This window comes from Pyxidicoccus sp. MSG2, from assembly GCF_026626705.1.
In the GTDB taxonomy this organism is placed as follows: domain Bacteria; phylum Myxococcota; class Myxococcia; order Myxococcales; family Myxococcaceae; genus Myxococcus.
In genome coordinates, this window is sequence record NZ_JAPNKC010000001.1 from 8580793 (window position 1) to 8636937 (window position 56145).

At 71.1% G+C, this 56145-nt stretch carries 50 protein-coding genes and 1 other RNA gene (1 of these 51 only partly in view); 30 read left to right on the plus strand and 21 right to left on the minus strand.

The genetic code is table 11. The features are described 5' to 3' along the window. The 5 genes in view from OV427_RS33505 to OV427_RS33525 are tightly spaced (at most 24 nt apart) and all read left to right on the plus strand, a layout consistent with a single transcriptional unit that may run on beyond the window. On the plus strand, positions 1-926 hold the final stretch of the coding sequence (locus OV427_RS33505; RefSeq protein WP_267860282.1) for a tetratricopeptide repeat protein. 2206 nt of this gene lie to the left of the window's left edge; 926 of the gene's 3132 nt are visible here — the last part of the coding sequence; its start codon lies beyond the left edge, outside the window; its stop codon occupies positions 924-926. A gap of 24 nt (positions 927-950) precedes the next feature. Next, the gene (locus OV427_RS33510) at positions 951-1895 is read left to right on the plus strand and encodes an ExeA family protein (protein ID WP_267860283.1); all 945 of its coding nucleotides are present in this window, start codon (positions 951-953) and stop codon (positions 1893-1895) included. Positions 1896-1900: 5 nt separating this feature from the next. Then, positions 1901-5830 (plus strand): translocation/assembly module TamB domain-containing protein, encoded by a 3930-nt coding sequence (locus OV427_RS33515; RefSeq protein WP_267860284.1) that lies wholly within the window; start codon positions 1901-1903, stop codon positions 5828-5830. Positions 5831-5841: 11 nt separating this feature from the next. After that, positions 5842-8922: a POTRA domain-containing protein gene (locus OV427_RS33520; RefSeq protein ID WP_267860285.1), complete on the plus strand. Its 3081-nt coding sequence runs from the start codon at positions 5842-5844 to the stop codon at positions 8920-8922. 19 nt (positions 8923-8941) lie between these two features. Further along, positions 8942-9457 carry a hypothetical protein gene (locus OV427_RS33525; protein ID WP_267860286.1) on the plus strand — a complete coding sequence of 172 codons (516 nt, stop codon included), beginning with the start codon at positions 8942-8944 and terminating at the stop codon, positions 9455-9457. A gap of 6 nt (positions 9458-9463) precedes the next feature. Here OV427_RS33525 and OV427_RS33530 read toward each other — a convergent pair whose 3' ends face one another. Continuing rightward, positions 9464-9682, minus strand: a complete 219-nt coding sequence (locus tag OV427_RS33530) for a hypothetical protein (protein ID WP_267860287.1) — start codon at positions 9680-9682, stop codon at positions 9464-9466. A 794-nt stretch (positions 9683-10476) separates the two neighbouring features. Between OV427_RS33530 and OV427_RS33535 the strand changes: the two genes are divergently transcribed. Then, entirely contained in the window at positions 10477-11805 is a 1329-nt protein-coding gene (locus OV427_RS33535; protein WP_267860288.1) for a lysophospholipid acyltransferase family protein, read from the plus strand. A 4-nt stretch (positions 11806-11809) separates the two neighbouring features. On the opposite strand, the gene OV427_RS33540 is transcribed toward OV427_RS33535, so the two are convergent. The 8 genes from OV427_RS33540 to OV427_RS33575 all read right to left on the minus strand — a co-directional run bounded on the left by OV427_RS33540 (position 11810) and on the right by OV427_RS33575 (position 19238). Then, positions 11810-13075 carry a spinster family MFS transporter gene (locus OV427_RS33540; protein WP_267860289.1) on the minus strand — a complete coding sequence of 422 codons (1266 nt, stop codon included), beginning with the start codon at positions 13073-13075 and terminating at the stop codon, positions 11810-11812. Next, a complete protein-coding gene (locus OV427_RS33545) occupies positions 13072-14007 on the minus strand; it encodes a Ppx/GppA phosphatase family protein (protein ID WP_267860290.1) in 936 nt (311 codons plus the stop codon). Before OV427_RS33545 ends, OV427_RS33540 begins: the two co-directional genes overlap by 4 nt. A 14-nt stretch (positions 14008-14021) precedes the next feature. Continuing rightward, on the minus strand, positions 14022-15206 hold the full coding sequence (locus tag OV427_RS33550) for an aminotransferase class V-fold PLP-dependent enzyme (protein ID WP_267860291.1): 1185 nt from the start codon (positions 15204-15206) through the stop codon (positions 14022-14024). Positions 15207-15297: 91 nt separating this feature from the next. After that, on the minus strand, positions 15298-15858 hold the full coding sequence (locus OV427_RS33555) for a hypothetical protein (RefSeq protein WP_267860292.1): 561 nt from the start codon (positions 15856-15858) through the stop codon (positions 15298-15300). 114 nt (positions 15859-15972) lie between these two features. Then, positions 15973-17259: a Tol-Pal system beta propeller repeat protein TolB gene (gene tolB, locus OV427_RS33560; RefSeq protein ID WP_267860293.1), complete on the minus strand. Its 1287-nt coding sequence runs from the start codon at positions 17257-17259 to the stop codon at positions 15973-15975. Beyond that, positions 17256-18044 carry an energy transducer TonB gene (locus OV427_RS33565; RefSeq protein ID WP_267860294.1) on the minus strand — a complete coding sequence of 263 codons (789 nt, stop codon included), beginning with the start codon at positions 18042-18044 and terminating at the stop codon, positions 17256-17258. Before OV427_RS33565 ends, tolB begins: the two co-directional genes overlap by 4 nt. A 3-nt stretch (positions 18045-18047) precedes the next feature. Beyond that, positions 18048-18515: a protein TolR gene (tolR, locus tag OV427_RS33570; RefSeq protein WP_163995341.1), complete on the minus strand. Its 468-nt coding sequence runs from the start codon at positions 18513-18515 to the stop codon at positions 18048-18050. 12 nt (positions 18516-18527) lie between these two features. Beyond that, positions 18528-19238, minus strand: a complete 711-nt coding sequence (locus OV427_RS33575; protein WP_163995340.1) for a MotA/TolQ/ExbB proton channel family protein — start codon at positions 19236-19238, stop codon at positions 18528-18530. A gap of 158 nt (positions 19239-19396) precedes the next feature. Here OV427_RS33575 and OV427_RS33580 point away from each other — a divergent pair, with 158 nt between their 5' ends. Together OV427_RS33580 and murI are read left to right on the plus strand one after the other, a co-directional pair. Then, positions 19397-20401 carry a hypothetical protein gene (locus tag OV427_RS33580; protein ID WP_267860295.1) on the plus strand — a complete coding sequence of 335 codons (1005 nt, stop codon included), beginning with the start codon at positions 19397-19399 and terminating at the stop codon, positions 20399-20401. A 125-nt stretch (positions 20402-20526) separates the two neighbouring features. Further along, entirely contained in the window at positions 20527-21342 is an 816-nt protein-coding gene (gene murI, locus OV427_RS33585; RefSeq protein ID WP_267860296.1) for a glutamate racemase, read from the plus strand. 68 nt (positions 21343-21410) lie between these two features. On the opposite strand, the gene carF is transcribed toward murI, so the two are convergent. Then, the gene (gene carF, locus OV427_RS33590; protein WP_267860297.1) at positions 21411-22265 is read right to left on the minus strand and encodes a plasmanylethanolamine desaturase; all 855 of its coding nucleotides are present in this window, start codon (positions 22263-22265) and stop codon (positions 21411-21413) included. 218 nt (positions 22266-22483) lie between these two features. On the opposite strand from carF, the gene OV427_RS33595 reads away from it, so the two are divergent. After that, a complete protein-coding gene (locus OV427_RS33595) occupies positions 22484-23041 on the plus strand; it encodes a nickel-dependent hydrogenase large subunit (protein ID WP_163995544.1) in 558 nt (185 codons plus the stop codon). A 94-nt stretch (positions 23042-23135) separates the two neighbouring features. Here the strand turns inward: OV427_RS33595 and OV427_RS33600 are convergent, their stop codons facing one another. Then, positions 23136-24608 carry an SLC13 family permease gene (locus OV427_RS33600; RefSeq protein ID WP_267860298.1) on the minus strand — a complete coding sequence of 491 codons (1473 nt, stop codon included), beginning with the start codon at positions 24606-24608 and terminating at the stop codon, positions 23136-23138. Between the two features lie 120 nt (positions 24609-24728). Here OV427_RS33600 and ftsE point away from each other — a divergent pair, with 120 nt between their 5' ends. From ftsE to OV427_RS33650, 10 genes are all read left to right on the plus strand, one after another. Next, positions 24729-25424, plus strand: a complete 696-nt coding sequence (ftsE, locus tag OV427_RS33605; protein WP_163995335.1) for a cell division ATP-binding protein FtsE — start codon at positions 24729-24731, stop codon at positions 25422-25424. Beyond that, positions 25421-26323 (plus strand): cell division protein FtsX, encoded by a 903-nt coding sequence (locus OV427_RS33610; RefSeq protein WP_267860299.1) that lies wholly within the window; start codon positions 25421-25423, stop codon positions 26321-26323. Before ftsE ends, OV427_RS33610 begins: the two co-directional genes overlap by 4 nt. Next, positions 26320-27447: a murein hydrolase activator EnvC family protein gene (locus tag OV427_RS33615; protein WP_267860300.1), complete on the plus strand. Its 1128-nt coding sequence runs from the start codon at positions 26320-26322 to the stop codon at positions 27445-27447. The genes OV427_RS33610 and OV427_RS33615 overlap by 4 nt, the downstream gene beginning before the upstream one ends. Before the next feature lie 65 nt (positions 27448-27512). Continuing rightward, positions 27513-27782: a hypothetical protein gene (locus tag OV427_RS33620; protein WP_267860301.1), complete on the plus strand. Its 270-nt coding sequence runs from the start codon at positions 27513-27515 to the stop codon at positions 27780-27782. A gap of 134 nt (positions 27783-27916) precedes the next feature. After that, a complete protein-coding gene (locus tag OV427_RS33625) occupies positions 27917-28777 on the plus strand; it encodes an alpha/beta fold hydrolase (protein ID WP_267860302.1) in 861 nt (286 codons plus the stop codon). 62 nt (positions 28778-28839) lie between these two features. Next, complete coding sequence (locus OV427_RS33630) at positions 28840-30225, plus strand: S41 family peptidase (protein ID WP_267860303.1); 1386 nt, start codon at positions 28840-28842, stop codon at positions 30223-30225. Positions 30226-30294: 69 nt separating this feature from the next. Beyond that, positions 30295-32190, plus strand: a complete 1896-nt coding sequence (locus OV427_RS33635) for a PEGA domain-containing protein (protein ID WP_267860304.1) — start codon at positions 30295-30297, stop codon at positions 32188-32190. 2 nt (positions 32191-32192) lie between these two features. Next, positions 32193-32450, plus strand: coding sequence for a hypothetical protein (locus OV427_RS33640; protein ID WP_267860305.1), 258 nt, complete (start codon positions 32193-32195; stop codon positions 32448-32450). Between the two features lie 210 nt (positions 32451-32660). Further along, positions 32661-33644, plus strand: a complete 984-nt coding sequence (locus OV427_RS33645) for a D-alanine--D-alanine ligase (RefSeq protein WP_267860306.1) — start codon at positions 32661-32663, stop codon at positions 33642-33644. Between the two features lie 325 nt (positions 33645-33969). After that, positions 33970-35499, plus strand: coding sequence for a cellulose synthase family protein (locus tag OV427_RS33650; protein ID WP_163995327.1), 1530 nt, complete (start codon positions 33970-33972; stop codon positions 35497-35499). A 64-nt stretch (positions 35500-35563) separates the two neighbouring features. Here OV427_RS33650 and OV427_RS33655 read toward each other — a convergent pair whose 3' ends face one another. Further along, entirely contained in the window at positions 35564-36115 is a 552-nt protein-coding gene (locus tag OV427_RS33655) for a hypothetical protein (RefSeq protein WP_267860307.1), read from the minus strand. A gap of 56 nt (positions 36116-36171) precedes the next feature. Here OV427_RS33655 and OV427_RS33660 point away from each other — a divergent pair, with 56 nt between their 5' ends. Then, positions 36172-37254, plus strand: a complete 1083-nt coding sequence (locus OV427_RS33660) for a PEGA domain-containing protein (RefSeq protein ID WP_267860308.1) — start codon at positions 36172-36174, stop codon at positions 37252-37254. Positions 37255-37300: 46 nt separating this feature from the next. Here the strand turns inward: OV427_RS33660 and OV427_RS33665 are convergent, their stop codons facing one another. Further along, positions 37301-37894 carry a hypothetical protein gene (locus OV427_RS33665; protein ID WP_267860309.1) on the minus strand — a complete coding sequence of 198 codons (594 nt, stop codon included), beginning with the start codon at positions 37892-37894 and terminating at the stop codon, positions 37301-37303. A 52-nt stretch (positions 37895-37946) separates the two neighbouring features. Between OV427_RS33665 and OV427_RS33670 the strand changes: the two genes are divergently transcribed. After that, a complete protein-coding gene (locus OV427_RS33670) occupies positions 37947-39782 on the plus strand; it encodes a M1 family aminopeptidase (protein WP_267860310.1) in 1836 nt (611 codons plus the stop codon). A gap of 9 nt (positions 39783-39791) precedes the next feature. Here the strand turns inward: OV427_RS33670 and ftsY are convergent, their stop codons facing one another. Next, positions 39792-41357 (minus strand): signal recognition particle-docking protein FtsY, encoded by a 1566-nt coding sequence (gene ftsY, locus OV427_RS33675; protein WP_267860311.1) that lies wholly within the window; start codon positions 41355-41357, stop codon positions 39792-39794. Between the two features lie 69 nt (positions 41358-41426). Between ftsY and OV427_RS33680 the strand changes: the two genes are divergently transcribed. Next, the gene (locus tag OV427_RS33680) at positions 41427-41984 is read left to right on the plus strand and encodes a hypothetical protein (protein WP_267860312.1); all 558 of its coding nucleotides are present in this window, start codon (positions 41427-41429) and stop codon (positions 41982-41984) included. A gap of 67 nt (positions 41985-42051) precedes the next feature. Here OV427_RS33680 and rnpB read toward each other — a convergent pair. Together rnpB and OV427_RS33690 are read right to left on the minus strand one after the other, a co-directional pair. Next, positions 42052-42449: RNase P RNA component class A (gene rnpB / locus OV427_RS33685), an RNA gene on the minus strand. Positions 42450-42512: 63 nt separating this feature from the next. Further along, positions 42513-43244 (minus strand): zinc ribbon domain-containing protein, encoded by a 732-nt coding sequence (locus tag OV427_RS33690; protein WP_267860313.1) that lies wholly within the window; start codon positions 43242-43244, stop codon positions 42513-42515. Positions 43245-43404: 160 nt separating this feature from the next. Here OV427_RS33690 and OV427_RS33695 point away from each other — a divergent pair, with 160 nt between their 5' ends. Both OV427_RS33695 and OV427_RS33700 read left to right on the plus strand, forming a co-directional pair. Next, entirely contained in the window at positions 43405-44187 is a 783-nt protein-coding gene (locus OV427_RS33695) for a hypothetical protein (RefSeq protein WP_267860314.1), read from the plus strand. A gap of 183 nt (positions 44188-44370) precedes the next feature. Next, positions 44371-44535, plus strand: a complete 165-nt coding sequence (locus tag OV427_RS33700) for a hypothetical protein (RefSeq protein WP_267860315.1) — start codon at positions 44371-44373, stop codon at positions 44533-44535. A 125-nt stretch (positions 44536-44660) separates the two neighbouring features. On the opposite strand, the gene OV427_RS33705 is transcribed toward OV427_RS33700, so the two are convergent. Then, the gene (locus OV427_RS33705) at positions 44661-44951 is read right to left on the minus strand and encodes an FYDLN acid domain-containing protein (protein WP_267860316.1); all 291 of its coding nucleotides are present in this window, start codon (positions 44949-44951) and stop codon (positions 44661-44663) included. A 156-nt stretch (positions 44952-45107) separates the two neighbouring features. On the opposite strand from OV427_RS33705, the gene OV427_RS33710 reads away from it, so the two are divergent. Together OV427_RS33710 and OV427_RS33715 are read left to right on the plus strand one after the other, a co-directional pair. After that, complete coding sequence (locus OV427_RS33710; RefSeq protein ID WP_267860317.1) at positions 45108-46817, plus strand: AgmX/PglI C-terminal domain-containing protein; 1710 nt, start codon at positions 45108-45110, stop codon at positions 46815-46817. Positions 46818-46829: 12 nt separating this feature from the next. Then, the gene (locus OV427_RS33715) at positions 46830-48038 is read left to right on the plus strand and encodes an MFS transporter (protein WP_267860318.1); all 1209 of its coding nucleotides are present in this window, start codon (positions 46830-46832) and stop codon (positions 48036-48038) included. 6 nt (positions 48039-48044) lie between these two features. Here OV427_RS33715 and OV427_RS33720 read toward each other — a convergent pair whose 3' ends face one another. The 3 genes from OV427_RS33720 to OV427_RS33730 are packed head-to-tail and all read right to left on the minus strand — an operon-like array spanning position 48045 to position 50896. Further along, positions 48045-48287, minus strand: coding sequence for a DUF3006 domain-containing protein (locus tag OV427_RS33720; RefSeq protein ID WP_267860319.1), 243 nt, complete (start codon positions 48285-48287; stop codon positions 48045-48047). A gap of 12 nt (positions 48288-48299) precedes the next feature. After that, the gene (locus OV427_RS33725; RefSeq protein WP_267860320.1) at positions 48300-49667 is read right to left on the minus strand and encodes an MBL fold metallo-hydrolase; all 1368 of its coding nucleotides are present in this window, start codon (positions 49665-49667) and stop codon (positions 48300-48302) included. Next, positions 49664-50896, minus strand: a complete 1233-nt coding sequence (locus tag OV427_RS33730) for a ComEC/Rec2 family competence protein (RefSeq protein WP_267860321.1) — start codon at positions 50894-50896, stop codon at positions 49664-49666. The genes OV427_RS33725 and OV427_RS33730 overlap by 4 nt, the downstream gene beginning before the upstream one ends. Before the next feature lie 113 nt (positions 50897-51009). On the opposite strand from OV427_RS33730, the gene deoC reads away from it, so the two are divergent. The 4 genes from deoC (at position 51010) to OV427_RS33750 (ending at position 54736) form a co-directional block, all read left to right on the plus strand. Next, the gene (gene deoC / locus OV427_RS33735; protein ID WP_267860322.1) at positions 51010-51840 is read left to right on the plus strand and encodes a deoxyribose-phosphate aldolase; all 831 of its coding nucleotides are present in this window, start codon (positions 51010-51012) and stop codon (positions 51838-51840) included. 14 nt (positions 51841-51854) lie between these two features. Next, a complete protein-coding gene (locus OV427_RS33740) occupies positions 51855-52247 on the plus strand; it encodes a TraR/DksA family transcriptional regulator (RefSeq protein ID WP_163995312.1) in 393 nt (130 codons plus the stop codon). Between the two features lie 63 nt (positions 52248-52310). Beyond that, positions 52311-54038: a phospho-sugar mutase gene (locus tag OV427_RS33745; RefSeq protein ID WP_267860323.1), complete on the plus strand. Its 1728-nt coding sequence runs from the start codon at positions 52311-52313 to the stop codon at positions 54036-54038. A 56-nt stretch (positions 54039-54094) separates the two neighbouring features. Beyond that, positions 54095-54736 carry a hypothetical protein gene (locus tag OV427_RS33750; RefSeq protein ID WP_267860324.1) on the plus strand — a complete coding sequence of 214 codons (642 nt, stop codon included), beginning with the start codon at positions 54095-54097 and terminating at the stop codon, positions 54734-54736. Positions 54737-54763: 27 nt separating this feature from the next. Here the strand turns inward: OV427_RS33750 and OV427_RS33755 are convergent, their stop codons facing one another. After that, entirely contained in the window at positions 54764-55918 is a 1155-nt protein-coding gene (locus tag OV427_RS33755; RefSeq protein WP_267860325.1) for a sensor histidine kinase, read from the minus strand. Positions 55919-56145 lie beyond the last annotated feature (227 nt).

The window sequence follows — 56145 nt, forward strand, 5'->3', positions numbered from 1 at the left end:
CCGCGCCCGAGGAGGAGGAGCCGGCGGCGGAGGAGTGCGACGAGGCGTCCTTCTTCCTCGACCAGGGCCTGCTGGAGGAGGCGCGGGAAATCCTCGAGACGGTGATGATTGCCTTCCCGGGCCACGCACGCGCCAGCGAGCTGATGGCGCGGCTGGAGGAGCTCGAGGCCGGCGGTGGCGTGGAGGCCGAGGAGGCCCCCGCGGAGCCGGTGTCCGTGCCGCACGTGCAGCCCGTGCTCGACACGGAAGGCGAGCGCGACGCGTTCGACCTGGCGGCGGAGCTGGCCGGCGAAATCGACAACCTGGGCGACGACTCCCCGGCCGCCGCGCCGGCGGAGGAGGACTTCCAGTACTCGGTGGAGGAGGTGTTCTCCGAGTTCAAGAAGGGCCTGGCCAAGGTGGTGAAGCCCGAGGACGTGGACACGCACTACGACCTGGGCATCGCCTACAAGGAAATGGGCCTGCTCGACGACGCGCTTCACGAGTTCGACGTGGCCCGCCAGGGCTGCGTGGGGACGAAGCGCGAGCTGGACTGCATCACCATGATGGGGATGCTGCAGCTCTTGCGCGGTGATGCCGCGGCGGCGGTGGCGGTCTTCCGCGAGGGCCTGTCCAGCCCGCAGGCCACGGCGGAGCAGACGAAGGCGCTCGGCTTCGAGCTGGCGGCGGCCTACGAGGCGCTGGGCGAGCCGGGCAAGGCGCTGTACCACTACCAGCGCGTCTCCGCGGTGGACGCGAAGTACCGCGACGTGTCGTCGCAGATGAACCGGCTGGCAGCCTCGGTGGAGCCGGAGGACGACCCGCTGCCGTCGCACGCGGGCAATGGAGCGAAGGCGAACGCCGCCCCCGCACCCGCGGCGGCCGTGGCGCCCACCCCGATGCCGGCGGCTGGCGCGTCCAAGGCGCGCAAGGTCGGCTACCTGTAGTCACCCCCGAGGTCCGGCGAGCCCATGACGACCTACCTCGACTTCTTCGAGCTGACCCAGGAGCCCTTCTCCAACGCTCCGGTGAGTCGCTTCTATTACAACTCCGCGCAGCACTCGCAGGCGCTCACGCGGCTGATGCACGCGGTGAGCTACATGAAGGGCCTGTCCATCCTCATCGGGGACATCGGCGCGGGGAAGACGACGCTGGCGCGCCGCATGCTCGACTCGCTGCCCGAGTCCGAGTACGAGGCCGCGCTGCTGGTCATCATCCACTCCGGGATTACGGCCAACTGGCTGCTGCGGCGCATCGCCCTGCAACTGGGCGTGGAGAACCCCGCGCAGGAGAAGCTCGCGCTGCTGTCGCAGCTCTACCAGCGCCTCCTGCAAATCTACGAGTCCGGCAAGAAGGCCGTCGTCCTCATCGACGAGGCGCAGATGCTGGAGACGCGGGAGCTGATGGAGGAGTTCCGGGGGCTGCTGAACCTGGAAGTGCCGGAGCGCAAGCTCATCTCCTTCGTCTTCTTCGGCCTGCCCGAGATTGAGAAGAACCTGAAGCTGGACCCGCCGCTCGCGCAGCGGGTGGCCATGCGCTACAAGCTGGAGCCCTTCACCGCCGAGTCCACGGAGGCGTACGTCAAGCACCGCCTGCGGCTCGCCGGGTGCCCGCGCATGCCCTTCTCGCCGGAGGCGCTGCTCGCCGTGCACGAGCACTCGTCGGGCTCGCCCCGCGTCATCAACACCCTGTGCGACAACGCCCTCTTCGAGGCCTTCCTCGCGCGGCAGGAGACCGTCTCCGCGGACCTGGTGCACCGCATCGGGAAGAACCTGGGCCTGCAGGGCGTGAATACGCCCGCCAGTGGAGCAGCCGAGGGAGCAGGCGCTTCCGTTACGGCGCTGCCCCGGACGGCGAACAGCAAGGTGGACCTGGCGGAGATCGACCGCTACCTCGAAGGGCTGGGTAAGCTGTAGGGGCTTTGTCCTCCCCGGGTCGCAACAGTGCGCGCAGAGCGCTGCTGGTGGTGCTCCTCCTGCTGTCGGGGAGCATCCTGCTGTTGCGGATGCAGGCGTCGTGGGACGTGGCCTGCACGCTGGCGCGACGGAACCTGCCGGACGTGCTGGGGCTGGACGTGGGCATCGGCCGGTGCGAGCTGGACCCGCTGAACTCGCGCGTCCTCGTGTACGGCTTCTCGCTCTTCCTTCCGGGCACGGACACGCCGCTCGTCGCGGCGGACATGGCGGAGGTGCAGCTGGGCTTCCTGCGTCCGCTCAGCGGCCGGCTCTCGCTGGCGCTGGTGCGGGCCACGCGGCCCCGCGTGACGCTCGACCTGTCACAGCCGTCGCCGCAGCCCGCGAAGAAGTCCGAGGGCTGCTTCCTGGACCCGCTGGAGCGGCTGCGGGTGGCGAAGCTGGACATCACCGGGGCGGAGCTGCGGCTGGCGCTGCCACAGGGGCGGCGCGTGGAGGTGGGCGAGCTGGACGTGCGCTGGGCGGAGCGTTGGGGCGTCATCGAGCTGGACGTGGAGGCGCGGCGCGGGCTGGTGCGGCTGGGGCCGGACGGGCAGGAGCTGGCGCTGGGACAGCTCGCCGTGGCGGGCGCGGTGGACCCGGACGAAGCGCTGCTGGAGTTGGAGCGCGCGGAGGTGTCGCTCGACGACATCACCACCACGGTGTCCGGCCGCGTGGAGTCCCTGTGCGACCCGAACCTGGCGCTGGATGCGCAGGTGTTCCTCCCGCTGCGCACGCTGTCCCAGGCGCACCTGGTGCCGAAGCCGGCCACCGGCCACCTCTGGTCCCGCGTGTCGATTGCAGGCAAGCCGTCCGCGCCCGCGGTGTCGATGGAGCTGTCCGGCAGCGGGCTCGGGTATGACCGCTTCGGTCCCACCAACCTCACCGCGCGCCTGTCGTACTCGGGCGACGAGGTGCGGGTGGAGGACCTGGTGGTGCCGGTGGGCGCGGGGAAGGTGCGCGCCACGGCCCGGCTCGGGTTGACGCCCAACTTCCCGCTGGAGGTGTCGCTGTCCACCGAGGACGCGTCGCTGGGGCGCATCCTGGACCGGGCGGGCGTGAAGGGCTCGTGGGTGGACTTCCCGGCCACGCTGGACGCGCAGCTCGACGGAAACCTCCTGCCGCGCTTCTCGCTGGCCGGCCCGTTGGATTTGCGCACCGGCCCCTTCGTGCTGGCCACGCGCGCGTACGACGCGCCGGAGGACTCGGGGCTCACCATCCTCGAGTTCGACAAGGGCCGCGCCCAGGCGCAGGTGAAGATTCAAGCGGACCGCGTGTCGTTCAACCACGTCACCGCGGAGTCGGGCCGCTCGCGCGTGCACGGAGACGTGGGGCTGCTCATCGGCGACGGGCTGGGGCTGGACATCCACGGCCATGGCGACCTGGACCTCGCGGACTTCGGCCACATCGCCGGCCTGCAGTGGGCGGGGCGGGGGAGCGCGACGTATTCGGTGACGGGCCCTGCCTCGCAGGTGAAGGTGGAGGCGGGCCTGTCCATGCGCGACTTCGTCTTCTGGAACCTCTCGCTGGGCGTGCTGCAGGGGAAGTTGGGGTACTCGGACGGGGTGCTGGCCTTCCCCGCCTTCACCGGCCAGAAGGGGCGCACGCAGTACTACGGCAAGGCGGGTGTGTCCTTCGGGCGGCTGCTCGGCCTGCGCCTCGAGGTGAATGTCCCGCAGGGGCGCACCGAGGACCTGGTGGACGTGGTGGCGGGGCTGAGCCCCTCGCTGGAGGTGATGCGGGGGACGCTGGGCGGCACGGCCACCGGGCGCGTGGAGGTGGACAGCCCGGTGGAGAAGCTGGAGGGGCTGGTGGCCTTCGACGTGAAGGACACCACCTACTTCGGCCGCCGCATGGGCGACGGCGCCATGCGCCTGCGCTTCGTGGACGGCAAGGCGATGGTGCTCGAGCGCACCGTGCTGAAGGGCCCGCTGGGGCGCACGTGGGCGGACGGCACCTTCGCCTTCGCGGGCGGGCTGGACTACCGCTTCGGCGGCGACGGCCTGTCGCTGGCGGAGACGGTGGGGCCGGAGCTGGCGGAGCGCATGGGCATCCAGGGCACCATGGTGATGGACGGGAAGGTGTCCGGCACCGCCGACGTGCCGGTGGTGGACGCCACGCTGCGCGCGCCGCGCGTCACCTTCGCCGACCGCAACCTGGGCGCCATGGACCTCACCGGGCGCCTGGTGGGCAAGGACTTCGTGGTGACGGGCCACCCCTTCCAGGACGCCACGGGGCGGCTGGGCTTCAAGGTGAAGGACAACTGGCCCTATGAAGCGCAGGGCTCGCTGTCGCTGCCGGAAATCCGCCCGCTGCTGCCCGCCGAGCCGCTGTGGGCCGGCGTGTCCGGCTCGCTCTCCGGCACGCTGAGCGCGAAGGGGCAGTTGCTGGAGCCCGCCGGCTCGGAGGTGAGTGCCACGGTGGACAAGCTCGTGCTCTCGCGTGACGACGTGCACGGAGAGAACACGGGCCCCATCGTCCTGGCCTACGCGGCGAGCCGGCTGGACGTACAGCCCTTCCGCTTCCTGGGGCCGTACGTGGACCTGTCGCTGGGAGGGTGGATGGGGCCTCGCGGCATGGACGTCACCCTGCGGGGCGGCTGGGACGTGCGCATGCTGGAGTCGCTCCTGCCCTCCATGGTGGAGCGCGCCACCGGCCGCGTCACCGTGGACGCGGAAATCACCGGCACGCCGGCGTCACCGTCCGTGGTGGGCACCGCGGAGCTGCTGGACCTGCGGCTGGCGCCGAGGGACTGGCCCGTCAACGTGCGCGGCATGTCCGGGCGCCTGGAGCTGACCGGCCAGCGCGTGCTGCTGGAGCACCTGCAGGGGCAGCTCAACGACGGCCGTGTGTCCGCGCGCGGCGACGTGCGGCTGGAGCGCTTCCTGCCGACGCGGCTGGGTCTCACGGTGCAGCTCGACGAGGTGCCCTACCGTCTCACGGAGGATTTGCCCGCCACCTTCTCCGGGCTGCTCCAGGTGAGCGGGCCGCCCCATGGCTTCACCGTCACGGGCGGGCTGGACATCGTCAAGATGCGCTACCAGAAGGCCCTGGACGTGGAGTCGATGCTCAAGTCCCTCCAGAAGCGCACCTACACGCCCTCGGCGCCGGTGACGTCCTCCACGGGGGAGCCACCGAAGCCGCTCGTCATCTGGGACGTCAACGTGCACTTCGGCGACGTCCGGGTGGACAACAACCTGGCGAAGGCGCGCCTGCTGGGCGACGTGCGGCTGACGGGCACCGACTTGCGGCCGGGCCTGCTGGGCCGGGTGGAGCTCGCGGAGGGCAGCCAGGCCTTCTTCCGCAACAACCCCTTCACCATCAACCAGGGGCAGGTCGAGTTCCAGGACGCCACGGGCATCGACCCCGTCTTCGAGGTCCAGGCCCAGACGCAGGTGCGCGAGTACACGGTGAAGCTGCACGCCTTCGGCAAGCCGGCGGACCCGCAGATTCTGCTCTCCTCGGAGCCGGCGCTGGTGGAGGGGGACATCGTCTCGTTGCTCACCCTGGGCTTCACCTCGTCGGACCGGGACACGGCGGCCACGGCGAGCGCCGGCCTGGCGGCCGAGGCCCTCTTCAACGTGTCGGGCCTGGACCGGCAGCTCCAGCGCTTCCTCCCCAGCAACCCGGTGTTGCGGGATTTGTCGCTACAAATCGCCACCACCTACAACGACGCCACCCGGCAGGCGGAGCCGACCGCACAACTGGAGTCGAAGTTCCTGAGCGAGCAGCTTAAAATCGGCATGACACAACCGGTGAGCGGGCGCGGCACGCGGGCGCGCGCCGAGTACCGCTTCGACGACCGACTCTCCGCTCAGGCCCAGTGGGACAACGAGAACAGCGAAGCCTCGTTTGGCAACCTCGGGCTCGAGCTGAAGCTGAGCTGGGAGGTCGAGTAGCCCGCGCCTTCATGGCGTGGGTGCTGCTGCTGTGCGCCCTCGTGTCGGGCGCGGCGGCGGCGCAGCCCGAGGGCGAGTCCCAGCCGGTCGTCGTGGCCGTGGAGCTGCACCTGCCGGGCGGCGCGGACGCGCAGGGGCTCACGGGGCTCGTGGCGGTGCGCAAGGGCCAGACGCTGGCGCCGGGCGCGGTGCGGCGCTCACTGGAGCGACTGTGGGCCACGGGCCGCTTCACGGACGTGGTGGCGCGCACCGTGGAGGTGCCGGGAGGCGTGAGGCTGGTGTTCCAGCTCACGCCCGTGGCGCGGCTGGCGCGGCTGCGCTTCCTGGGCAACGCCGTCTTGTCCGAGGGCGAGCTCATCGAGGCGAGCGGCCTCCTGGAGGGCGGACCGCTGGACGCGGAGGAGCTGGAGGGCGCGGTGTCCTCCGTCCTCCAGGCGTACCAGCGCAAGGGCTATGACTCGGCGAAGGTGACGGTGCGGCAGGAGCCGGTGACGGACGGGCTCGCGGTGTCGCTCACCGTGGACGAGGGCGTGCCCACGCGGGTGCGGATGGTGACGTTCTCCGGCAGCCCGGGCTTCGCGCTGCCCCGGCTGCTGGAGGTGCTGGAGATGCGGCCCGGCGAGGTGTTCGACCGGGTGCGCCTGGACGCGGGCCTGGAGCGGCTGCGCACGCTGCTGCGCGAGGCGGGCCACTGGCGCGCGCAGGTGGGGACGCCCTCGGTGCTGGTGGAGGGCAGCGCGGCCACGGTGGCGGTGCCGCTGTCGGCGGGGCCCCGGTACACGGTGCGCTTCCATGGCAACCGCCGCTTCCCGGCGACGCTGCTGGAGCGCGTGCTGGCGCACGACGTGGCGGAGTCGCTGGACGAGGTGGTGGCGGGCCGGCTGGCGCGGCGGGTGGAGGCCTTCTACCGGCACCGCGGCTTCCACGACGTGCACGTGCGGCCGCGCGAGGTGGTGCGGCCGGACGGAGAGCTGGCGGCGCTGGCCTTCGACGTGGAGGAGGGACACCCGCTGCGCGTGACGGAGGTGCGCTTCCACGGCAACCAGGGGCTGGAGTCGGAGCAGTTGCGCGCGCTGCTGACGGAGCGCGTGCGCGCGGGCGAGCCCCGCCCGGAGCTGGACCTGCGCCTGCTGGATGACCCGCTGAACGCAGAGGGGCGCCTCGGCCCGGAGCAGGGGACGTTGGAGCCGCTGCCGGACCCGTCCTCGGTGTACGTGGAGGACGCGTGGCTGGACGCCGTGGACGCGATGAACGAGCTGTACCGGGAGCGGGGCTATCTCTCGTCGGCGGTGTCGTTCCGCGGGCTGACGGTGGACGTGACAAGCCACACGGCGGTGGCGGACTTCGACGTGGAGGAGGGCCCGCAGGCGCGCGTCACGGACGTGCGTTTCGTGGGCGTACCGAAGGACGTGCCCCTCGTTCCGGTGGGCCTGTCGCTGCGCAAGGGCCAGGCCCTGAGCTTCGACAAGGTCGAGGAGGCTCGGCAGACGCTGGAGCGCGGGCTGGCCCAGTGGGGCTACCTCTTCGGACGGACCACCACCGAGACGAGCGTGGGCGAGGACGGGCAGGCGGCGACGGTGGTGTTCCGCACGGACCCGGGGCCGCAGGTCCGGGTGGGGAAGATTCTCGTGCAGGGACTGACGCGCACGGACCCGGACCTGGTGCTGGCGAACCTGGACCTGGAGGAGGGCAAGCCCGTCGCGCTGGAGCGACTGACGGAGGGGCAGCGGCGGCTGGCGCGGCTGGGCGTGTTCCGGCAGGTGGACGTGTCGCTGGCGGACCCCACGCGGCGCGAGGAGACGAAGGACGTCCTGGTGACGGTGCAGGAGCGGCCCCGGCTGGATGGCCAGGTGTCCGGCGGCTACTTCCTCGTGGACGGTCCGCGAATCACGCTCGACACGGCCTACCGCAACCTGGACGGCATGGGCCTGAGCCTGCTGGCGCGCGGAAAGGTGAACTACGCGGGCTGGAGCGCGGAGGCGCTTTCGGCGGACCGGCGCATCGCCTGCTCGCAGCAGGGTGTGGATGGCGGCACTGCGCCGGGCTGCGACGCGGAATTGCAGGGGCTGAATGGACTGGGTGGGCGCGGCAACCTGGCGCTGGCGCAGCCGCGCCTGTTCTTCATGTTGCCGCTGGAGGTGGGTGCACGGCTGGACTTGATTGGCGAGCGCGTGCACCGGCCGTCGTATGTGTCCACGCGATTCGCGGCGGCGGCGGCGCTGGACTGGGCCGCGGCGCCGTGGCTGAACGTGTCGCTGTCGTACGAAGTGGAGAACAACCGGCTGCGCTCGCGCGCGGGCGTGCTGGAGTTGCTCAACCGCGCGGACCAGGAGCGGCTGCGCTACCCCTTCGGGGACTTCGCGCTGCACTCGCTGCGGCCCTCGGCGACGTTGGACTTCCGGGACGACCCGGCGAATCCGCGCAAGGGCGTGGTGTTCATCTCGAGCGCGGAATTCACCCGGGGGTTGAGCGTGAAGCCCACGGACGTGGCGGGCAACCGCGTGGAGGGGTACCCGATTGACGGCGTGAAGCTGTCGAGCAATCTGAGCGGCTACATCCCCCTGGGACGGCGGGCGAGCATGGCGTTGTCGGCGCGCGCGGGCACCATCATCCCGCTGGAGAAGGACGCGCAGGCCATCGGCTCGAAGCTGTTCTACCTGGGCGGCTCGTCGAGCCTGCGCGGCTTCCGCGAGGATGGAGTGCTGCCGGAGGACGTGCGCGGTGCCCTGCAGCAGCGGATGCGGGACTGCCGGGCGCTGATTACGCCGGCGGGGTGCTCGGCGGAGTTGAAGGCGGTGCTGGCGGGGCAGGTGCCGGCGAGCCAGGGCGGTGAGTTGTTCACGCTGGGCAAGGCGGAGTTGCGGCTACCGGCGCTGACGTCGTTGGACCTGGGCCTGTTCTTCGAGGCGGGCAACCTGTGGTTGGACCGGACGGCATTCGAGCCGGGGCGGTTGCGGTACGCGGCGGGCGCGGGCTTGCGGTACGTGACGCCAGTGGGTCCGCTGGCGTTCGACGTGGGCTTCAACCTGGACCCGGATGAGACAGTGAACGAGGCGACCACGCAGTTCCACTTCAGCATCGGCACGTTCTGAAGGAGGCGCACGGGTGCGCATGCGCGGGCCGGTATACATGGCGGCGTGGGTGGTGCTGGGGCTCTTCTCGGGCTGCCGGCACACGCAGGGCGAGGGCGTGAAGGCGGAGCGTCCGAAGTGGATGCCGCCCGAGGGAGAGTGCCCGCGCGGGGCGCTGTTGCAGATGGAGCGGCTGGGGTTGAAGCCGGGGGACAAGGTCCCCGTCATCGTGGACGCCATCCAGGACCACCCGGGGCCGGCCCGGTACAACTACAGCTTCGTGATTGCGCTGCCGCGGGAGGATGGAGAGAAGAAGCTGCCGGGGGCGCGAATTGGCGGGCGCCTGTACGTGACGAAGCACCGGGTGTTCGGCCGGTATGACCGCATCTTCCTGCCGGAGAGCGGGGTGATGTCCGTGCCCTTCTGCGGAGTCCTGCTCGACGCACGATGGGACAGGGACGGCGAGGGGCTGATTGCCTACCCGAGCCCGATGAAGGGCTTCTCCGTGGTGCAGGACAACACGGGCATCATCCAGGTGGTGGACAGGTATCCGTGACGTGGTTCAGCCCGGCTTCATGCCGGTGCGGGTCATGGCGAGCTCGATGGATTCCTGCAGAGCTCTCCTGTAGCGCCCTTTTCTCAGCCGTTGAACCCGTGAAGCAGCGTCCGCGATGAACGGCCGGACCACGGGAGAGTCCTCCCTGCCCAATTGAATCCATCTGCCGAGCATGGCGGCGATGTGCACCCTCTTTTCGATGCTGGAGAATCCAAGCCGGGTCATGTGTCTGAGTTCAGTGCGTAGAGTCGCCTCCGGCTCGGGGAGCATGCAGGCCCTGGACAAGATGGCCTCTTCAACCCGCCTTGCCATTTCTCGCTTCACGAAGGTCGATTGCGCCCGGGCTTGCATTCTCCGTAGGAAACGGAGCATTTCGGCTCTGAACGGCTCGTGCCCCTGATTACGCAGGGAGATCTCCAGACGAATACTCGCGTCAGCGAACTCCAGTTCGAGTCTTCGCTGAGGGCTCATTCGACTGCGGGGCATTTTCGTCCGCCTATCGTCCTGGTCGGCCAGTATCCACGGTCCCTGCAGAGCGCGAGGCACTGTTGGCAGACGGTTCCTCCCCAGTCACCTGAGTTCCGGCGGTTCGCCACCTTCGCCTGCTCCATGCACTTCGTGTACAGGTCATTGCAGCGGTCATAGGGCTTGCCGTCGCCCTCACTCTCTGGACTTTCCGCTGCCTGGGGCGGAATGACTGGGCCCGGATTCGGTGGCTTGGGTGCATTCGGCTTGGGCGTCTTGGGTGCCGTCCCGAGTTGCTCACAGGCCGCTTCCGAACCGTTCTTGCAAGAGCAGTCCAGCGAACTCGCGCAACCCGGCCCCGGTCCGGGGCCTACGCTCTGTCGGAGTGGCCGTGAGCCACTGGCACAGCCTGCGAGCCACACGCACCAGAGTGCCACCCACAGACATGCGCGCATGCTCCTCAGCGTAGCATCGGCACTCAAGCAAGAGGCTGGGGCCGTGGCAGTTGGTCGCTCCGGGGGAATGTCGTCCCGCCCTGCGCTACAGTCCCCACCGTGTTCTACGCGTGCGTACGTGCGGTGGTCGCGCTGTTCCTGCGGCTCTTCTACCGGGTGAAGGTGAATGCCCCGGCGACGGAGCCGGAAGGGCCCGTGCTCTTCGTGGGCAACCATCCCAACGGGCTCATCGACCCCGCACTGGTGTTCATCCTCACGCGCCGCAAGGTGACGTTTCTCGCCAAGGCGCCGCTGTTCAAGATGCCCGTCATCGGCTGGCTGCTCCGGGGCCTCGACGCGCTGCCTGTGTACCGCAAGCAGGATGACCCCTCGAAGATGGGCGGCAACGAAGGGACCCTGGACGCAGCCAAGGGCGCCCTCGTGCACGGCCGCGCCATCACCATCTTCCCCGAGGGCAAGAGCCACTCGGAACCCGGGCTCGCGGAGCTGAAGACCGGCGCGGCGCGCATTGCCCTCAACGCGGCGAAGGAGGGTGCCCCCGTCCGCATCGTCCCCGTGGGCCTCACCTACGCGGAGAAGCACGTCTTCCGCAGCGAGGTGCTCATCGACGTGGGTCCCGCCATCGACGTGCAGTCCTTCGTCCCGAAGGATGCCGCGTCCGAACCCGACGCCGTGCGCGGCCTCACCGAGCGCATCGCGGAAGGACTGCGCGCCGTCACGCTCAACCTGGAACAGTGGACGGACCTGCCGCTGGTGCAGCTCGCCGAGCAGCTCTACGCCTTCAAGCAGGGTGGGGCGCTGGATGCGGAGCGGCTGCGCCTGTGGGCTCGCGGCGTGCAACTCTTCCGTGCGCAGGAGCCCGAGCGTTTCGAGGGCATCCGCGCCCACCTCGCTGCCTTCAAGCACCGCATGGAGTTGGTGCAGGCGGCGGGGCCGGAGGACCTCGCGCTCGTGTACCGGCCCGGCAACGTGGTGCCCTTCGTCGCGAAGAACCTGCTCGCGCTGGTGCTGGGGCTGCCGCTGTTCGCGCTCGGGGTGGTGCTGTTCTGGCTTCCGTACCAGCTGCCCCGCACCGCCAGCCGCAAGACGGAACTGGACGTGCAGGCCACGGTGAAGTTCCTCACCGCCTTCGTGGTGGCCCTCGTGTGGTGGGGCGCGCTCACGGTGGTGGCGGGGTGGTGGGCCGGAGTGCCCTGGGGCGTGGCCACCTTCCTCGCGGTGCCACCCCTGGCCCTCTTCACCCTCTACTTCGCCGAGCGTTGGGAGTCGCTCCAGCGCGACATTCGCGTGTTCTTCACCCTGGGCAATCGCGCGCGCCTCAAGACGCTGCTGCTCGCCGACGGCGAGCGGCTGGCCTCGGAGGTGGAGCGGCTGGCCGGTGAGTACCGGCCGAAGCTCGAAGGCACGGCCACCCCCGTGGCGCCCTGAGACGTCACCGCACGCGCGGCACGGCCTCGCGGAACATCTTCGCACCCACCAGCAGGGCCAGGCCGCCCAGCAGCACGGGCAGGGCATTGAGCTCGATGGCGGTGTGCAGGCTGTACGCGTCCGCGATGCTTCCGATGAGCGTCGGGGAAATCGCGTCGCCCAGCATGTGGATGAAGAGCACGTTCAGCCCCATGGCGAAGGCGCGGAACGCGGGCGGCACACAGTTGACGATGGCCGCGTTGATGGGACCGCTGTTGAGGAAGATGAGGAACTGCGCCACGCCAATCACCGCGAACGTCAAGACGGTGCTCTGGATGTTCGTGGCCAGGTACATGGCCGGCGCCGCCAGGAGCAGCCCCACGCCTGACATCCACAGCCCGCCGCCCTCTCGCTTGCGGTCCAGCTTGTCGCCCAGCCACCCGCCCACCAGCGTCCCCACCAGTCCCGCCACGAGTGTAATCGCGCCGAAGGTGGTGCCCGTGTCGCCCTGGGCCATGCCCCGCTCGCGCACCAGGTACGTGGGCATCCAGAAGCCCAGCCCGCCGATGGAGAACGTCATCAGCGTGTAGCCCGCCGTCACCGCCCAGAACGCCGGGTTCTTCCCCAGCCCCTTCAGTCCGACGAGGAAGGGCATCTTCGTCTGCGCGTCCGGCCCGTCCATGGCGCCGCGCTGGGGCTCGGGCATGAAGAAGGCCATCAGCCCCAGCACCAGCCCCGGCACGCCGCCCACGTAGAAGGCCACGTGCCACGAGTAGCGCTCCGTCAGCCACCCGCCCAGCCCGTACCCCGCCGCCACGCCCACCGGAATCGCCGTGTAGAAGAACGCGAGGATGCGCGTGCGCATGTCACGCGGGTACAGGTCCGAGATGATGCTCGGCGCCACCGCGCCATAGCCCGCCTCGCCAATGCCAATCACCGAGCGCGCCACCAGCAGCGTGATGAACGACGTGGCCAGGCCGCTGGCCCCGGTGGCCAGGCTCCACAGCAGCACGCCGCCCGCCACCAGCAGCTTCCGGGGGTACCGGTCCCCCAGGTAGCCGCCCAGCGGCGAGGCCAGCATGAACACCACCATGAACATGGTGCCCAGCAGGCCGGACTGCGTGTCGTTGATGCCGAACTCCTTCTGGATGTCCGGCAGCGCCACCGCGACGATGTACCGGTCGAGGTAGTTGACCAGGTTGATGAGCGTGAGGATGAACAGCGCGAAGCCGGCGTTCGCCGCGGGCGCGGTGGGCACCGCCGGCGAGGCCGTGGCGGAAGAGGCGGTCATTTCGAGGTGGCTCCGGCTCCGAAGCGGTGCGCGAGCAGTCCCCAGCGCAGGCCCCTGTCGCTCACGCGGCACGCGTCCAGGCCCAGCGCCTTCACCGACTCGAGGAGGATGAGCGCACCCGCTGAAATCACGTCCGCGCGCTTGGGCTGCATTCCGGGCAGGGTGCGGCGCAGCTCCAGCGGCATCTCGCACAGCCGGTCCGCCAGCGCCGCCAGCTCGGACACCGACATCGTGCCGCCGTGGACCTCTTCGGCGTCATACGGGTCGATGCCGTATTCGACGGCGTAGAGCGTGGTGACGGTGCCGGCCACGCCCACCAGCACGGCGCCGGGCGGCGGTGACGGCAGCGACTTGAAGGTGTCGCGCAGGTGCGCCTCGATGCGGGCGCGGTCCTCGGCGCTCATCGGGTCCGAGCGCACGAAGCGCTCCGTGAGCCGCACGGCGCCCACGTCGAAGCTGTGCCGGAAGTCCACATGCCCGGCGGGGTTGCCGTAGATGAATTCCGTGGAGCCGCCGCCGATGTCCAGCACCAGCAGCGGGCCGGCCGCCTCCGACGCGAAGTCCGCGTGGACGGCGGCGAAGGACAGCTCCGCCTCCAGTTGGCCGGAGATGATTTCCACCGTCACGCCCGCGCGCGTCTTCGCCGCTTCGAGGAACTCCGCGCCGTTCTCCGCGTCGCGTGCCGCGCTCGTGGCCGACACGGCGATGTCCTGTGCGCCCAATTCGCGCGCCTCGCGGGCGAAGGCTTCCAGCACCGCCAGCGTGGCCTCCATCCCTTCCGGGGACAGGCGTCGCGTTGCATCCACGCCTCGTCCCAGGCGGGTGATTTCCGCGCGCTCGCGCACGGCTTCGAAACGGCCTTCGGGGGTGCGCTCGGCGACCAGCAACAGCACCGAGTTGGTTCCGACGTCGATGGTGGCGAAACGCGGCATGCGCGGGAGCCTACTCAACGCAGCAGCGCTTCCAAAGCATCGCCCAGGGCCTGGTACTCATTGTGTGTGTTGTAGAGCTGCGCCGAGACGCGCACGTGACGCGCGGGCGCCTTCGGCCAGGGGACGATGGGCACCTCGATGCGGTGCTCGTCGAAGAGGCGCAGGTGGAGCGGGTCCACGTAGAGCGGCGGCTGGGGGGGGACGGGGAAGCCGTCTGGCAGCCGCACCGTCGCCATGCTGCCCACCATCTCCTCCGGGCAGTCGGGCTCCGCCTTCAGCCGGGCGCACAGGTGCTTGCGCGCGGCCAGCGCCTTCTCCCGGTTGGACTGCATCACCGCCGGCCAGCCGCCGGGTAGCAGGCCACCCACTACGCGAATCGCGTGCGGGACGCAGAGCGCGGCGGAAGGGTCCAGGGTCCCCGTCCAGTCGAAGTCCAGCCGGAACCGCGAGCGGTCCGTCCGCCCCGAGTTGTGCCCGTGGCTCACCGCCAGCGGCTTGAGCTCCGACTGCAAGTCGCGCCGCACGTGGAGGAAGGCCGCACCCTTGGGCGCGCACATCCACTTGTGGCAGTTGCCCGTGTAGTAGCCCGCGCCCAGCGAGCGCAGGGACAGGGGCAGCATGCCCGGCGCGTGCGCGGCGTCCACCAGCGTCTCCACGCCCCGCTCCCGGAGGGCGGCGACGAGCCGCGCCACCGGCATCACCACCGCCGTCTGGCTGGAGACATGGTCCACCAGCAAGAGGCGCGTGCGCGGCGTCACGTGCGCCAGCACCGCGTCCACCACCGCGTCGGGCGACGGAATCGGCCAGGGCAGCTTCGCCACCACCACCTTCGCGCCCCACCGCGAGGCCGCGTACTCCAGCGCGTTGCGGCTGGCGTTGTACTCGTGGTCGGTGGTGAGCAGCTCGTCACCGGGGGCGAAGCGCAACGAGCGCAGCACCGTGTTGACGCCCGAGGTGGCATTGGGGACGAAGGCCAGGTCGTCCGCGTCCGCTCCGACGAAGGTGGCCAGGGCCTCGCGGGCCGCGTCCAGCAGCGGCTCGACTTCGCGGTGGAGGAAGCGCACCGGCTCGGCCTCCATGCGCGCGCGCAGCTCGGACTGCGCCTGCAGCACGGCGGTGGGGCAGGCGCCGAAGGAACCGTGGTTGAGGAAGAGGACCTCGGGGTCCAGGCTCCAGTGCGTGCGGAGGGAGGCGCTCATGTGCGGGCACTCGACCCGACGCGGCGTCCCCTGTCAACGCGCGGAGATGGGGCGCGCTCGCAGGGCGGCCACCCCGCCTGCCGCCGCGCCGTCAGATCTCCACGGGCAGCTTGCCCGGGCGGCTCTTCCGGAAGTCCACCTGCGAGAGGTCGGACTTGAGCACGTAGCTGGTGGCACCGGGCGCCTCCTGCTGGTTTCCCCCGAGGAAGCTCACGACGACGACATTGCCACCGGCCTCCAGCGCGAGGTGCTTCAGCTCCTCGACGATTTCCTCGCGGAACATGGCGAAGGCCCGGGGCGCGCGCAGCACCACGGACCCGAGCAGCACATGGGGAGCGCCCTCGGAGACGCGAAGGCTGCCTTCACGGGACTCGATGCCTTCGGGCAGCGCGTCGATGAGGACGCGCACGGGCAATTCCTCGCCCGGAGGAGTGCGCATGCGCGCGAGGCGGTTCTCGGTGCGCGTGCCCGGGTTCCGCTTCATGTAGTCGCCCGTATAGCGCTGCACCACGTGCGCGTCCTTCGACAGCTGGGCATCACCGAACGAGGTGTAGGTGACGGACGGCGGGGGCGCGGGGGTGGGCGGCGGGACGGTGGCGCAGGCGACCAGCAACGTCACGGCGGCAACCCACGGCAGGGAAGCGGGCTTCATCACGGCGACCTCGAGCGGAAGCGGAGGGCGGGAAGGCTACACCCGCTCTCCACCCCGGCGTCGAGGGGCGCACCGGACCCCCCACCCACGGGGGCCCGATGCCACCACCGGGGCCTACTCCGCGAGGGGCGCCCAGTCGGGCGTCTGCAGGGCGCCCTTCTCGGCGCGCAGGGGGAGCTGGTTGTTGCCATCCGCCGTCATGACGAACAGCTGCGAGCCGCCGTTGCGCGAAGAGGTGAAGACGATGAGCCGCCCGTTGGGAGAGAAGGCCGGCTCCTCATTGTTGGCCTGGTCCTGCGTCAGGCGTGTCACCTTGCCCGTCTCCACATTCACGGTGAAGAGGTCGAAGGCGTTGCGCTCGTCGCGCGCGGTGAAGGCGATGAGGTCACCGCGCGGGGACCAGTCCGGCGTCTGGTTGTAGTTGCCCTGGAAGGTGAGCCGGCGCACGCCCGAGCCGTCCACGCTCATCACGTAGATTTGCGGGCTGCCGCCCCGGTTGGACACGAAGGCGAGCCGCTTGCCGTCCGGCGACCAGGCGGGGCTGGTGTTGAGCCCGTAGGGCGTGTCGGTGACGGCCTTGGCGCCGCTGCCGTCCGCGTTGGCCACGTAGATTTGAGCGCTCTCCCCGTCCGCCAGCGCATACGCCAGGCGCTTGCCGTCCGGCGAGTACGCCGCGCCGGTGGCCATCTGCCCCTCGGCCACGAGCGAGCGCGCCTCACCGCCCGGCTTCTGCACGAAGATGTCCGGCCGGTTCTTGCGGTACGTGGTGAAGGCCACCTGCGCGCCGTCCGGAGTCAGCGCGGGGAGGATGTTGATGCCGCCCTTGGTGAGCGACTGCGCGTTGCCGCCGTCCCAGTCCGACACCACGACGTCGCGATTCTGGCCGGACTTGCGCACGTAGGTGATGCGAGACAGGAAGGGGCTGGGCTCGCGGGTGTAGTGCCGGTAGAGCGCGTCCGCCAGCCGGTGCGCCAGCAGCGACGCGTTGTCCGCCGGGGCGTCCTTGGACACCTTCAGGTCCTCACGGCCGGTGCCTACGTTGAACAGGCGCATCTCGCCGCGCAGCACGCCGCCGTCCTGCGCCAGTGACACCTTCACGAGCGCCTCGGCGCCCACGTCCGCCCAGCGGCTGAAGTTGATGCTGCCGGCCGTCATGCCCTCCGTCGCGTCCGCGGTGAAGCCCTTGCGGTCCAGCACCTGGAGGATGCCGGAGGCGGTCAGGTCGAAGCTGAACGCCGTGTCGAAGGCGGGCGCCAGCTTCTTGCCGCCTTCGTTCTGAGTCACCGGCGCGGGCACGGCCACCGGCAGCGGGCGGAAGTTGGCGCCGGAGATTTCAATCGTCGGCGCCTGGGCGAGCGCCGCGAGCGGGAGGAGGACCAGGGAAAGGAGCAGGGCTTTCATAGGGCGTTGAACACCAGGTTGACGCCGCTCTTCTGCAGAGCGTCTCTGAGGTGGTCCGGCGGAGGCGAGAACGGCGCCGCCTTGCGCACGGCGGTGACGACGGCGGAGTCGAAGAGGTCGTTGCCACTGGCCTTGGTGAGGCTCACGTCCAGCACCTCGCCGGCGCGGCCCAGGCGCACCGCCACCATGGCCTTGAGGTGGAGGCGCTCGGACTCGGGGATGGTGTCCGCCACGCTGTAGTGCCGGCGCACCTGCGACTGGAGCAGGCCGAAGTAGCGCTCGCCCTCGGCGGTGGCCGAGTCGCCGTCCGGGTCGCCGTCCTCGGCGCCCTCGGCATCTTCGGGCTCGGCCGCCTTGGCCGTCTTGTCGAAGGCGCCGAACAGCCGCTTGCGCCGGTCCTCGCCCGACGTCTCACCCTTCACGGGCGTGGGTTTCGGAGCGGAAGAGGGCTCGGGCTTCACGCCCGGAATGGGCACCGCCACCGCGGCCGACGAGGGCGGGGGCGGCGCGTCCGGGGCGGGCTTGGGCGCGTCCACCTGCTTGGGCGGAGGCGGCGGTTGCTCCTTGCGCGGCAGCAGCTTGGAGTCCCTGGGCTTGCCCAGCCGCACCAGCGAGGCGCGGATGGGCTGGGCCTCCAGGTCCACCTTCGGGCCGGAGGCGAAGCGTGCGTACAGCACCGCCGCCAGCAGCACGGCGATGTGCCCCACGACGGAGGCCCCCACGAAGCGCGACAGCCGCGTGGGACGCGAGACGAGCAGGCTGTGGGCCACCGCGGAGTCCGTCATGGGCTAGCGCTTCGCCTCCTTCGACTTGCCCTTCTTCTCGTTGGACGTCTTGGCCCCACCCGAAGGGTCCGTGATCATCCCCACGTTGTTGATGCCCGCGCGCTGTGCCGCCGCCATGACTTCCACCACCACGCCGTACGGCACGTCGCGGTCCGCATGGAGGTAGACTTCCTTGTCGGCCTGGGCCTTGGCATTGGCGGTCAGCTTCTCCGCCAGCTCCTCCAGCGCCACTTCGGCGTCACCGATGTAGACCTTGCGCCCGGCGTCGATGGACAGCACCAGCTTCTTCTCGGTGGCCTCCACCGGCGCGGCCTTCGTCTCCGGCAGGTTGACCTTCACGCCCTGCTGGATGAGGGGTGCCGTCACCATGAAGATGATGAGCAGCACCAGCATCACGTCCACCATGGGCGTGACGTTGATCTCGCTCATGGTGGTGCGGCCACCGCCGCGGTTGCCTCCGCCCATTCCCATGGCAGTCCTCGCCTAGCGGAAGAAGTGCCGCTTGATGATGTTGAGGAAGTCCGCGGAGAAGTTCGCCATCTCCGTGTCGAACACCTTGATGCGGCTGACGAACGAGTTGTAGGCCACCACCGCCGGAATCGCCGCGAACAGGCCCGCCGCCGTGGCGAACAGCGCGTTGCCCACCGGCGCGGCCACCGTGGCCAGCGTCGCGTTGCCCTGCTCGGCAATCTGGTTGAACGCGCTGAGGATGCCGATGACGGTGCCGAACAGCCCCACGAAGGGCGACGCCGCGCCCACCGTGCCCAGGAAGGACACCCGGTTCTCCAGCTCCGTGATCTGCGCGGTGGAGGCGCGGTTCAGCGCCCGCTCCACGTTTTCGATTCCGCCCAGCCGCTCGGCCATGGCGCCCTCGGCGCCGCCTTCCTTGGACTGCGCCAGCTTGCTCAGCTCCTCGTAGCCGGCGCAGAAGACCTTGGAGAGGGGCGAGCCGTCGAGCTTCTGGGCCGTCTGGTAGATGGCCTCCAGGCGCGAGGCCTTCCAGAAGGTGTCGAGGAAGGTGAGAGACTGTGCGCGGGCCTTCGTGAGCTGGGCGGCCTTCATTGCGATGAGGGCCCAGGAGGCCACGGACACGCCCATCAGGAGCAGCAGCACGGCCAGCTCGATGAAGGAGGCGTCGCGGATGATCTCCACGTAGTTCATGGCGCCGAGCGCCAGGGGTAGGTGGGGCGTCATGGGGTGCAGGCCGTAACACTCCGATCCAACAGGGTCAAACAAAGGAGGGACGCCCGGTTGCTTGAAGCAGCATGCGGTCGTGGGTGAATAATTCCCGAGGGTGGCCGTCCGGAGAGGTTGTAACGGGCCGAACACCTACCACCCCACGAAGGTTCCCCATGAACTCCCGACTGCTGGTCGCATTCCTCTGCCTGGCGGCGGTTGCACCCGGTTGCATCATCCACGACGACACGCCCGACTACCCGGGCGACGCGACCTTCCGTTGGACGTTCGGCGGGCTGCGCTGCGACGAGGACCGCGACATCAAGGGCGTCAACATCGACATCCCCGGCGAAATCCTCGAGAACGACGGCCGCTATCCCTGCCAGGCCAACGGCTTCGACGGCATCGTCCTCCACGACTTCGCGCCCGGCGTCTACAGCTTCACCATCGAGGCGGTGAGCTACTCCAACGAGCAGCTCTATGTCGCCAGCGGCACCTTCCGGGTGGACGGCGACGTGACGGTGAGCGTGGACATGACGCCGACGGGCACGCCGCCCTCGTTCGCCTACGTGAGCTGGCTGTTCCCGCCGAACAACGTCAGCTCCAGCCCCAACTGCAACCAGGCCGGCATCGCCTCCGTGGACGTCCGCGTGGACGACGGTGAGTGGACGCGTCTGGACTGCGCGCAGGGCTACGGCGCCAACAGCGTCAAGACGCCGTACCTGGACCCGGGCACGCACTCGCTGGAGTTCGTCGCCGTCGATAGGAATGGCGACCCCTGGTACTACTACAGCGGCACCATCAACACCCAGTCCGGCACGCCCACCTCGCACACGGCCTCCATGTGGGCGATTGGCGGGGCCTCCATCCGCTGGGACATCGTCGCCAACAGCCAGACGCTGACGTGCGCGCAGGCCGGCATCACCACGGTGCGCATCAACTTCCGCGACGCCTTCACCAACGAGCTGGTGTACGGAATCATGGGCGACGCCCACGGCTGCAACGACGCCCCGGTGGTGTACGAGTTCCTGCGGCCGGGTCGCTACAAGGTGGAGATGTACGCGCAGGCCTCGAACGGCCGCGAGTTCCTGTCGCCGGACAACGGGCCCTTCCTCGACGTGGTGGCCCACCAGTTCCCCGGGCCGAACGCCTCACTCCCGGTGCCGCTCATCCGGTTGTAACGGTTACCGGCAGTCAGCCTGCCTGGTCGTGAGGTGAACGGAGGGTCGGGGCGGGGTGCCCCGGCCCTTCGTCGTTTCCGGGGGGGGCGCGGGGGCTGGCATCAAACGTGATAGGGACAGGGCACATGCGGCAAGGCAGCCACAGTCCCATTGGCGTGTTCGACTCGGGTGTCGGAGGGCTGACAGTCCTCAAGGCGCTCATGGCCCACCTCCCCCACGAGAGCACGGTGTACCTGGGGGACACCGCGCGGGTGCCCTACGGCACCAAGTCCGGCGAGGTGGTGACGCGCTACTCGCTGAAGAACGCGGAGTTCCTCCTGGAGCGCGGCGTGAAGCTGCTGGTGGTGGCGTGCAACACCGCCTCGGCGGTGGCGCTGCCGGCGCTGGAGGCGGCGCTGCCGATTCCGGTGGTGGGCGTCATCGCCCCCGGCGCGCGCGCGGCCCTGGGGCGCACCCGGGGCGGCGGGGTGGGCGTCATCGGCACTCCGGGCACCATCCGCTCGGGCGCCTATCAGCGCGAGCTCGAGGCCGCGGACCCGCGGGTGCGGGTGAAGGCCCGCGCCTGCCCCCTCTTCGTGCCGCTGGCGGAGGAGGGGTGGACCACGGGCGACGTGCCCTTCCTCACGGCGCGCGAGTACCTGTCCGAGTTCGCCCGCGACGGTGTGGACACGCTGGTGCTGGGCTGCACCCACTACCCGCTGCTCAAGGGCGTCATCGCGGAGGTGGTGGGGCCGGCAGTCGCCCTGGTGGACTCGGCGGAGGCCACGGCGGAGGCGGTGGCGGCGCTGCTCGCGGAGCGCGGCGGCCTGGCCTCGGCGGCGCACACCGCGCCCACGCACGCGTACTACGTCACCGACGTGCCGGAGCGCTTCGTCGAGGTGGGAGCGCGCTTCCTCGGCCGGCCCATCCCCGCCGCGGAGCAGGTGGACCTGACCTTCTGAAGCGGACCGGGTGACGTCCTCGCTTTCGTTGCGAAGGCGGCGTCACCCGGGCCGTACCGCCCGGGGCTTCAGGCCGACGGGCGGGTGGAGACGGGGGCCGCGGTCTCCTCGGTGGCCTTGGTGAGCAGCTCCTTGGCCACCTGGACGACGGGGGCCTCGGTGGCGACCTGGGCCTCCACCAGCGCGAGGGCGGCCTCGTCGCCGATGTCGTCCTGGCGCGGCAGCAGGCCGGTGGCCCAGGTGATGAGCCGCTCCGCCAGGGGGAAGAAGTGCACCACCTGCAGCGGCCAGTTCAGCCAGCCCACGGTGATGCAGTAGTACTTGTTGTACGGCGCCGTGTGGTGGATGCGGTGGTGGTCCGGCGGCAGGATGAGGTGTACGCGCTGCAGGAAGGAGATGAGCGGCGGCGGCGCGTCCATGTGCGACCACTTGTGGAACTGGTTGGTCGCCATCACCCAGAAGATCATCGCGCCGAGGAACGCGGACGCGAACACCCAGCCCGGGCCGGTCATGGGCATGGCCACGGCCATGATGGCCACGGGGATGGAGATGAGGCAGTTGTTGCCATTGGTCTCCACGAAGTCGTGGCGCGTAATCGCCTTCTCGTCCACGTGGTGCTCGCGGAACGGGCGGATGAAGGCCTTGCCCAGCAGCGGCATCTTCGTGGAGCCCCAGGTGTCGCCCATCCAGTGGACGAAGCCGGAGACGAAGTCCGCGGCGAGGTAGCCCAGCAGCACCGCGCTCAAGAGCAGCCATGTGCCCGTGTAGGCACTGCCCCAGAGCCGGTAGACCAGCGCCAGCTCCAGCGAGATGAACGCGACGATGGAGCTGATCTCCATGGCGCGGATGGCGGGCGAGTATCCCTGGGCCAGCACCTGGGCGTCCTGCTGGCGCACCTTGTTCTCGATCTCGTTTTTCTTCATCCGGTTCTGTACGTACCCCAGCCCCTTTCGGCTTTTCAACGGACGGGTCGCAAGTTCCCGAGGGCTCGCACGGCTGGTGGGCGCGGGCAGGGGCGCGTGACGGGCTCGCGAAGGCCTGCTTCGCGCCCGGCGGGCAGGCGCACGGAGGCGGGCGCCGAACACAGTCACGCTTACCTTGTGTCGTGGGGATGCGGCTGGTACGTTCCGCCGCCTCGGCGATGACGAAAACCTTCGAGAAAGCCGTCACCGGCTTCAACCACAACATCAAGCACAAGGGGAAGGTCTACCACGTCCAGACCGAGGACTCGGGCGTCAACAACCCCCACATCATCACCCACCTGTTCGTGGGCGGGAACATCCTCGCGTCGAAGAAGACGTCCTATGCGGACATCCTCAACGCGGAGAACCTGTCGGAGGTCGTGCGCGAGTTGATGGAGGAGCAGCATAAGGAAATGCTGCGCAACCTCATCAACGGTGTGTACGACACCTTCGAGTCCACGGCGCGCAGCTACCAGCCCGGACAGCTGGAGACGGACTCGGCGCCCGTGAAGATGCAGCCGGGGCAGTCCATGGCCCCGCCGCAGCCGCTGCCGCAGGCGCCCGTCGTGCCCGCCGTGGCGGCGCTGCCCCCGGAAGTGGCCGCCGCGCGCGCCATGAAGGAAAAGCCGAAGATCAACGAGGTCGGCGTGGAGACCCTCTTCGGCGAGGACCTCATCTCCGAGAAGAGCCTCGACGAGGTCATCCTCAGCTACCTCGCCGGCGAGGGTGAGCAGTAGCACCGCCCCTCCCGCGGTACGGGTCTGGACAGAGCCTGGACAAGCCCTGGACTCCGTGAGTCAGGTCAGGGGCTTGCGGGCCCTCGGCGGCAGACTACGGCAGCACCCACCGCACCCACGTCGCCCCGTACAGGGTGAGCACCAGGGCGGCCAGCACGTCCAGCAGCACCCCCGCCTTCATCATCACCGGCAGGCGCACGTACCCGCTGCCGAAGACGATGGCATTGGGCGGCGTACCCGCCGGCAGGGCGAAGTCGCACGAGGCGGCGAAGGTGCTCACCGCCATCAGCGGCCGCGAGGCGGGCAGCACGTTGAGCATGACATTGACGGTGGCGGTGTTGGAGGCGATGGCCGACAGCAGGATGGTGGTGGTGGACACCACGCCGTGCTGCGCGAGGGCCGGCAGGGCCTCCAGTCCGGACAGGCGGGTGATGAGCCAGGCGGACAGGCCGCTCGCCTCGATGCCGGCCGCGAGCGCGAAGCCACCGCCCAGCAGCAGCAGCGTGTCCCAGGGCACGCTGCGCAGGGCCGCCAGGGACAGCCGGCCCAGGGCCAGCAGCACCAGCGCCCCCACCATGGCCACGCTCGCCTCATAGTGCTTGCCGGCCAGCTTGAAGCCGTCGAAGGCGCTGGCCACGAGCGGGGCCAGCAGGGCGCGCAGCGGGTCGCCGAAAATCCACAGCACCGCCGCGGTGAGGAACACCCCGCCCACCACGCGCTCGCCGCCGGACAGGGGGCCGAGCCGGGCCAGCTCGCTGGCGATGACGTCCCCGCCCTGGCCGGGGCCCAGCGCGTCCTTGCGTCCCCAGCGCCACAGCACCGCCCAGGCGATGGGAAGGAAGATGAGGACGAAGGGGAGGGCGGCGACCATGTACTCCATGAAGCCCACCTCGCTGCCCAGCCGCCGCGACACCACGCCCGCGAAGACGGAGTTGGTGGGCGAGCCAATCTTGGTGCCGATGCCGCCGATGTTGGAGCCGTAGGCCACCGCCAGCATCAGCGCGGCGCCGAAGTGCCGCAGCCGGCGGCCCTCGGCGGCCTCGAGCTGGGCCACGAGCGCCATGCCGATGGGCACCATCATCACCGCGGTGGCGGTGTTGGAAATCCAGAGCGACACGGCGGCGGTGGCGGCCAGCATGCCGAACAGCAGGCGCCGGGGCCCGGTGCCGATGGCGTGCATGATGAGCAGGGCGATGCGCCGATGCAGGCCCCACTGCTCCAGCGCGGCGCCCAGGGCCATGCCGCCCATGAAGAGGAAGATGTACGGGTCCACGAAGGGCTGCGCGGAGTGGCCCACCGCCGCCACGACGCTCGTGTCGCCGAAGACGCCCAGGGCGGGGAAGAGGACCAGCGGGAGCAGGGCGGTCCACCCCATGGGGGCGGCCTCGGTGAACCACCAGAGGGCCATCCACGCGGCCACGGCGGCGGCGGCCGCGGGGCGGTGGCCCATGCCTTCAATCGTGTGCAGCCCGGAGGGGATGAAGTAGACGAGCGCGGCCACGGCTGGCCCGGCGATGCGCCCCACCCACTGTCCGGTTGTCGTACGCGGAGCGGCCCGCTGGCTCATGGCCCGCCACGCTCGCACAGGTGGCGCCACGGGTGGGAGGGGAGAGCCCGCCCTCTCGCCGGGCGTGCGTGGGGCGCTTCTGCCCGGCCGTGGTAGGTTGGCGACCCTCCCGCGCGCGCCATGATTCAGTTCTTCCACGTCTACAAGGCGTACCCCGGCGACCCGCCGGTGCTCTCGGACATCAACCTCAACGTGGAGAAGGGCGAGTTCGTCTTCCTCACCGGCCCTTCCGGCGCGGGGAAGACGACGCTGCTCAAGCTCATCTTCTGCGCGGAGAAGGCCACCAAGGGGCAGATTCTGGTGGGCGGCCGCAACATCGCCCGCATCCGCGAGTCCGCGGTGCCGTACCTGCGGCGCAACATCGGGGTGGTGTTCCAGGACTTCAAGCTGCTGCCGCACCGGACGGTGGAGGACAACGTGTCCTTCACGCTGGACGTGCTCGGCGTGCCGCGCGCGGAGGCCCGGGAGAAGGTGCGCCGCATGCTGAAGCTGGTGGGGCTGGAGCACAAGGCGGACTCGTTCCCCCTGCGCCTGTCGGGTGGAGAGCAGCAGCGCGTGGTGATTGCGCGCGCGCTCGTGAATGACCCGACGATTCTGCTGGCGGACGAGCCCACCGGCAACCTGGACCCGGCGCTCACGGTGGAAATCATGGACCTGCTCACCCAGGTCAACATCCGCGGCACCACGGTGATGGTGGCCACGCACGACGCGACGCTCCTGGCGCGTTACCAGAAGCGCACGGTGCGGCTGGAGCGCGGGCAGATTGTCTCCGACGAGGACGGCGTGAAGGCGGCGCGGCGGATGGTGGCCGGATGAGCGTGGCGGCGAAGGCGCGGTACTTCTGGCGCTCGGCGGCGGTGGGGTTGCGGCACTCGCCCTTCGTGCACTTCATCGCCGTCACCACCATCGCCATCGCCCTGTTCTCCGCGGGCATGGCCCGGGGCGCGGCGCGGGTGCTGGACAACCTCCTGGCGTCGCTCGGCGGCGAGGTGGAGGTGACGGTGTACCTGGCCCCCGAGCTGGGCGAGGACGAGGTGCACGGCGTCTACACCCGCGTGCTGGAATTGAGCGCGGGCGAGGTGACGCTGGTGCCCCCGGACGCCGCGCTGACGCGGCTGCGCACGGAACTGGGAGACCTGGGCGACGCGCTGGCGGAGCTGCCGGAGAACCCGCTGCCCGCGACGCTGGAGCTGCGCGTGCCCCCGGAGAAGCGCAACCCGGCCTCGCTCCAGGCGCTGGCGAAGGAGCTGCGCGCGCTGCCGGGTGTGTCGGGCGTGGACTATGGCGAGGCGGCCGTGGAGCGCCTGTCCGCCATCGCCCGGGCGCTGCGCTTCGGTGCGCTGGTGGCCTTCGCGGTGGTGCTGGGCGCCACCGTCATCATCGTCGCGGCGACGCTGCAGCTCGCCATCTACGCGCGGCGCGGCGAGATTGAAATCCAGAAGCTGGTGGGCGCCACGGACCGCTTCGTCAAGGCGCCCTTCCTGCTGGAGGGACTGCTCCAGGGGCTGCTCGGCGCGGGCGTGGCGCTGCTGGGGCTGTGGGCCTTCGGGCACGTGCTGGGGCCCACGCTGGGCTCGCTGTTCGCGTTCCTCCTGGGGCCGGGCGTGGCGGCGCCGTGGGTGGAGCCGCGGCTGGCGCTGGAGCTGGTGGGCGCCGGGTGTGGCCTGGGCCTGGGCGGCAGCTTCGTCGCGGTGGGACGCTTCCTGCGGGTATGAGGCGGGCGCTCCTCCACCTTCCGCTGGCCCTGGTGCTGGCGGCCTCCGCTGCGTCCGCGCAAGCGCACGAGGAGGCCGAGCAGGCCGCCCTGCGCGACAAGCTGGCCACGCAGCGCGCGACGCTGGCGCTCATCGAGGCGAAGAAGCTCTCCGTGCTGGAGGGCGTGGAGCTGATGGAGGAGATGGCGGCCTTCTCCCGGCGGCGCGTGCGCTCGCTGGAGGGCGACCTGGCCGTGTTCCGCCGCCGCGTGATTCTGGCCGAGCGCGAGGAGGCCGTGCTGCGCGAGGCGCTGCGGCTCCAACTGCGCCGGCTGTCGCCCCGGCTGCGCACGCTCTACCGCCTCATGCGCCGCCGGCCGCTGGAGGTGCTGCTGTCCGCGGACGACTTCGCCGCGCTGGTGTGGCGCGCCCGGGCCTTGGAGGCCAGCATGTCCGGCGACCTGGAATTGCTGCGCGCCGTGCAGCGCGTGGCCCACCTGCAGCGCCAGGCGACGCGCGAGCTGAAGCGCCTGCAGACGTCGCTGTCCGCGCGCGTGGCCTTCCTCCAGGAACAGGAGAAGCTGGCCCGCGCGCAGCAGGAGGCGCTGGAGGAAGTCGTCGGCTCGCTGGCCGGCGAGGCGGAGCTGGCGAAGCGCGCGGTGCGCGAGCTGGAGCAGGCGGACGCGGAGCTGACCCGCGTGGTGAGTGACTTGAAGGAACTGCCCGCCACGCACGGCTTCGGCGCGCTGAAGGGCAAGCTGCCCCGGCCGGTGAAGGGCGTCGTCGAGGTGGGCTTCGGCAAGGTGGTCAACCCGCGCTTCAACACCGTCACGGTGCAGAAGGGCCTGGACATCCGCGCCGCCGCGGGCACGCCCGTGCTGGCCGTGGCCGAGGGCACCGTCGCCTACGCCGGCTCGCTGCGCGGCTACGGCAACCTGCTCATCCTGGACCACGGCGACGGCTTCCACACCCTCATGGCCCACCTGGCCACGATAGCGGCCGAGCTCGGCGCCACCGTGGCCGCGGGCGACGCGGTGGGCGAGGTGGGGGACACCGGCTCCCTCAAGGGCGCCTACCTGTACTTCGAGGTGCGCCGGGCCGGACAGGCCGTGGACCCGGCGCCGTGGCTGGCCCCTTCGCCCTGACTTGCGGATGAAACGCCGTGGGCTGGAGTATCCCGTTCGATTCGTGCGCACGGTGGAGGCCGCTCATGGGAACGAAGACCCTGGACCAGCTCAACGACGACATCACCCTCAAGGCGGTGGAGTTCCTCAAGAAGAAGGAGGGGGCGCTGGGGCCCTGTGGCAGGTGCGGGGGCACCGACTGGACCGCGACGGCCCTGCGGCTGCTGGGAACGCCCGTGAGTGAAAGGCAGAACACGAGCGTACCCACCAAGACCGTGCCCATGCTGCTGCTGGCGTGCACGCAGTGTGGCCTGACCTACATGCACAACCTCATCGTGCTCGGTCTGGAGAAATGATGGCCGCTCGTTGCCGGGCCAGGCCGTGGACCCGGCGTCCTGGCGGGCTCCTGGTTTCTGACGCATTGCGGCAAAATAATCCGGAGGTTGTTATCCTTCGCTGCATCCCCCCCTTGCGAGGAGCAGGCAGGCGCATGGACTTGATGGGCGGAATGCAGAAGGTGATGCGGCGGATGCTGGTGGCCCGTGGCGTCGAGTCCACCACCGTGGACGTGGCGGGGCAGGCGCTGCACCACTACTCGCTGAAGGGCGAGGGCAAGGGGCCGCCGGTGGTGCTGGTGCACGGGCTGGGCGGCTCGGCCAACGGCTTCGGGCGCACCTTCTTCGGACTGGCGAAGCGCTTCTCGCGCGTGGTGGCGCCGGACCTGCCGGGCCACGGCTTCTCGACGGAGTACTGCGGCGGCGAGCTGTGCGTGCGCAACCAGTTCGACGTGCTGCGCGCCTACGTCGAGCAGGTGGTGGGCGAGCCGGCCTTCGTGGTGGGCAACTCGCTGGGCGGGGCCATGTCCGTGAATCTGGCGGCGGAGTCCCCGCGCTGGGTGCGCGCGCTGGCGCTGGTGGCCCCGGCGGGCGCGGCGTTGCCGGAGGCGGAGAACACCGCGCTGCTCAACTCCTTCGTCGTACGCTCGCCCGCGGAGGCGCGTGCCTTCACCCGGAGGCTGTTCCACCGGCCGCCGCTGCCCGCGCTGCTGTTCGCCTACGAGTTGCGCCGCTTCTACGACACGCCCACGGTGCGGGCGCTCACCGCCGAGGCGCTCGCCACGCGCGCCAGCCTGGAGCCGGAGAAGGTCCGCAACCTGGCCATGCCCGTCCTCTTCCTGTGGGGCGGCAGCGAGCGACTGCTCCCCTCGGTGACGCTGGAGTGGTACCGCGCCCACCTGCCGGCGCACGCCCGCGTCCAGGTGGTGGACGGCTTCGGCCATGTGCCGCAGCTCGAGCGTCCAGACGAGCTGGTGTCGCACCTGGTGCGCTTCGCCGACACGTCCGGGCTCTGAGGCCGGGTGTAGACTCCGACTCGGCCTTCCTTCGCCTCCCTCCCGGGAAAGGACGTACCGACGTGACGGGTCTCCCCCAGCCTTGGCGAGCGGCGCTGGCCGCCTTCCTCCTCCTGACCGGACCCTCGGCCGCCGACGAGAAGACGAAGGACGGCGCCCGGGCCGCCACCGCGCCCGCCGCCACCGGCCGCGCGGAGCGGGCCGAGCGCGACGACGCCACCTTCCGCCAGCTCGAGCTCTTCGCCCGGGTGCTCTCCTACGTGGAGAACAACTACGTGGAGCCGCCGGACCGCGAGCGGCTGGTCCAGGGCGCCATCCAGGGCATGCTGGAGACGTTGGACCCGCACACCGTCTACATGCCCCCGGAGGTGTTCCGGGAGATGAAGATAGACACCTCGGGAGAGTGGGGCGGGCTGGGCATCGAAATCGCGCGCAAGGGTGAGCGCATCGTCGTGGTGGCCCCCATCGACGACACGCCCGCGGCGCGCGCGGGCATCAAGGCCGGCGACGAATTGGTCGGCATCGACGGCGAGTCCACGCAGGGCATGGACGTGGGCCGGGCGATGCAGAAGATGCGCGGGCCGGCGGGTGGGCGGGTGCTGCTCACCATCATGCGCCAGGGCTTCAGCGCGCCCCGCGAAATCGCCATCATCCGCGACCACATCCGCATCATCTCCGTGGAGGGCTCGCTGTACGGCGGCATCGGCCACGTGAAGGTGAAGAACTTCCAGGACCGCACGGGACTGTACCTGCGCAAGGAGCTGGACCGGCTGCGCGCGCTCAACGGCGGGAAGGAGCTGAGCGGGCTGGTGCTGGACTTGCGCAACAACCCGGGCGGCCTGCTGGACGAGGCGGTGGCGGTGAGCGACCGCTTCCTGCCGGGCAACCTGCCCATCGTCTCCACCCGCGGGCGCGACGGGCGCAACGCCACCGAGGAGCGCAGCAAGGACCGCGACACGGAGAAGGACTACCCCGTGGTGGTGCTGGTCAACGCGGGCAGCGCCTCCGCGTCCGAAATCGTGGCCGGCGCGCTCCAGGACCACGGCCGCGCCACCATCATGGGCACGCAGACCTTCGGCAAGGGCAGCGTCCAGACGGTGATTGAGCTGGAGGACGGCTCGGGCCTGAAGCTGACCATCGCCCGCTACTACACGCCCAAGGGGCGCAGCATCCAGGAGCGCGGCATCACCCCCGACTACCTCGTCCCCGACGAGCCGGGCGGCAAGACGCCGCGCGACGTGGTGCGCGAGAAGGACCTGCAGCGCCACTTCCGCGCCGAGCCCACCGCCGTCACCGAGACGCCCGCCGCCGCGCCGCACGGGCTGCCCGAGGGCCTCAAGGACTGGGACGTCACCGCCGCGCTGAAGGACTACCCGCTGAAGGTCGCGCTCGAGTACCTCCATGGGCTGGCCCCGGCGCGTGTGCCGGCGCGTACGTCGGGTCGCTGATGACTCGTTCCCGCTTGCATTTCGCCGCGTACTCCGTTTGATGCGCAACGAACCATGGGTGAACGAGTGATGCGACCTTCGAGCGTTCGGGCGCTGCAAGTGGCCCTGAGCGGGTGGCTGGTGGGCCTGCTGGCGGTAGGGCCCGCGGCGGCGCAGTCGTCCATGCCCGTGCGGCTGGTGCCCCGGACCCTCGCCGCCGCCTCCACGGGGCCGACGGTGACGGTGGTGGCCATTCCGCTGGACGCGGCGGCCCGAACCGAAGCGGCCAGGCTGACGCACTTCGCGGAGCAGGCGGTGGTGCGCTCCGGCCGACTGGAATTGGTGCGGCTGACGGATGCCCTGGACACGAGCGGCCGGCGCGAGCGCGAGGCCAGCGCGGCCGCCGCCGCCGCCGCGATGAAGGAGGGCCAGAAGGCCTACGACGAGCTGGACACGCAGCAGGCGCTCCAGCAGTTCGACAAGGCGGTGCGCGCGTACGAGGCGGGGGACCTGTCCTGGCACTTCGGCGAGCTCATCCGCGCGCGGGTGATGAAGGCGGCCTCGCAGGTGGCCAACGGGGAGAACACGGCGGCCCAGCTGGAGATCCGCTCGGTGCTGGCGATGGACCCGCGGGCGCAGTTCTCGCCCAACTTCTTCCCGCCGGACGAGATGGCCTTCGTGGAGAAGGAGCGCAAGTCCGCGCTGGCCGCCGCGAAGACGTCGCTGTCGGTGCGCACGGAGCCGGTGGTCGCGCCGGTGTACGTGAACGGCGAGTTCCGGGGCGTGTCGCCGGTGTCGCTGACGGACCTGACGCCCGCGGACCACTACGTGACGGCGGTGGCGCCTGGCTACGCGCTGGCGCAGCGCCGCGCGCGCGAGGGCGAGACGGTGCTCACCCTGAAGCCGGTGGCGGCGCAGAAGGCGCTGCAGACGGCCACCGAGAAGGCGGCGCGCAAGCCGGAGGGCCCGGACCGCGACAAGGCCCTGCGCGAGCTGGGCACGCTGGCCGGGGTGTCCCAGGTGCTGGCGCTGCTCGTCCGGGGCGGGGCGGGGGCGGGGCCGCTGGACGTGACGGCGCTGCGGCTGGACGTGGCGGACGGGCACAACCAGGCCTGGGCGCTGGCCACGGTGCCGCGCGGAGAGGGCATGGCCGCGGGCTCGGAGGCGCTGCTGACGGGGCTGGTGTCCGTCGACGCGCCCCGCCAGGGCGGCAAGCCGGTGACGCACTTCTCGGGCGGCAGCGCCACGCGCCGCACCCTGGGCTACGTGCTGATGGCCACCGGCGTGGCCATGGTGGCCGGCGGCGTCTACTTCGGCATGGAGGCCTCCGCGAAGGAGGACGACTTCCGCCGCGCCCCGCAGAACAGCGCGCGCGCCAAGGACCTGAAGGACACCGGCAAGACGTACGCGCTGGTGGCGGACGTCGGCGTCATCGCGGGCCTGGCGGCCGCGGGCCTGGGTGGCTACTTCGCCTTCGCCGGTGGTGGTGGAAGCAGCAGCAGCAAGGCCCCTGCTCCGGTGAGCCCCGCCGAGCCCACGCGCGCCACTCCGCCCGCGCGGTCGTCCCCGCAGGACACGAAGCGCGAGGCGCTGCCCATGCCGCCGCCCCCGGCGAGCACGAAGCCCAAGAGCGAGTCGCTGCCCATGCCGCCCCCGCCCTCGAAGGCCACGCCCTCGACGACGCCTCCGCCCTCGAAGCCCCCTCCCTCGCCGCCGCCGCCGAAGGAGGAGCCGCCCGCGCGCCCGACGGACAGCAAGCGCGCGCAGGAGGAAGCGCGCCAGCGCGAGGAGGAACTGCGCAAGCGCCGTGAAGAGGTGGAGCGCCAGCGTCGCGAGCTGGAGGAGCAGCGCAAGAAGGACGAGGAGGCGGCGGCGAAGCGCGCGGAGGAGGAGAAGCGCAAGCGCGAGGAGGAGGAGCGGCGGAAGAAGGAAGAGGAGAAGAAGAAGAAGCCCGCACTCGACGAAGACGATCTCCGGAACTACTAGCCATGCGCCGCTCCCTTCACTCCCTCGTTCCGCTCGCGGCCCTCTGCCTGGGACTGTCCGCGTGCAGCCTGCTCCTCGACTTCGACGAGGAGGGGCAGCCCTGCGACGAGCGCAATCAGTGCCTCCCGGGCTACGTCTGCAAGGATGACGCGTGCGTCTCCGACGGCACCCCCACCGGCGATGCCGGCACCCGCGCGGATGCCGGTACCGGTGGGGACGCCGGAACCACCGGGGACGCCGGCACCGACGCGGGCCGCTGAGCCCGCGCGCGGGGACGGGACTTTCTACAGTCCCGGCCCCGTGTCCCCGGGGCCGCGCCGTGTCCTGACGCCCACGCCTGCCCGCCTGCCCGGGCGTCCGCCCAACCCCTTGTTCCGAGGGGAAACCCACGCGGTCCGTCCGTTCCGGCCCGGACGCGGTGGGGTTGGCATCCTCCGTGCTCTGTCCCGTGTCCAGGAGGCATCATCGACATGGGCAAGCGCGTTGGAGTTCTGATGGGTGGGTGGGGCGAGGAGCGGGAGATTTCGCTCAAGACGGGAGAGGCCGTGGTGGGGGCGCTGGAGTCGCGCGGCCACCAGGTCACCCGCATCTTCGCCGGCCCCGGCCTGGACAGGGCGCTGCGCGCGGCGGAGCTGGACGTGGCCTTCGTCGCGCTGCACGGGCGCATGGGCGAGGACGGCCGCGTGCAGGGCCTCCTGGAGCTGCTGGAGCTGCCGTACACCGGCTCGGGCGTGCTGGCCTCGGCGCTGGCCATGAACAAGCCCATGGCGAAGAAGCTCTTCCGGCTGCACAACCTGCCCACGCCCCAGGGCTACCGCGTGGGCCGCGACGACGCGGCGCGCGCGCTGGAGCTGCACGGTGATCTGGGCTTCCCGTGCGTGGTGAAGCCCGCCTGCGGCGGCTCCTCCGTGGGGCTGGCGCTGGTGCACGAGCCCCAGGCGCTCGCCCCCGCGGTGGCGCAGGCGTGCCGCTTCGGCGGCGAGGCGCTGGTGGAGCGCTTCGTGGCCGGCCGCGAGGTGACGGTGGGCATCCTCGGCGACACGGTGCTGGGCAGCTGCGAGATTGCCACCCCGCGCGAGGGCTTCGACTACGAGGCCAAGTACAAGGGCGGCGCCCGCTACTTCGTTCCGCCCCGGCTGTCGCCGACGCGTGTGGCCAATGTCGAAGCGCTGGCGCTCGCCGCGTACCGTGCGCTGGGCTGCCGCGGCTACGGCCGGGTGGACCTGCTCTGCTCGGACACGGAGAACGACGTGGTGCTGGAGGTGAACACGCTGCCCGGCTTCACCCCCACCAGCCTGCTGCCGAAGATTGCCGCCCACGGCGGCCTGGACTTCGCGGAGCTCACCGAGCGAATCCTCGCGCTGGCCACCCGCGACGAGGCCGGCATCACCGACGCCCCCGCCGTGGCCCCCGTCCCCGTCGTCACCCCGGAGCCCCGCCGCGCCGTGAGCTGACCCGGCGGGTTGGCCCTCTCACCGGCGCCGCCTCAGCCCCGGCGCCGGCCCTGACAGCCTCCCGAGACGACTGTGACGCAGGGTGTCAGTTCTCCGTGAACGGAACGTTCAAATCCGGGGAATAGTTTGACACGACCTTGACGCGTCCCTATTGTCCGGCGCCGATCACTCCCGGAAGGCTAAAACCTCGTCTTTTCGGGCACATACGGAGCGGGGGCTCACCAGACCCATCTGGCGGCGGTCAGCGTGAGAAGGGTGTCGGTGCCGCCGCGCAGGGAAGGACCGCGGGCCACGGGGGCCGAGCGGGAGGGGCTGAGCGTCACCGATGACCACCGTCGAGATCATCTTCCTGGGCGTCTACTTCAGCGTCCTGTGCGTGCTGGCGGTCTACGGCTCGCACAGGTACCGGATGGCGTTCCTGTACTACCGGCACAAGTTCAAGCTGCCGACGCCGAAGGGCCCTCTCAAGGCGCTCCCACGCGTAACAATCCAGCTCCCCATCTTCAACGAGATGTACGTGGTGGAGCGCCTGGTCGAGTCGGTGTGCCGCATCGACTACCCGCGCGAGCTGCTGGAAATCCAGGTCCTGGACGACTCGACGGACGAGACGTGTGGCATCGCCCGCGCGTGCGTGGAGCGGCACAAGCAGAAGGGCCACGACATCGTCTACATCCACCGCACCAACCGCCAGGGCTTCAAGGCGGGCGCGCTGGAGAACGGCCTGAAGCTGGCGCGTGGTGAGTTCGTCGCGGTGTTCGACGCGGACTTCGTGCCCAGCCCGGACTTCCTGCTGCGCACGGTGCCGTTCTTCGCGGACGACAAGGTGGGCATGGTGCAGGTGCGCTGGGGTCACCTCAACCGTGACTTCTCCATCCTGACGCAGGCGCAGAGCATCTTCCTGGACGGGCACTTCATCATCGAGCACACCGCCCGCAACCGCTCCGGCTGCTTCTTCAACTTCAACGGCACGGCGGGCATCTGGCGCCGCGGCACCATCTCCGACGCGGGCGGCTGGCAGCACGACACGCTCACCGAGGACCTGGACCTGAGCTACCGCGCCCAGCTCAAGGGCTGGCAGTTCATCTTCCTGCCCGAGGTCATCTCCCCGGCCGAAGTCCCGGTGGACATGAACGCCTTCAAGAGCCAGCAGCACCGCTGGGCCAAGGGCTCCATCCAGACGGCGAAGAAGCTGCTGCCCACCATCCTGAAGAGCGACCTGCCCATGGCGGTGAAGCGGGAGGCCTTCTTCCACCTCACCAACAACATGGCCTACCTGCTGATGGTGCTCCTGTCCGTGCTGATGCCCATCAGCATGGTGGTGCGCTTCCAGCACGGCCTGTACGGCACGCTCTTCCTGGACCTGCCCTTCTTCATCAGCGCCACCGCCAGCGTCTGCGTGTTCTACGTGGCCGCGCAGCGGGAGATGGGTGTGAATGGGTGGGCGCGGGTGAAGTACCTGCCCTTCCTGATGAGCCTGGGTATCGGCCTGGCCATCAACAACGCGAAGGCGGTGCTGGAGGCGTTGCTCAACCAGCAGTCCGGCTTCGCGCGCACGCCGAAGACGGGCGCCGAGGGCAAGAAGGTCGTCGCGGTGAAGAAGACCTACCGCGGCAGCAAGACGCTGATGCCGGTGGTGGAGCTGCTCTTCGCGGCCTACTTCACGGGCGCGCTCTGGTTCGCCATCGACGCGCGCATCTACACGTCGGTGCCCTTCATCATCCTGTTCCAGGCGGGCTTCCTGTACGTCGGCGTGTCCAGCCTGCTGCAGGGCCTGGGCCTGTCCGGCAAGCTGAAGCTGACGGACGCCGCTCCGGCGGTGAACGCCGCCGGTGAGCAGCCGCGCCGCGCGGCCTGAGCGACACTCCCTCCGGGGATGCGAGAGGGGTGGGGTCCACAGCGGGCCTCACCCCTTCGTCGTTTCAGGTGCCCGCGTCCGGCTCGCCGCGCAGGAGCACCTGCCGCAGCCGCACGGTGGGCGCGCCGGAGGGAGCGGCGCGGCAGCCCTCGTCGATGGAGGTGCTGGCCGCGGAGCGCAGCGTGAGGCCCGCGTCGGCGCACGCCTCGACTTCGGTGGGGAAGACGACGGGGCAGGGCGCGCCCGAGCCGGCGAAGCCCGTGGCGTGCGTCTGGCCCACGAAGCCCTCGGGGGTGCGATGGAGGACGATGGTGGCGGTGCTCGCGTCCGGCGCGTCGGTGCCGCCATCCGCGTGGGCGCGCACCACGGAGAGTGACAGCGTGCCGCCGTCGTCCTCGCCGTGGTAGCGGAAGGCGGGGTTCTCCGCGTGGAAGTACTCGCCTGCCTGGCTGCTCTCACAGCCTGGAGGCACGCGAACGGGAGGCGGAGGTGGGACCTGCACCTCCGTGCGCGGAGGCGTCTTGGCGGGGCACGCCGTAAGGGAGAGAACACTGAGGCCGAAAGCCAGGGAGGACAGGACGCGGTGCATGGGGCGCGGATATTCGCCCAACGGCATGGCGGGCGGGACTCTGTTTGATTCCCCAGGGATGACTCTCTAACCTTCGGTCCGTCATGAGCCCTCACCGCCTCGTCCTCTTCGCCCTGGTGACCGTCCTGGCGGCGCCGTCCTCCGCATTCGCGCAGGACGACGACCTCCTCGCTCCCCTCACCCCGCAGACGAAGTCTTCCAAGACGAAGGCCGGGAAGACGAAGGTGGTGCGGAAGAAGACGCCGCGCGAGAAGCCCGCGAAGGTGACGAAGAAGCCCGCGAAGACGAAGAGCGGCGCGACGGCGCGGGGCAAGGCGGGCAAGAAGCCCGTGGAGCCCGTGGAAGAAGACGACCTGCTCGCGCCGCTGTCGCCCAAGAAGACCGAGATGATGGTGCGCATCACGGGCGGCGTGCGCGGGGCGAAGCTGCAGGTGGACGGCAAGGACGCCGGCACGCTGAACGCCGCCCCCATGCCCCTGACGGTGACGCCGGGCGAGCACCTGCTGGTGGTCCGCAAGCAGGGCTACGCCGACTACACGCGGCGCATCGACGTCAAGGAGGGCTCGCAGCAGGAGGTGTCCGTGTCGCTGGATGCCACCATGGGCTTCGCCACGCTGGCCGCGGACGTGGCCGAGGCGGTGGTGCTGGTGGACGGAGACGAGGTGGGGCCGGTGCCGCAGGGCAACGTGCTGCTCAAGCCGGGCTCGCGCGAGATTGAATTCCGCGCCCCGGGCTTCAAGCCCGACGTGCACAACATCACCGTCTTCGCCGGACGGAGCTACTCCGTGGAGGGCACGTTGCGGCCCCTGGTGGACACGTCGGTGGCCAGCGCGGATGCGCCGAGGAAGCCGGCGTTGGATCCGTCGCGCACGCCGGAGGAGACGTCGCCCGGCCTGTCGCTCACGGACACGACGGAGCCTGACCCGGAGGTGAGCTCCAGCAAGCCCTGGTATGGCCGCTGGTACGTGTGGGCCGGCGTTGGCGCGGTGGTGGCCGCGGGCACGGTGGGCGCGGTGATGGCGACGCAGGGTGGCGGCGCTCCTGCCCTGAACTCGACGGACGTGTGCGGCGGCGACTGCGATGCCGTGCTGGGCGGCGCACGTCCGGTTCGCGGTGGCGCCTCGGGAAGCGCTCTGCGCATTCCGGCCAACGCCTTCCACTTCTGATTCGTCGTGCCGCCCGCCCTGCTCGAGGGCGGGCGAGGCCCGTGGCTCACTGGCCGCGCAGGTCGTCGTCGGGCGACGAGCGCGAATCCGGGGCGAGCACGAGGTACACGTCGCTCACCCGGCCCACGCCCCAGTAGTCCAGCGCGGTGGCGCGGACCTGGAAGGGCTCGGACTCGGGCAGCAGGTGCGTGAGGTCCACCTCGCCGGGCTCGAAGCTGAAGGCGCGGCGCCCCAGGCTGTCCACCTGCTCCTTGCCCATGTGGACGCCCTCGGTGAAGCCCACCACGGCGCTGCGCATCAGCTTGCCCTTCGCGTCCAGCACCTCCACCAGCAGGAAGTTGTCCACGGAGATGCCCAGGGTGGCGCGGGCGTCGCCGTAGAGGCGGGCCCGGCTTCCCTCCAGCCGCAGCAGCGGCGTCTGGCCCGTCGTCACGACGTGCGGCGTGCGCTCGCCCTCGGTGGTGTCGATTTCCACGTCGTCGCGCAGCTTCGTGAGCAGCTCCGTCTCCTGCGCGGGAGTGTCCAGGAGGAGTCGTACGGCGCGGGGAGTCGCCGGTGCGGAAGTGGGGGAGGCGGGGACGTGCCGCGCACAGGCCACCAGCCCCCAGGCGGCGGCCAGGACGAGCGTTCGAGAGTGCATGGACCCCCAGGCTAGACGAGCAGTGGTGGACCCGGTCAATTAGCATGGCCCCATGCGGACCTTCCTGCGCGGGTGCCTGCTGTGGGGTGTGCTCTCCGGTGTCCCCGCCTGGAGCGGTCCACCTCCGGCTGTGACGCCCCCGGCGCCCCCGGCGTCCCCGGCCTTCTCACCCGAGGTGCAGCTCTGCCTCCAGCACCTCAAGCCCTCCGAGCGCGCGCGGGCGACGAAGGCGCTGGGGCCTCTGGATGAGCTGCCCCGCTACCGGGTGCAGTTGGATGTGGACCCGGCCGGGCGCGAGGTGACGGGCCGGGTGCAGGTGGAGGTGCTGGCCCGCGACACGCCCCTCACGGAGCTGTACCTGCGGCTGACGCCCAATGCCCGGGAGCGCCGGGTGACGCTGTCCGGGGCGAAGGTCGGCGGCCGGCCGGTGAAGCTGGAGCGGCCGGAGCCCACGCTGTACCGCGTGGCGCTGGAGGAGCCGGTCCCCGTCGGCGCGGCGGCGGTGGTGGACGTGGCGGTGAAGGCCACGGTGCCCCAGGTCGCGGCGGGAGGCGGAGGGATGCTGTCGGGCTTGCTGGGCGGAGGCTCGCGAGGAGGCGGCGGAGACCACGGCGCCTTCTCCGCCACGGAGGACTTCCTCAGCCTGGTGGGGGTGGTGCCCCAGGTGCCGCCGACGGACGCGGTGGGGCGCCCCTGGGACGGGCCGCAGGGCATTGGCGACCTGGCGCTGTACGAGCCGGCGCACGTGCTGGCCACCGTCACGGTGCCCTCGGGCTGGACGGTGCATGCCACGGGTGCGCCCATGGGCGAGGTGCCCGAGCGCAACGGCCGGGTGCGCTTCGCCTTCGCCGCGGCCGCGGTGCGCGACTTCCCCATCCTCGTGTCGAGGGGCTACGAGAGCTCCACGGCGACGGTGGGCGGTGTCACCGTGGAGAGCCACTACGCGGCGCGGGACAAGGCCGCGGGCGAGCGCGTGCTGAAGTACGCCAGCGCGATGCTGGAGGAGTACGAGCGGCGCCTGGGCCCGCTGCCCTACACGCACTTCCGCGTGGTGGAGGCGCCCCTGTCCGGCGGCGCGGGCGGCATGGAGTTCCCCGGGCTCGTCACGGTGGCCACGTCGCTGTACCGCGGCCCCATGGACCCGACCGAGGCGCTGGCCGGTCTCGAAGGCATGGAGGGCCTCGAGGAGCTGCTGGGCGCCATGGGGCAGGGCGGTGGCAACCCCGTCATGGCGCAGCTGGGCGCGGTGCTGGAGCGCACGCTGGAGTTCACCGTGGCACACGAGGTGGCGCACCAGTACTTCGCCGGCCTCGTGGGCTCGGACCCCATCCACATGCCCGTCGTGGACGAGTCGCTGGCCCAGTACGCCGCGCTCCTCTACGTCGAGTGGAAGCACGGCAAGGGGGCGGCGGAGGCGCAGCGGAAGGAGGCGCTGGTGTCCGCGTACCACCTGTACCGCATGACGGGCGGGAAGGACGGCCGCGCGGACCGGCCCACGGGCGACTTCGTGGACGAGTTCGAGTACAGCGCGCTCGTCTACGGCAAGGCGCCGCTGCTGCACCAGGCCTCGCGGCAGTTGGTGGGGGACACGGCCTTCCTCCAGGCGCTGCGCGCGTACGTGGACACGTACCGCTTCAAGTGGGCCGGCGGGGACGCATTCACCCGCGAGCTGGCGAAGGCGAGCCCCGCCCATGCGAAGCGGCTGGAGGCCCTGCGCGTGCGCTGGTGGTTGGAGGCGCACGGCGACGAGGACCTGGGAAAGGCCAACCTGGCGTCGATGCTGGGCGCCCAGGGGCCAGGCGACCTGGAGGGCTTGAAGGACCTGGAAATGGACCCGGCGTCGAAGCAGCTCCTGGAGCAGCTGATGCCGGGCCTGCTGGGGGAGTGAGCCCGGCCCTCAGTCGAAGAGGGCCTGGACGAACTCGCGCGGCTCGAAGCGGCGCAGGTCGGCGATCTTCTCGCCCACGCCCACCCAGACGACGGGCAGCTTCAGCTCGTCGCAGATGCCGATGATGACGCCGCCCTTCGCGGTGCCGTCCAGCTTCGTCAGCGCAATCGCGGTGACGCCCACGGCCTCGTGGAACTGCTTGGCCTGCTGAATCGCGTTCTGGCCGTTGGTGGAGTCCAGCACCAGCAGCACCTCGTGCGGCGCGCCGGGCAGCGCCTTGTCCATGACGCGCTTGACCTTCTTCAGCTCATCCATGAGCGGCGCCTTGGTGTGGAGCCGGCCCGCGGTGTCCGCGATGATGACGTCCGCGCCCTCGTCCTTCGCCTTCTTGATGGCGTCGAAGATGACCGAGCTGGGGTCGCCGCCCTCCGCGCCCTTCACCAGCTGGGCCTTCGCGCGGTCCGCCCACACGTCGAGCTGCTCGGTGGCGGCGGCGCGGAAGGTGTCGCCCGCGGCGAGCACCACCTTCTTGCCCTGGCCGGTGAGCTTCGCGGCCAGCTTGCCGATGGTGGTGGTCTTCCCGGCGCCGTTGACGCCCACCACCATGACGACGTGCGGGGGGCCTCCGCCCTCCAGCGAGCGCGGCACCGGCAGGTCGCAGATGCGGGCCACTTCCTCGCGGATGAGGGCCTTGATTCGCTCCGGGTCCTTCAGCTCGTTGCGCTTGAGCTTCTCGCGCGCCACCTCCACCAGGTGATTCGCGGTGCGCACGCCGATGTCCGCCGTGAAGAGGATTTCCTCCAGCTCCGCCAGCACGGACTCGTCCACCTGTCGCTGCTGGCCGAACAGCCCGTTGAGCCGGGCCATGAAGCCCTGGCTCTTCGTCTTGTCCAGGCCCTGCGCCAGCGTGCGGCCGGCCTCGGCCTCCACCTTGGCGCGCGCGGCGGCCTCCTCGGCGCGGCGGGCCTCCTCGACGGCGGCGGCCTCGCGGGCGCGCTCCTCCTCCACGAGCCGCCGCGCCTCGGCCTGCTCGCGCTTGCGCCGCTCGCGGGCCTCGTCGTCGGCGGCCTTCTTCGCGCGGTACTCGGCGCGCTTCTCCTCCTCCTCGCGCTCCTTGAGCTCCCGGGCCTGGGCCTCCAGCCGGGAGCGCTCGGCGGCGTCCGTGGTGGTGCGGGCGGTGCGGGCGGCCTCCTCGCGCTGGCGGGCCAGGGTGGCGGCGCGCTCATGCGCCTCTTCCGCCTCGCGCAGCCGGGCGGCCTCCGCCTGCGAGGGCGGCAGCTCCACCCGGAGCTGGGGCCGCTCCGCCGGCAGGGCGGGCTTCTCCCCGGGGACGGGGACGCCGGGCTTCTTCGCCTCGGGCGCGCGCTTGCGGAAGAACATCTTCCGCGCGGCCAGCACCATCAGCAGGACGAAGAGGCTCGCGGCGCCAATGCCGACGGCGTCGCCTACGGAGAAGCCCTCCGTGGGGGGCGTGCCGGTGCCCGGCTGCGTGGTGCCCCCGCCCGGGGAGGGGGCGGGGGAGGGGGCGGGCGGCACCTGCGCGGCCAGGGCGTCGAGGGCGTTGGGCGTCTTCATGTGCGCGGCCTCGCATACACCAACGCGCAAGTGGATGCAGCGCCCGTGGCCGAGTAGAAACGGCAGGCCATGCGCCTCAAGCTCTCCAGTGTCCTGCTTCCGTCGGTCCTCCTCCTGGGCCCCGCCTGCATCGTCGAGGCGCCCGGCGGCGCCAGCCCGCAGGAGCGGCGCGCCGCCACCGTCGCCCAGGTGCCGCCCCTGTCCCTGCGCAACGGCGCCAACCTCGGCGGCAAGGTGGAGCTGGTCGGCGCCACGGTGCAGCCCGGCCGGCTCACCCCGGGGGAGCAGGCCAAGGTGACGCTCTACTTCAAGGTGCTCCAGCCCATCGAGGAGGACTACCTCGTCTTCGTCCACGTCGAGGACGCCGAGGGGCGCATGGAGCGCATGAACGTGGACCACAAGCCCGCGGGCGGCCTCTACGCGACGTCGCAGTGGAAGCCCGGCGAGACGGTGAAGGACGAGTTCGCCATCTACCTGCCGGCCGGCGCCGGTCCGCGCGCGCTCAACATCTGGCTGGGCCTGTGGGAGCCGCGCACGGACACGCGCCTGCGGCTCACCAACCCGGACGCCGTGCGCAACGACGGAAGGGACCGCATCCTGCTGGGGCAGGTGCCCGTGGCGCGCTGAGGCGCGCCTCCAGGGTCCGTGGCGCGCTTCCGCGCGCCTGCCGGGCGGGACGGCACAGGGAGAAAAACGCCGGAGTGGCCCTGTAAGCCGGGTTCTGTCACCACCCCTTTCGAGGTGGGCAGTGAACATTCATCTAGGGCCCTGGTTGCCCAGGGACCTCATCAGCGAGCAACCCGAACGCCTGGGACGGGCCATCCCTGTCCCCCCGGACTGCGAGGGACGCGCTCCTATTGGCTCTTGCTCCAGGTGGGGTTTACCGTGCCGTCCGAGTCACCCCGGACGCGGTGCGCTCTTACCGCACCGTTTCACCCTTACCCGCCCCTTGCGGAACGGGCGGTCTGTTTTCTGTGGCACTTTCCTGCGAGTCGCCTCGACTGGCCGTTAGCCAGCACCCTGCCCTACGGAGCCCGGACTTTCCTCCCGCCACCCGTGACTGCGGTGGCCGGCGTTCACCCGGACCACTCCGGCACCGTGCCCTTACAACAGGCGGACGGCGCAGGTCCACTCCGGGGGCGGAGGCGGCGAGGACTACTTCGTCGCCGCGGGCGTTTCCTGGAGGGCTTCCACCGCGTAGATGATGCGGTTGCAGGACGGGCACACGTCGGTGCCCAGCGAGGTGCGCAGCTGGTTGTAGAGCTGCGGGGGCACGTTCATGTTGCAGCCCTGGCACGTGCCGGCGACCACGCCCACCAGCGCGGGCAGCTTCTTCTTGCGAATCGACTCGTAGCGCCGGAGCAGGTTGGCGTCCACGCCCGCGGACACGCCGGAGCGGCGGCCCTCGAGCGCCTTCACCTGCGCCTCCGCCTCGCCCAGCTTGCCCTTGAGCTCCGCCATGCGGCCGGACAGGCCCTGCTGCTTCGTGGCGAAGTCGGACTCCTTGGACTTGATGGCCTCGCGGGCGGCGCCGAGCTGCTTCGTCAGCTCCGCCAGCTCCTCGGCCATGGTCAGGTTCGCCTTCTTGGCGATGTCGATTTCACGGGCCAGGGCGGAGTACTCGCGGGTGGAGCGCTGCTCGCTGAGCCGCGCCTCCCACTTCTTCACCTTGTCCTTCTCGTCCGTGATGTTCTGCTCGAGCTGCGCCTTCTGGCGCTCCATGTCCGTGAGTCGCGCCCGCTCGGCCTCGATGGCGCTGCGGGCGACGCCCAGCTCCCGCTCCAGCTCGGCAATCTGACGGGGGTGAACATCCGCGGCCTTCCGGAGCGAAGCGACCTCGAGGTCTACGTTCTGCAGCTCCGCCAGCGCTTTCAATTTCTCCCGCAAAGTTGCTGCCTCCCACAGGGCCGCACCGTGTACGGCCGCGCTCTTGTACCAACAAGGGTGATGGGGGTCCAACGTCCAAATGGCCCATGAGTCATCCCCTGGGCCTCAGGCAAGCGGGCTGCATTTGAAACAGCTTCACGCTCCAGTTAGACCGGGGCGCGTGTTCCGCCCCCTCCTGCTTTGTCCCTTCCTGCTCGCGTTCGCCCCCGGCTGCCGCGAGTCCGCGCCCCCTCCGCCCGTCCCTGCCGCCGCCGGAAACCCGGACACGCCCGTCGCGCCTCCGGCACCCGCGGCCACCGGGTGGGGCACCGTCGAGGGCCGCATCCGGCTTTCCGGGACTCCACCCCCGCCCGCCCTCAGTCCGACCAGCGGCACCACCGTGTCCGTGTGCGGGGAGCAGACGGAGGACCGCTCCCTTGTCGTGGGCGGCGAGGGCTCGCTCGCCTACGTGGTGGTGTCCCTGAAGGAGGGGGGCGCGCTGCCCGCGTCCCGCCAGTCCCCGCCCGAGCCCGTGCTGGACCAGAAGCGCTGTCTCTATGACCCGCCTGTCCTGGCCGCGCGAGCCGGCGGCACGCTGGCGCTGCGGAACTCGGACCCCCTGGTCCACAACGTGCGCGCCGCGTCCGGTGCCAACCGCGCCTTCTTCAACGTGGCCATGCCCCTGGAGGGGATGACGGTGCGCCGGCCCCTGCCCGCCGCGCCAGGCGCCGTCCCCATCCGCTGCGACGTCCACCCCTGGATGCGCGCGCTGGTGCGCACCTTCGACCACGGGTACTTCACCACCAGCGGCACCGACGGCCGCTTCCGCCTGGAGGTGCCCGAGGGCGCCCACACCCTCGTCTTCTGGCACGAGCGCCTGCCGGAGTTGGCACGCACCGTGAAGGTGAAGAACGGAGAAACCGTCCAGGTGGACCTGGAGTGGGCGGCGGACCAGGTGAAGTAGGCCGGGGCCCTGCAACCGGGTGCGGGCGGCCCGGACGTATCCGGTGCGGAGTGACGGGGCCGACGAAATATTTTCGGCGCTCGACGTATAAGTGAGTGAGAAGCCGATTTTTAGATCCAGTTTCCGTTCTGGCGGAAATATTGCTATAAGAGTGGCGCCAACAAGAAGAAGGGGGGCCGAGTCATGCACCAGCCGAAGAAGCGGACGACTTTGACGAGCGACCTGAGCACGGTGGAGTCGCCCCGAAAGGCGGCCTCGCGACCGGTGGGCATGCAGGAGATGGGGCCCGGCCTCTACGAGCAGATCCGCCGGGCGCTCCTGGAGTTGAAGCCCGTCTCGGGAACCTGAGGGCGGCACGCGGTCCGGGGCGCTCCCGTCATGGGGGGCGCCTCCTGGGAAGCACGACAGCCATGTCCTGAAGAAAAGCGAAGGGGCTCCCGGCATGTGCCGTGGAGCCCCTCGGTGCTTCGGGACTAGATGTCTTCCTCTTCTGGCTCCGCGGCGGCCTCGTCGTCGTCGAAGGTCTCCAGTTCCTCCTCTTCCTCCTCACCCGCGGCGGCTGGCTCCTCCGGCTCGATGGGCTCGATGACCTTCGGGGCAGCGGCCAGACGGCCACGGCGTCCCTCGGGCTGAGGCTTGAGGGCCGGGCTCTCCCGCTGATCTGCCCCACACTTGGGGCAGAGCGGGTCCGGCTTCTTCATGTCGTAGAACTTCGTCTGGCACTTGTAGCAGACGTACTTCGTTCCAAGATCCTTCGCCGGCATTCGCCACCTTTGGAAAGGCCAGTGGAGACACGAGAGGGCGGCTGAATAGTTGGGCTGTCGGGCAGAGTCAACCTGTGGTTTGCGCGGGAGATTTCTAGCGGTAGCATCCAACCCGCGTTTTCCCCCGAGTTTTCCCCCGGAAGTCGGACGCTCCCCTTGAACTTCACCTGCGACAATTGCCAGAAGCGGTATTCCATTGCGGACGAAAAGGTCCGCGGCAAGACGGTCAAGGTCCGCTGCAAGAACTGCCAGAACGTCATCACCGTCGAGGGACCGTCCCTGCCCCTGGAGGAGAGCACCCGTGTGGTGTCTCTCGCTGACGTGGAGCGCATCCGCGCCCAGGAGCGCTCCCTCGTGGAGCCCGCGGCGAGCGAGCCCGTCGTGGCGGCCCCTGCCGTGGCCCGTGCCCCCGCCGCCGCCCTCCAGACGCCCTGGGACGACGAGCCGACCCGTGCGGTGCCCCTGAAGCCGGCGGGCTCGCCCTGGTTCGTCATGGTGCGCAACAAGCAGGAGGGGCCGCTGGACGAGGGCGCCCTCCGGGAGCTGGTGGCCACCGGAACCGTCAGTGGGCGGAGCTTCTTCTGGCAGCAGGGCATGGCGGACTGGAAGCGCGGCTCGGACATCCCCGAGCTGTCCGTCCTCTTCGCGGCGCCCCCCGCGCCCGAGCCGGCCCCGCCGCCGCCTCCCCCGGTGGAGGAGCCGCCCGCGGCCCCCTCGCCGTCCCGTGCGCGGGCAGCCCCGGCCCGCCGTGAGCCCGAGCCCCAGGCGTACACGCCGGAGCCCGAGGAGCCCGCGGCCCCCGAGCCCCAGCAGCAGGCGTGGGACCCGGAGCAGGACGAGCCGGAGCGGACCTTCTTCGAGGAGCCCGACCCGCGCGCCCAGCCTCAGGGACGGCGGGGCCAGGCCGCCGCGCCGGCCGCCAGCGCCGCGCCGCTCAATGACGACCTGTTCTCCGACCTGGACCTGCCCGGCAATCGGGGCGCCGGTGACGAGGATGACGGCCAGGGCCAGGGCCAGTACGAGGACCCGCTGGCCGCGCTGGGCGGTGGTGACGGGGACGAGCGTCAGCCCGTGGAGGACACCCGCCACTTCGCGGCGAAGTCGGGCGTGACGCGGCGCAACCCCGCGTGGAAGTACGCCGTCGCCGTGCTGCTGCTCCTCGTCGTCCCCCTCGGCGGCGCGTACGTGCTGTCGGAGACGCTGGGCGTGGTGCCCCTGCGCGTGAAGACGGTGGACCCCGAGGGCCACCCGGTGGAGCAGCCCATCTTCTCCGCCCGGGGCGTGGGCGCGCTGCGCGACAAGCTTCTGGGGCGTGAGCCGCCGGTGGCCCCGGCGCCGAAGCCCGCGGCCCCGCCCGCCGAAAAGCGTCCGGCCGCGCCCGCCCCGGAGCCGGAGTCCGCTCCCGCGCCGTCGGGCCAGGCCCCCACGGGCGCTGGCGCGCCGACGGGCGCCGCGCCGGCCCCGTCCGCCGAGCAGCTCCAGGCCGTCTACGCGGACTCGGAGAAGAAGGACGTGGGCCCCGACGTGCGCAAGGACGCGGAGGTGGCCGCGACGGACTCGGACGAGGTGGGTGGTCCCTCGGACGAGGAGGTGGAGCGCGTGGTGGACAAGGCGCAGGACGCGTTCCGCTCCTGCGTGGACAACGAGCTGCGGAAGAACCCGTCCTTCCGCGTGGGCAAGGTGACGCTCACCGCCACGGTGGGCAGCTCCGGCAAGGTGAAGGCCGCCACGCTCGACAAGAAGGACCTGAACCGCTCCCCCGTGGGCTCCTGCATCAAAGACCGCGCGAAGGGCATGGTGTTCTCCGCCTTCTCCGGTGACGACGTGGACCTCGAGATTCCGCTCGTCCTCTCCGGGACGATGTAGCCGGCCCCTTCCGTGAGCCCCCAGGGGTCGGAGCTGTCGCGGGCCGCGGGCGGCCGGCTGCCTCGCGCGGTGGTGCTGCTGGGGCTGGTCTCGCTGCTCACGGACGTGAGCAGCGAGATGATCTTCCCGTTGCTGCCCGCGTTCCTCGCGGCGCGCTTCCCCGCGGCGCCGCTGCTGCTGGGGGCCATGGAGGGGCTGTCGGACCTGGTGTCCGCGCTCCTCAAGTACCGCTCCGGCCTGTGGGCGGACCGGGCGCGCAGGCTCAAGCCGCTGGTGCTGATGGGCTACGGCGTGTCCTCGCTGGCGCGGCCGATGATGGCCTTCGTCACCCTCGCGTGGCAGCCGCTCCTCATCCGCTCGCTGGACCGCGTGGGCAAGGGCGTGCGCAGCAGCCCACGCGACGCCATCATCGCCCACTCGGTGCCCGAGGGCGCACGGGGGAGGGCCTTCGGCTTCCATCGGGGCATGGACCACGCGGGCGCGGCGCTGGGCGCGCTGGTGGCCATGGTGCTGGTGGCGCTGGGGCTGCGCGCGGAGCAGGTGTTCCTCGCGGCGGCGGTGCCGGGCTTCGTCGCGCTGTTGTGCATCCTCGTGGTGAAGGAGCCCGAGCGTGCGCCGGAGGCCCACGGCACGGGCGCGGCGCTGGTGCCGGTGCCCCGCCGGCTCGGGTACTACCTGGCGCCGGTGGTGCTCTTCGGCGTGGCCAACTCCACGGACGCCTTCCTCCTGCTGAAGCTCACCGAGGAGGGCGCGCCAGCGGCGCTGCTGCCCATGGCGTGGCTGCTGCTTCACGTGGTGAAGGCGGCCGTCTCGTACCCGGCGGGCTGGCTGGCGGACCGGCTGGGCTCGTCGCGCGTGGTGCTGGCGGGGTGGGGGCTGTACGCGCTCAGCTACGTGGCGCTGTCCCAGGTGCACGGCATCCCCGGCACGCTGGCCGTCATGGCCTTCTACGGGCTGTACCACGCGCTGGCGGAGGGGGCGGAGAAGTCGCTGCTCACCTCGCTGGTGCCGCCGGCTGCTCGGGGGCGTGCCTTCGGTCTCTACAACGGGCTCACGGGAGGGGCCTCGCTGGCCGCGGGCCTGCTGTTCGGCGCGGTGTGGACGCGGTGGGGCAGCGCGCCGGCCTTCCTCACCGCGGGCCTGCTGGCGGCGGTGAGCGCGGTGCTGCTGGCGGTGCTGCTGCCCCGGGCCCGCCCCGCCGTGACGGCGCCCCTGGCCTGAGTGGGCCTACAGGTCGAAGTCGCCGGACGGCGGCTTCTTCTTGCCCTGCTTCGCCCGCTCGCGGGCCTCGCGCACCTGGGCGCGCAGGGCCTCGGTGGCCTCGCGGTCCACGAGCAGCGTGTCCAAGTCCAACACATCCCCCTCGCGCACTCCTTCTGGCAGGTCAATCAGCGGGCGCGTCTGCTGGCGGCCCTCCACGACGAGCACGGCGACGTCGCCTTCGATGCGGTCCAGCGTGGCGCGGGTCATGCTCGGGGTCCTCTAGGGGTTGCAGTCCTTGGCCGGCCGACGGCCGCGCGAGGCCTCGTCGCGCGTCTTGAAGACGAGCAGGTTGGACTTCTTTATCTTCGCGGCGCCCCGGCAGAAGGGGCGGTGGAAGACGTCTGCCTTGCTGCTGGCGACGTACGTCTCCGACGCGCCCGCGCGCGACTCCGTGCTCCCGCGCGGCGGCCGCGTCTCCGAGCGGGAGGGCGGCGGCGACGCGTCCGCGGCTGGCAGGTCGTCGATGTCCACCACCTGTCCGTAGCGCGCCAGGTTCGTCGAGCCCCGGGAGCCCGGCGTCGTGCCGCGCACGGGCGGGGCATTCGCGGCGTCCGGCTTCGGTGCGTCCTGCTTCGGGGCCTGGGCGACGGGCGGGGTGTCGGTGTCTCCGAGCCCGTGGAACGTGTAGCGCGTGTCCTCCGGCACGCCGTCGGGCAGGCGCTGCGGGGTGACGACGAGCTGCTTCCCGTCGCTCACCACCTGCACCTCGCCCGCGTCATCGGTGTGGAACACCTGGGCGCCCACGGCCTTCAGCCGCGCCAGCGTGGCGGCCGCCGGTGTGCCGCCGGTGGAGATGACGGCGGCGCGGGGCCGCACGGCCTCCAGGAAGGCCTTCGTCGTCGGGCCGTCCGCGCCGTGCTCCGCGACCTTGAGCACCGTGGCCCTCATGGGCGTGCCGCGCGCCAGCAGGGACTCCTCCGTCTTCGCGTGCGCGTCCCCCGCGAAGAGCACCGCCGTGTCGCCGTACGTGAGGCGCAGGACGATGGAGTTGGCCTCCAGCGAGGCCTGGGGCACGTCCAGCAGCTTCTCGGTGGGGTGGCGCGGCCACAGCACGTTCAGCTCCACGCCCGGGCCCAGCGGCAGGCGCAGCGGCGCGTTGGGCGTGTTCTGGGGCGGCGCCGCGGAGACGAACTCCACGTCCATTCCCCCGAGGCGGGTGAGCAGGGCGTCGTAGTCGGGCGGCGTGGCCTCCAGCTGGGGCTCCATCAACTGCTTCGCGCCCACGCGCCGCAGCACCGCCTCCACTCCGCCGTGGTGGTCCGCGTGCGGGTGCGTGAGGATGACCAGGTCCAGCCGCTGCGTGAGCAGCTCCGGCAGGCGGTTGAGCAGGTGGTCGGCCGCGGAGGCGGGGCCCGCGTCCACCAGCACCGTGTGCCCTTCCGGCGACACGATGAGCGCCGCGTCCCCCTGGCCCACGTTGAAGAAGTAGACGTGCAGCTTCCCGTCCGGAGGTGAGCCGAAGTAGCGGCGCGCCTCGGCGGGACGGGGAACGGCGGCCGGCGGTGGAGGCGCGGGCGGCGGCGGCGGCTCCTGGCAGGCGGCCGCGGCCACCAGCACTCCCAGGAGGCAGAACAGGCGCGGGCTCATGGGTGGCAGTCCTCGGCGGGGCGGCGCTCGCGCAGGGCGGCGGCGCGACTGGAATAGACGGCGCGCTCCGACTTCGAGCGCTTCAGGGTGGCGCAGTCCTCGCGGTGGAACACCTTGCTGCCCTTCAGGCTGACGAAGGGCCCCGCCCCCTCCTCGTCCCGCGAGAGCGCCGGAGCGGACTCCACGGTGCTCCTCGACGCGACGGTGGCCGCGCCGCGCGCGCCGGGCTCGGGCTCCTTGTTCCGGGAGCCGCCGCGAGCGCGCCTCGTGCTGGGGAGGATGGGGCCGAGCGCCACGGGACCGGGCTTCACCCCGCCGGGCACCAACAGGGGCGCGGCGCGGCCCTTCGCGGAGCGCAGCGTGACGGTGTTGCCGTCGCTCACCGCCACCACCTCGCCGTCCTGGTCCGTGCGGAAGACGCGGGCGCCTGACGCATCCAGGCGCTGCAGCGCCTCCGCGGTGGGGTGCCCGTAGTCGTTGCCGGCGCCGCAGGAGATGACGGCGGCCTTCGGCTTCACCGCGGCGAGGAAGGCGGCCGTGGACGAGTAGCGCCCGCCATGGTGCGCCACCTTGAGCACGGTGGCGGAGAAGTCGATGCGCTTCTGGAGGAGGAGGGCCTCCGTGTCCGGCTCGGCGTCGCCGGTGAAGAGGAACGCCGTCTTCCCGTACGTCAGCTTGGTGATGATGGAGTTGGAGTTCGGGTCCGAGCGCGTGTCGTCCAGGAAGGGCTCCTGCGGCACGCGCGGCCACAGCACGGTGAGCGAGGTGCCCTCGCCCAGGCCGATGGTGAGCAGCGTCTGCGGCGCCTGCGGGTTGGGCTCCGGGTTCATCACCTGGCCCACCGAGCCGCCCACCACGTCCAGCAAGTCCCTGTACGCGTCGCTCGGGTGGTCGAAGCCCGGGTCCATGAAGCGCCTGGCGCCCACCGCCTTCAGCGCGTGGGCCATGCCGCCCAGGTGGTCCAGGTGCGGGTGGGTGAGGATGACCAGGTCCAGTGGCTCCTTCACCAACTGGCGCAGCCTGCGGGCCAGGTGCTCGCGCGCCTCGGGCGGGCCCCCGTCGATGAGCACCGTCTTGCCCGTGGGCGACACGATGAGCGCGGCGTCCCCCTGGCCCACGTCGAAGAAGTACACCGTGAGCGGCTTCACGGCGGGCGAAGGCGCGGCCCGGCCCGGGAGCGAGGCGAGCAGGAGGACGAGGAGGGTGAGCAGCCGGGCGGAAGACGTCACGCAGCGGACTCTAGCGCCCCATTCCCCTCTTCGGCACCTGCGGGAGGGCAGCGGACGCGTGCTCCCCGTGCGAGCGCTTCCCGAGGGGCGGGAAGTGGGCTAAGGGGCGCGACATGTCCGACTCCCAGGACGTCTTCGCGAAGTTCCTCGAGGAGCTCGCCGACCAGGCCCGCCGTCGCATGGATGCCTGGAAGGAGACCTCGCCCACGGAGTCCGGTGCTCCCGCTCCGGACACCCTGCCGTCCACCGCCCGCGTGGACATGGAGTCCATCCGCTCCCCGGCGGACCTGGCGCCCTACATCGACCACACGCTGCTCAAGCCCGAGGCCCGCGCCGAGGACGTGGCGAAGCTGGCCGAGGAGGCCCGCAAGCACGGCTTCGCCACGGTGTGCGTGAACAGCACGCACGTGGCCACCGCCGCGCGCGTGCTGGCCGGCGCCACCACCGTGCCCATTGCCGTGGTGGGCTTTCCGCTGGGTGCGTCGCTGCCGTCCGCCAAGGCCTTCGAGGCCCGCGAGGCCATCCGCGCCGGGGCGCGCGAAATCGACATGGTGCTCAACGTGGGCGCGCTCAAGTCGCGTGACTACGCGCTCGTGCACCAGGACATCGCCACCGTGGTGGACGCCGCGCGCCCGCTGCCGGTGAAGGTGATTCTGGAGACGTCCCTGCTCACGGACGAGGAGAAGGTGCTCGCCTGCGCCCTGTCCAAGGCCGCGGGGGCCGCCTTCGTCAAGACGTCCACCGGCTTCGGCGGGGGCGGCGCCACCGCCGAGGACGTGGCGCTGATGCGCCGGGTGGTGGGCGACGACGTGGGCGTGAAGGCGTCCGGCGGCATCCGCTCCGCCGAGGACGCGATGAAGATGCTGCGCGCCGGCGCCAACCGCCTGGGCGCGTCCGCGTCCGTGGCCATCGTCAGCGGACAGGCCTCCACGGCGAAGTACTGACACGGCGGCGAGACGTGAACGCGAAACAGCGAGAGGAATTCAAGAAGCTGCTGCTGGCGCTCCACTCCGAGCTGACGGAGAAGACGCCCGCCAGGATCGAGCCCAACCGCACCGACGACGCACGCATCGGCGGCGACGAGGACGAGCAGCCCCTCAACGAGATGATGCAGGCCATCGCCTCCAACCGGAACCGGAACATGGACGGCGTGCTCGCCCGGGTGATGAAGGCGCTGGGCAAGCTGCGCGACGACCCGGACTCCTATGGCGAGTGCGAGGAGTGCGGCGACGAATTGCCCCTGGGCCGGCTGCGCGCCATGCCCTACGCGGAGTACTGCGTGACGTGCCAGGGCGCCAAGGACGGCCCCAAGGGCCGCGCCACGCGCAAGAAGCTCACCGATTACACCTGAACAACCGGCGCGCGAGCCGCGTGCTCGCCGCGCCCTCCAAGGCTACACGAGGTCTCTACGCGCATGGACACCACCGGACTGAGAGAGCGGGCGGAGGCATGGCGTCAGGCGGACCCGGACGCGGCCACTGCCGCGGAGCTGGCGCAGTTGCTGGCCCGGGGCGATTGGACGGAGCTGGCCGACCGCTTCGCCGGGGATCTGGAGTTCGGCACCGCGGGCCTGCGCGGCGTGCTGGGCGCCGGCCCCAACCGGATGAACCGCGCCGTGGTGCGCCGCACCACCGCGGGCCTGGCGCGCTACCTCAAGGAGCAGGTGCCGGACGCCGCCACGCGCGGAGTCGTCGTGGGCCGCGACGCGCGCCGCCTGAGCGCGGAGCTGGCCGAGGACACCGCCGCCGTGCTCGCCGCGGAGGGCATCCCCGCCCACGTCTTCCCGCACCCGGTGCCCACTCCGGTGGCCGCCTTCGCCGCCCTGCACCTCAACGCCGCCGCGGCCATCATGGTGACGGCCAGCCACAACCCGCCCGAGTACAACGGCTACAAGGTCTACTGGGGCAACGGCGCTCAAATCATCCCGCCCCACGACACCGGCATCGCCGCCTCCATCGCCCGGGTGGAGCCCGCCAACCGCGTGCCGCTGCTGACTCCGGCGGACGCGCGCGCGAAGGGGCTCTGGAAGGACCTGGAGGACGGGGTGGGGGAGGCGTACCTGCGCGCCATCTCCGGGCTGCGCGTGCACAAGCGCGGCTCGGACACGCTGTCCATCGTCTACACCGCCATGCACGGCGTGGGCGGCGTGTGGGCGGAGCGCGCCCTGCGCGAGGCGGGCTTCCCGCGCTTCACCGCCGTGTCCGAGCAGCAGATGCCCGACGGGCGCTTTCCCACCGTGCGCTTCCCCAACCCGGAGGAGCCCGGCGCCATGGATTTGTCGCTCGCCACCGCCGAGCGCGTGAAGGCGGACCTGGTGCTGGCCAATGACCCGGACGCGGACCGGCTCGCCGCCATGGCGCGCGACGCGGACGGCCGCATGCGCATGCTCACCGGCAACGAGGTGGGCGTGCTGCTGGGCCACTACGTGCTCACCCAGGGCACGAAGCGCGCGCGGCCGCACGTCGTCACCACCATCGTCTCGTCCACGCAACTGGGCGACATCGCCCGCGCGCTGGGCGCCGTCTATGACGAGGTGCTCACCGGCTTCAAGTGGATTGCCAACCGCGCGCTGGAGCGCGAGCGCTCCGAGGGCACGCAGTTCGTCTTCGGCTACGAGGAGGCGCTCGGCTACACCGTGGGCACCGTGACGCGTGACAAGGACGGCGTCGGCGCGGCGCTCGTCATGGCGGACCTGGCCGCGTGGTGCGAGTCGCGCGGCACGACGGTGCTCGGCTACCTGGAGGAAATCCAGCGCCGCCACGGCCTGTACGTGGGCGCCCAGCGCAACGTCACGCTGCCCGGCGCCGCGGGGGCCCAGGCCATCCGCGCCATCATGGACGCGTTCCGCGCCTCGCCGCCCGCGCGCATCGGCGCAGACCCGGTGCGCGCCGTGCGCGACTACAAGCAGGGCGGGGCCGGGCTGCCCCCGTCCAACGTGCTCGCCTTCGAGATGGAGGGCGGTGGCCGCGTCACCCTGCGGCCGTCCGGCACCGAGCCCAAGATCAAGTACTACTTCGAGCACAAGGAGTCGCTCGCCCCCGGAGAGCCCATGCCCCGCGCCCGCGAGCGCGCGGAAGCGCGGCTGGCCCGCTTCATCGACGACTTCCTCGCGCTCGCGCGTGATCGCGGCCAGCCCACCTGAGTCCTGATTCACTCCACAGGTCGCGCCCCCGTGCGGCCTCCGCAGAAAGGTACCGTGTGAAGCGTCTCGTTCCCGGATTCCTCCTCGCCTGCTTCCTGGCCCTTCCCGGCACCGCGCTGGCGCAGCGCGGGCAGGGCTGGTCCATCCTCGCCGCCGACACGCTGGGGCGGGGCAACACCGCCTTCTCCGGTCAGATTGGCTGGCCCGGGCTCACGCTCGGCCTGCTCCACGGCGGCTCGGAGCGCTTCGACATCGGCGGCAAGTTCACCTTCAACTGGGGCCGCGAGGGCTGGGTCCGCTTCACGGACCCCGGCATCAAGTTCCAGGCGTGGATGCGGCTGATGCTGGCGCAGACGAACAACGTCTCGCTGGCGCTCACCTTCCAGCCGGGGCCGCTGTTCTACTTCGACAACGGCGACACCGACGTGGGCCTGTCGCTGCCCGTGGGCTTCGTGGTGGGCATCCCCGCCGGCAGCGCCGTCATGGTGAACCTGGGGCTGGACATCCCCTTCCACGTCTACTTCGGGGAGGGCATCGGCCCGGTGTTCCCCATCCTCGTGGGCGGCGGGCTGGAGTACTTCATCGACCGCAGCCTCGACATCAACTTCAACGTCCGGATGGGGCCCTCGCTGATTCCGGACTTCGACGCCACGGAGTTCACCCTGGAGGCGCTCATGGGCGTCGCCTACCGCTTCTAGCGGCAGGCGCGCCGGCAAGTGCGCGGGCTACCAGGACGACGTCTGCTCGGGCAGCTCCGCCGTGAAGGTGCTGCCCAGGTTGACGCGGCTCTGCACCGTGAGCTTGCCGCCCATGGCCTCCACCAGGGCGCGCGCCACGGTGAGGCCCAGGCCGGCGCCCTTCTCCGGCGCCTTCGTCGTGTAGTAGGGCTCGAACACGGCCCCCACCTCGTCCTCGAAGATGCCGATGCCGGTGTCCTTGACGAACAGGCGGGGGCCGAAGTCGCCGAACATGTCCGGCAGCTCCACGCCCACGTGGATGCGGCGCGGGCGGTCGTTCACGTCCTCCACCGCGTCCGCCGCGTTGGCCAGCAACTCCACCAGCACCTGCTCCAGCTGGCGCCGGTTGAAGACCACGGCAATCGGGTCCTCCGGCAGCAGCACCGTCACCTCGGCGGAGCCCAGGCGGCCGGCGGCGCGCATCCGCTCCACCACGCCGGGCACCAGGTCGCGCAGGTCGAAGCGCTGGATGTCCTTGGGGCTGGTGGGGCCGAGCGATAGGAGATGTTGGCCGTGCAGCCGCATCTGCTCGCCCGCCACGCCCAGCTTCTTGAGCTCCGCGGGGTCCGGCGGCAGGCCCTGCTGGGCCCGGCTCTGCACGTGCGCCAGGGCGCGCTGCAGGCCCTCGCCCACGCGGCCCAGGTTCTGCGCCACGTCCGCCGCCAGCGTGCCCAGGCGCGCCAGCCGCTCCATCTCCACCCAGCGCATGCGCGGGTCCAGCAGCGCCTCGGCGCGCTGGCCACCCGCCTCGCGGTGGGCCTTCAGCTCCAACAGGGTGTGGACGCGGACCTTCAGCTCCAGCGGATCCAGCGGCTCGGTGATGAGCAGGTCGTCCACGCCCGCCTCGAGCACCTCGCGGCGCGTCTGCCGGTCCGCGCGGGGGGTCAGCATGAGCACCGGCGGAGACGAAGGGCCGCCCAGCTCCGCCACCAGACGCCGGTAGGCCGCCAGGCCGTCCGTGCCGGGCCGCTGCACGTCCAGCAGCACCAGGTCCGCCGCCTGCCGGGACGCCGCCGAAGCCGCCGCCTTGCCGCTGGCGGGCAGTACGTCATAACCAGCAGGGGCGAGGATGGAGTACAGCCGCTCCAGGCCACCCGACTGCACATCCACAGCCAGCACCCGAGGCCGGTACGTTGCGGTCATTCCCGTCGTCTCCAGCATCACGCCACCCCCACCAGGTGACCGGGCAGCGACACCCGGAAGTTCCCAAGTAGACCCTACGGACCGCATACCGGACTGGATGCGACTTCCCCCCCGGAGCCTGCAACCAGTCCGGTACGCGGTCCGAAACCTGACCGAACACCATGCGAGGCGCGTGCCGGATGGGTGGCGGGAGTTTCGTCGGACTCTGACGAAACAAAAGGTGGATC

Excerpts from the sequence above, each read along its gene's own strand:
- OV427_RS33645 (WP_267860306.1), top strand. The coding sequence starts at position 32,661 with ATGGGCAAGCGCGTTGGAGTTCTGATGGGTGGGTGGGGCGAGGAGCGG.
- OV427_RS33705 (WP_267860316.1), bottom strand. The coding sequence starts at position 44,951 with ATGCCGGCGAAGGATCTTGGAACGAAGTACGTCTGCTACAAGTGCCAG.
- OV427_RS33595 (WP_163995544.1), top strand. The coding sequence starts at position 22,484 with ATGACGAAAACCTTCGAGAAAGCCGTCACCGGCTTCAACCACAACATC.
- OV427_RS33610 (WP_267860299.1), top strand. The coding sequence starts at position 25,421 with ATGAGCGTGGCGGCGAAGGCGCGGTACTTCTGGCGCTCGGCGGCGGTG.
- OV427_RS33550 (WP_267860291.1), bottom strand. The coding sequence starts at position 15,206 with ATGAGCGCCTCCCTCCGCACGCACTGGAGCCTGGACCCCGAGGTCCTC.
- OV427_RS33725 (WP_267860320.1), bottom strand. The coding sequence starts at position 49,667 with ATGAGCCCGCGCCTGTTCTGCCTCCTGGGAGTGCTGGTGGCCGCGGCC.
- OV427_RS33655 (WP_267860307.1), bottom strand. The coding sequence starts at position 36,115 with ATGCCGTTGGGCGAATATCCGCGCCCCATGCACCGCGTCCTGTCCTCC.
- carF (WP_267860297.1), bottom strand. The coding sequence starts at position 22,265 with ATGAAGAAAAACGAGATCGAGAACAAGGTGCGCCAGCAGGACGCCCAG.
- tolR (WP_163995341.1), bottom strand. The coding sequence starts at position 18,515 with ATGGGAATGGGCGGAGGCAACCGCGGCGGTGGCCGCACCACCATGAGC.
- OV427_RS33680 (WP_267860312.1), top strand. The coding sequence starts at position 41,427 with ATGCGCCTCAAGCTCTCCAGTGTCCTGCTTCCGTCGGTCCTCCTCCTG.
- OV427_RS33665 (WP_267860309.1), bottom strand. The coding sequence starts at position 37,894 with ATGCACTCTCGAACGCTCGTCCTGGCCGCCGCCTGGGGGCTGGTGGCC.
- OV427_RS33745 (WP_267860323.1), top strand. The coding sequence starts at position 52,311 with ATGGACACCACCGGACTGAGAGAGCGGGCGGAGGCATGGCGTCAGGCG.
- murI (WP_267860296.1), top strand. The coding sequence starts at position 20,527 with ATGCGGCAAGGCAGCCACAGTCCCATTGGCGTGTTCGACTCGGGTGTC.
- OV427_RS33625 (WP_267860302.1), top strand. The coding sequence starts at position 27,917 with ATGGACTTGATGGGCGGAATGCAGAAGGTGATGCGGCGGATGCTGGTG.
- OV427_RS33700 (WP_267860315.1), top strand. The coding sequence starts at position 44,371 with ATGCACCAGCCGAAGAAGCGGACGACTTTGACGAGCGACCTGAGCACG.
- OV427_RS33660 (WP_267860308.1), top strand. The coding sequence starts at position 36,172 with ATGAGCCCTCACCGCCTCGTCCTCTTCGCCCTGGTGACCGTCCTGGCG.
- OV427_RS33545 (WP_267860290.1), bottom strand. The coding sequence starts at position 14,007 with ATGCCGCGTTTCGCCACCATCGACGTCGGAACCAACTCGGTGCTGTTG.
- OV427_RS33525 (WP_267860286.1), top strand. The coding sequence starts at position 8,942 with ATGCGCGGGCCGGTATACATGGCGGCGTGGGTGGTGCTGGGGCTCTTC.
- tolB (WP_267860293.1), bottom strand. The coding sequence starts at position 17,259 with ATGAAAGCCCTGCTCCTTTCCCTGGTCCTCCTCCCGCTCGCGGCGCTC.
- OV427_RS33640 (WP_267860305.1), top strand. The coding sequence starts at position 32,193 with ATGCGCCGCTCCCTTCACTCCCTCGTTCCGCTCGCGGCCCTCTGCCTG.
- OV427_RS33600 (WP_267860298.1), bottom strand. The coding sequence starts at position 24,608 with ATGAGCCAGCGGGCCGCTCCGCGTACGACAACCGGACAGTGGGTGGGG.
- OV427_RS33520 (WP_267860285.1), top strand. The coding sequence starts at position 5,842 with ATGGCGTGGGTGCTGCTGCTGTGCGCCCTCGTGTCGGGCGCGGCGGCG.
- OV427_RS33635 (WP_267860304.1), top strand. The coding sequence starts at position 30,295 with ATGCGACCTTCGAGCGTTCGGGCGCTGCAAGTGGCCCTGAGCGGGTGG.
- OV427_RS33565 (WP_267860294.1), bottom strand. The coding sequence starts at position 18,044 with ATGACGGACTCCGCGGTGGCCCACAGCCTGCTCGTCTCGCGTCCCACG.
- OV427_RS33580 (WP_267860295.1), top strand. The coding sequence starts at position 19,397 with ATGAACTCCCGACTGCTGGTCGCATTCCTCTGCCTGGCGGCGGTTGCA.
- deoC (WP_267860322.1), top strand. The coding sequence starts at position 51,010 with ATGTCCGACTCCCAGGACGTCTTCGCGAAGTTCCTCGAGGAGCTCGCC.
- OV427_RS33720 (WP_267860319.1), bottom strand. The coding sequence starts at position 48,287 with ATGACCCGCGCCACGCTGGACCGCATCGAAGGCGACGTCGCCGTGCTC.
- OV427_RS33620 (WP_267860301.1), top strand. The coding sequence starts at position 27,513 with ATGGGAACGAAGACCCTGGACCAGCTCAACGACGACATCACCCTCAAG.
- OV427_RS33575 (WP_163995340.1), bottom strand. The coding sequence starts at position 19,238 with ATGACGCCCCACCTACCCCTGGCGCTCGGCGCCATGAACTACGTGGAG.
- OV427_RS33650 (WP_163995327.1), top strand. The coding sequence starts at position 33,970 with ATGACCACCGTCGAGATCATCTTCCTGGGCGTCTACTTCAGCGTCCTG.
- OV427_RS33510 (WP_267860283.1), top strand. The coding sequence starts at position 951 with ATGACGACCTACCTCGACTTCTTCGAGCTGACCCAGGAGCCCTTCTCC.
- ftsY (WP_267860311.1), bottom strand. The coding sequence starts at position 41,357 with ATGAAGACGCCCAACGCCCTCGACGCCCTGGCCGCGCAGGTGCCGCCC.
- OV427_RS33540 (WP_267860289.1), bottom strand. The coding sequence starts at position 13,075 with ATGACCGCCTCTTCCGCCACGGCCTCGCCGGCGGTGCCCACCGCGCCC.
- OV427_RS33615 (WP_267860300.1), top strand. The coding sequence starts at position 26,320 with ATGAGGCGGGCGCTCCTCCACCTTCCGCTGGCCCTGGTGCTGGCGGCC.
- OV427_RS33670 (WP_267860310.1), top strand. The coding sequence starts at position 37,947 with ATGCGGACCTTCCTGCGCGGGTGCCTGCTGTGGGGTGTGCTCTCCGGT.
- OV427_RS33530 (WP_267860287.1), bottom strand. The coding sequence starts at position 9,682 with ATGACCCGGCTTGGATTCTCCAGCATCGAAAAGAGGGTGCACATCGCC.
- ftsE (WP_163995335.1), top strand. The coding sequence starts at position 24,729 with ATGATTCAGTTCTTCCACGTCTACAAGGCGTACCCCGGCGACCCGCCG.
- OV427_RS33755 (WP_267860325.1), bottom strand. The coding sequence starts at position 55,918 with ATGACCGCAACGTACCGGCCTCGGGTGCTGGCTGTGGATGTGCAGTCG.
- OV427_RS33555 (WP_267860292.1), bottom strand. The coding sequence starts at position 15,858 with ATGAAGCCCGCTTCCCTGCCGTGGGTTGCCGCCGTGACGTTGCTGGTC.